54 protein-coding genes, 5 tRNA genes and 3 pseudogenes (1 of these 62 cut by a window edge) are annotated in these 53,926 nt (G+C 70.4%); 32 read left to right on the top strand and 30 right to left on the bottom strand.

Translation table 11 applies throughout. The features are described from left to right. Positions 1-1,185, bottom strand: the 5' portion of a protein-coding gene (locus ACFV18_RS06660) for an adenylosuccinate synthase (RefSeq protein WP_380479985.1). The gene continues 99 nt to the left of window position 1, outside the view; 1,185 of the gene's 1,284 nt are visible here — the first part of the coding sequence; it begins with the start codon at positions 1,183-1,185; the stop codon falls past the left edge of the window. 126 nt (positions 1,186-1,311) lie between these two features. On the opposite strand from ACFV18_RS06660, the gene ACFV18_RS06655 reads away from it, so the two are divergent. The 3 genes from ACFV18_RS06655 (at position 1,312) to purM (ending at position 5,067) form a co-directional block, all read left to right on the top strand. Continuing rightward, positions 1,312-2,124, top strand: coding sequence for a diacylglycerol kinase (locus tag ACFV18_RS06655; protein ID WP_380479983.1), 813 nt, complete (start codon positions 1,312-1,314; stop codon positions 2,122-2,124). 172 nt (positions 2,125-2,296) lie between these two features. After that, positions 2,297-3,898, top strand: coding sequence for an amidophosphoribosyltransferase (purF, locus tag ACFV18_RS06650; protein WP_380479981.1), 1,602 nt, complete (start codon positions 2,297-2,299; stop codon positions 3,896-3,898). Positions 3,899-3,990: 92 nt separating this feature from the next. Then, positions 3,991-5,067, top strand: coding sequence for a phosphoribosylformylglycinamidine cyclo-ligase (gene purM, locus ACFV18_RS06645; RefSeq protein ID WP_380479979.1), 1,077 nt, complete (start codon positions 3,991-3,993; stop codon positions 5,065-5,067). Positions 5,068-5,203: 136 nt separating this feature from the next. Here purM and ACFV18_RS06640 read toward each other — a convergent pair whose 3' ends face one another. Both ACFV18_RS06640 and ACFV18_RS06635 read right to left on the bottom strand, forming a co-directional pair. After that, complete coding sequence (locus ACFV18_RS06640; RefSeq protein WP_380479977.1) at positions 5,204-5,443, bottom strand: DUF3073 domain-containing protein; 240 nt, start codon at positions 5,441-5,443, stop codon at positions 5,204-5,206. 373 nt (positions 5,444-5,816) lie between these two features. Continuing rightward, on the bottom strand, positions 5,817-6,959 hold the full coding sequence (locus ACFV18_RS06635) for a Glu/Leu/Phe/Val dehydrogenase dimerization domain-containing protein (RefSeq protein WP_380479975.1): 1,143 nt from the start codon (positions 6,957-6,959) through the stop codon (positions 5,817-5,819). Between the two features lie 170 nt (positions 6,960-7,129). On the opposite strand from ACFV18_RS06635, the gene ACFV18_RS06630 reads away from it, so the two are divergent. Then, positions 7,130-8,059 (top strand): hypothetical protein, encoded by a 930-nt coding sequence (locus ACFV18_RS06630; protein WP_380479973.1) that lies wholly within the window; start codon positions 7,130-7,132, stop codon positions 8,057-8,059. Between the two features lie 506 nt (positions 8,060-8,565). Continuing rightward, complete coding sequence (gene bldC, locus ACFV18_RS06625) at positions 8,566-8,772, top strand: developmental transcriptional regulator BldC (RefSeq protein WP_030459248.1); 207 nt, start codon at positions 8,566-8,568, stop codon at positions 8,770-8,772. A 342-nt stretch (positions 8,773-9,114) separates the two neighbouring features. On the opposite strand, the gene ACFV18_RS06620 is transcribed toward bldC, so the two are convergent. Together ACFV18_RS06620 and hrpA are read right to left on the bottom strand one after the other, a co-directional pair. Next, a tRNA-Asp gene (locus ACFV18_RS06620) sits at positions 9,115-9,188 on the bottom strand. A gap of 94 nt (positions 9,189-9,282) precedes the next feature. Then, complete coding sequence (gene hrpA, locus ACFV18_RS06615; protein WP_380479971.1) at positions 9,283-13,257, bottom strand: ATP-dependent RNA helicase HrpA; 3,975 nt, start codon at positions 13,255-13,257, stop codon at positions 9,283-9,285. A 201-nt stretch (positions 13,258-13,458) separates the two neighbouring features. Between hrpA and ACFV18_RS06610 the strand changes: the two genes are divergently transcribed. The 5 genes from ACFV18_RS06610 to ACFV18_RS06590 all read left to right on the top strand — a co-directional run bounded on the left by ACFV18_RS06610 (position 13,459) and on the right by ACFV18_RS06590 (position 17,390). Then, positions 13,459-13,824 (top strand): hypothetical protein, encoded by a 366-nt coding sequence (locus tag ACFV18_RS06610; protein WP_380479969.1) that lies wholly within the window; start codon positions 13,459-13,461, stop codon positions 13,822-13,824. A 67-nt stretch (positions 13,825-13,891) separates the two neighbouring features. Then, positions 13,892-15,061, top strand: a complete 1,170-nt coding sequence (locus ACFV18_RS06605; RefSeq protein ID WP_380479967.1) for a hypothetical protein — start codon at positions 13,892-13,894, stop codon at positions 15,059-15,061. A 137-nt stretch (positions 15,062-15,198) separates the two neighbouring features. Continuing rightward, a complete protein-coding gene (locus ACFV18_RS06600) occupies positions 15,199-16,410 on the top strand; it encodes a hypothetical protein (RefSeq protein ID WP_380479965.1) in 1,212 nt (403 codons plus the stop codon). Positions 16,411-16,543: 133 nt separating this feature from the next. Continuing rightward, positions 16,544-16,912 (top strand): VOC family protein, encoded by a 369-nt coding sequence (locus ACFV18_RS06595; protein ID WP_380479963.1) that lies wholly within the window; start codon positions 16,544-16,546, stop codon positions 16,910-16,912. Between the two features lie 43 nt (positions 16,913-16,955). Continuing rightward, complete coding sequence (locus tag ACFV18_RS06590; protein WP_380479961.1) at positions 16,956-17,390, top strand: PGPGW domain-containing protein; 435 nt, start codon at positions 16,956-16,958, stop codon at positions 17,388-17,390. Between the two features lie 193 nt (positions 17,391-17,583). On the opposite strand, the gene ACFV18_RS06585 is transcribed toward ACFV18_RS06590, so the two are convergent. The 4 genes from ACFV18_RS06585 to ACFV18_RS06570 are packed head-to-tail and all read right to left on the bottom strand — an operon-like array spanning position 17,584 to position 20,539. Beyond that, entirely contained in the window at positions 17,584-18,273 is a 690-nt protein-coding gene (locus ACFV18_RS06585) for an oxygenase MpaB family protein (protein WP_380479959.1), read from the bottom strand. Between the two features lie 31 nt (positions 18,274-18,304). Then, positions 18,305-19,537 (bottom strand): MAB_1171c family putative transporter, encoded by a 1,233-nt coding sequence (locus ACFV18_RS06580; RefSeq protein WP_380479957.1) that lies wholly within the window; start codon positions 19,535-19,537, stop codon positions 18,305-18,307. Further along, positions 19,530-20,105 carry a hypothetical protein gene (locus ACFV18_RS06575; protein WP_380479955.1) on the bottom strand — a complete coding sequence of 192 codons (576 nt, stop codon included), beginning with the start codon at positions 20,103-20,105 and terminating at the stop codon, positions 19,530-19,532. The genes ACFV18_RS06580 and ACFV18_RS06575 overlap by 8 nt, the downstream gene beginning before the upstream one ends. Next, complete coding sequence (locus ACFV18_RS06570; RefSeq protein ID WP_380479953.1) at positions 20,102-20,539, bottom strand: helix-turn-helix domain-containing protein; 438 nt, start codon at positions 20,537-20,539, stop codon at positions 20,102-20,104. The genes ACFV18_RS06575 and ACFV18_RS06570 overlap by 4 nt, the downstream gene beginning before the upstream one ends. 408 nt (positions 20,540-20,947) lie before the next feature. Here ACFV18_RS06570 and ACFV18_RS06565 point away from each other — a divergent pair, with 408 nt between their 5' ends. Continuing rightward, entirely contained in the window at positions 20,948-21,976 is a 1,029-nt protein-coding gene (locus ACFV18_RS06565) for a glycosyltransferase family 2 protein (protein ID WP_380479951.1), read from the top strand. On the opposite strand, the gene ACFV18_RS06560 is transcribed toward ACFV18_RS06565, so the two are convergent. Next, on the bottom strand, positions 21,977-22,243 hold the full coding sequence (locus ACFV18_RS06560; RefSeq protein WP_380479949.1) for a hypothetical protein: 267 nt from the start codon (positions 22,241-22,243) through the stop codon (positions 21,977-21,979). A gap of 110 nt (positions 22,244-22,353) precedes the next feature. Between ACFV18_RS06560 and ACFV18_RS06555 the strand changes: the two genes are divergently transcribed. Next, complete coding sequence (locus tag ACFV18_RS06555; RefSeq protein ID WP_380479947.1) at positions 22,354-22,938, top strand: TetR family transcriptional regulator; 585 nt, start codon at positions 22,354-22,356, stop codon at positions 22,936-22,938. Between the two features lie 47 nt (positions 22,939-22,985). Here the strand turns inward: ACFV18_RS06555 and ACFV18_RS06550 are convergent, their stop codons facing one another. The 5 genes from ACFV18_RS06550 to ACFV18_RS06530 all read right to left on the bottom strand — a co-directional run bounded on the left by ACFV18_RS06550 (position 22,986) and on the right by ACFV18_RS06530 (position 24,019). Then, positions 22,986-23,126, bottom strand: coding sequence for a hypothetical protein (locus tag ACFV18_RS06550; protein WP_380479945.1), 141 nt, complete (start codon positions 23,124-23,126; stop codon positions 22,986-22,988). A 154-nt stretch (positions 23,127-23,280) separates the two neighbouring features. Then, positions 23,281-23,354 (bottom strand) — tRNA-Phe (locus tag ACFV18_RS06545). A 27-nt stretch (positions 23,355-23,381) separates the two neighbouring features. After that, positions 23,382-23,455, bottom strand: a tRNA-Asp gene (locus ACFV18_RS06540). A gap of 42 nt (positions 23,456-23,497) precedes the next feature. Continuing rightward, positions 23,498-23,570: transfer RNA gene (locus ACFV18_RS06535), tRNA-Glu, on the bottom strand. 107 nt (positions 23,571-23,677) lie between these two features. Next, complete coding sequence (locus tag ACFV18_RS06530; RefSeq protein ID WP_380480396.1) at positions 23,678-24,019, bottom strand: metallopeptidase family protein; 342 nt, start codon at positions 24,017-24,019, stop codon at positions 23,678-23,680. Positions 24,020-24,200: 181 nt separating this feature from the next. Here ACFV18_RS06530 and ACFV18_RS06525 point away from each other — a divergent pair, with 181 nt between their 5' ends. The 3 genes from ACFV18_RS06525 (at position 24,201) to ACFV18_RS06515 (ending at position 28,127) form a co-directional block, all read left to right on the top strand. Then, positions 24,201-24,725 (top strand): hypothetical protein, encoded by a 525-nt coding sequence (locus tag ACFV18_RS06525; RefSeq protein WP_380479943.1) that lies wholly within the window; start codon positions 24,201-24,203, stop codon positions 24,723-24,725. 281 nt (positions 24,726-25,006) lie between these two features. Further along, complete coding sequence (locus tag ACFV18_RS06520; RefSeq protein WP_380479941.1) at positions 25,007-27,145, top strand: DEAD/DEAH box helicase; 2,139 nt, start codon at positions 25,007-25,009, stop codon at positions 27,143-27,145. 166 nt (positions 27,146-27,311) lie between these two features. Beyond that, on the top strand, positions 27,312-28,127 hold the full coding sequence (locus ACFV18_RS06515; protein ID WP_380479939.1) for a TIGR02452 family protein: 816 nt from the start codon (positions 27,312-27,314) through the stop codon (positions 28,125-28,127). 4 nt (positions 28,128-28,131) lie between these two features. Here the strand turns inward: ACFV18_RS06515 and ACFV18_RS06510 are convergent, their stop codons facing one another. The 4 genes from ACFV18_RS06510 to ACFV18_RS06495 all read right to left on the bottom strand — a co-directional run bounded on the left by ACFV18_RS06510 (position 28,132) and on the right by ACFV18_RS06495 (position 31,064). Further along, a complete protein-coding gene (locus tag ACFV18_RS06510; protein ID WP_380479937.1) occupies positions 28,132-28,431 on the bottom strand; it encodes a hypothetical protein in 300 nt (99 codons plus the stop codon). 183 nt (positions 28,432-28,614) lie between these two features. Next, positions 28,615-29,520 carry a phosphorothioated DNA-binding restriction endonuclease gene (locus tag ACFV18_RS06505; RefSeq protein WP_380479935.1) on the bottom strand — a complete coding sequence of 302 codons (906 nt, stop codon included), beginning with the start codon at positions 29,518-29,520 and terminating at the stop codon, positions 28,615-28,617. Beyond that, positions 29,517-30,218 (bottom strand): tyrosine-protein phosphatase, encoded by a 702-nt coding sequence (locus tag ACFV18_RS06500; RefSeq protein ID WP_380479933.1) that lies wholly within the window; start codon positions 30,216-30,218, stop codon positions 29,517-29,519. The genes ACFV18_RS06505 and ACFV18_RS06500 overlap by 4 nt, the downstream gene beginning before the upstream one ends. 93 nt (positions 30,219-30,311) lie before the next feature. Beyond that, the gene (locus ACFV18_RS06495) at positions 30,312-31,064 is read right to left on the bottom strand and encodes an SDR family oxidoreductase (protein WP_380479931.1); all 753 of its coding nucleotides are present in this window, start codon (positions 31,062-31,064) and stop codon (positions 30,312-30,314) included. Between the two features lie 101 nt (positions 31,065-31,165). Here ACFV18_RS06495 and ACFV18_RS06490 point away from each other — a divergent pair, with 101 nt between their 5' ends. Continuing rightward, complete coding sequence (locus ACFV18_RS06490) at positions 31,166-31,780, top strand: transglutaminase domain-containing protein (protein ID WP_380479929.1); 615 nt, start codon at positions 31,166-31,168, stop codon at positions 31,778-31,780. On the opposite strand, the gene ACFV18_RS06485 is transcribed toward ACFV18_RS06490, so the two are convergent. Further along, on the bottom strand, positions 31,747-32,892 hold the full coding sequence (locus tag ACFV18_RS06485) for a DNA glycosylase AlkZ-like family protein (RefSeq protein WP_380479927.1): 1,146 nt from the start codon (positions 32,890-32,892) through the stop codon (positions 31,747-31,749). The genes ACFV18_RS06490 and ACFV18_RS06485 overlap by 34 nt on opposite strands. A gap of 313 nt (positions 32,893-33,205) precedes the next feature. Between ACFV18_RS06485 and ACFV18_RS06480 the strand changes: the two genes are divergently transcribed. The 3 genes from ACFV18_RS06480 to ACFV18_RS06470 all read left to right on the top strand — a co-directional run bounded on the left by ACFV18_RS06480 (position 33,206) and on the right by ACFV18_RS06470 (position 34,915). Beyond that, positions 33,206-33,877 (top strand): DNA polymerase beta superfamily protein, encoded by a 672-nt coding sequence (locus tag ACFV18_RS06480; protein WP_380479925.1) that lies wholly within the window; start codon positions 33,206-33,208, stop codon positions 33,875-33,877. A 124-nt stretch (positions 33,878-34,001) separates the two neighbouring features. Beyond that, positions 34,002-34,074: transfer RNA gene (locus tag ACFV18_RS06475), tRNA-Lys, on the top strand. A 277-nt stretch (positions 34,075-34,351) separates the two neighbouring features. Beyond that, positions 34,352-34,915 carry an HD domain-containing protein gene (locus ACFV18_RS06470; RefSeq protein ID WP_380479923.1) on the top strand — a complete coding sequence of 188 codons (564 nt, stop codon included), beginning with the start codon at positions 34,352-34,354 and terminating at the stop codon, positions 34,913-34,915. Here ACFV18_RS06470 and ACFV18_RS06465 read toward each other — a convergent pair. Both ACFV18_RS06465 and ACFV18_RS06460 read right to left on the bottom strand, forming a co-directional pair. Next, the gene (locus tag ACFV18_RS06465) at positions 34,903-35,370 is read right to left on the bottom strand and encodes an NUDIX hydrolase (protein WP_380479921.1); all 468 of its coding nucleotides are present in this window, start codon (positions 35,368-35,370) and stop codon (positions 34,903-34,905) included. The two genes, ACFV18_RS06470 and ACFV18_RS06465, sit on opposite strands and share 13 nt — an antisense overlap. After that, complete coding sequence (locus ACFV18_RS06460; RefSeq protein ID WP_380479919.1) at positions 35,357-36,130, bottom strand: XRE family transcriptional regulator; 774 nt, start codon at positions 36,128-36,130, stop codon at positions 35,357-35,359. The genes ACFV18_RS06465 and ACFV18_RS06460 overlap by 14 nt, the downstream gene beginning before the upstream one ends. A gap of 96 nt (positions 36,131-36,226) precedes the next feature. On the opposite strand from ACFV18_RS06460, the gene ACFV18_RS06455 reads away from it, so the two are divergent. The 8 genes and pseudogenes from ACFV18_RS06455 to ACFV18_RS06420 all read left to right on the top strand — a co-directional run bounded on the left by ACFV18_RS06455 (position 36,227) and on the right by ACFV18_RS06420 (position 41,851). Further along, a complete protein-coding gene (locus tag ACFV18_RS06455) occupies positions 36,227-36,922 on the top strand; it encodes an HAD family hydrolase (RefSeq protein WP_380479917.1) in 696 nt (231 codons plus the stop codon). 19 nt (positions 36,923-36,941) lie between these two features. Next, positions 36,942-37,454, top strand: a pseudogene (locus tag ACFV18_RS06450) (radical SAM protein); the annotation flags it as partial. A gap of 392 nt (positions 37,455-37,846) precedes the next feature. Further along, a pseudogene (locus ACFV18_RS06445) lies at positions 37,847-38,059 on the top strand (adenylyl cyclase); the annotation flags it as partial. A 15-nt stretch (positions 38,060-38,074) separates the two neighbouring features. Further along, positions 38,075-38,446: a hypothetical protein gene (locus ACFV18_RS06440; RefSeq protein WP_380479915.1), complete on the top strand. Its 372-nt coding sequence runs from the start codon at positions 38,075-38,077 to the stop codon at positions 38,444-38,446. 63 nt (positions 38,447-38,509) lie between these two features. After that, on the top strand, positions 38,510-39,094 hold the full coding sequence (locus ACFV18_RS06435; RefSeq protein ID WP_380479913.1) for a hypothetical protein: 585 nt from the start codon (positions 38,510-38,512) through the stop codon (positions 39,092-39,094). A gap of 337 nt (positions 39,095-39,431) precedes the next feature. Then, entirely contained in the window at positions 39,432-40,253 is an 822-nt protein-coding gene (locus tag ACFV18_RS06430) for a glycosyltransferase (protein WP_380479911.1), read from the top strand. Positions 40,254-40,307: 54 nt separating this feature from the next. Next, positions 40,308-41,189 (top strand): radical SAM protein, encoded by an 882-nt coding sequence (locus ACFV18_RS06425; RefSeq protein ID WP_380479909.1) that lies wholly within the window; start codon positions 40,308-40,310, stop codon positions 41,187-41,189. Continuing rightward, positions 41,186-41,851 (top strand): PIG-L deacetylase family protein, encoded by a 666-nt coding sequence (locus tag ACFV18_RS06420; protein WP_380479907.1) that lies wholly within the window; start codon positions 41,186-41,188, stop codon positions 41,849-41,851. The genes ACFV18_RS06425 and ACFV18_RS06420 overlap by 4 nt, the downstream gene beginning before the upstream one ends. Before the next feature lie 12 nt (positions 41,852-41,863). On the opposite strand, the gene ACFV18_RS06415 is transcribed toward ACFV18_RS06420, so the two are convergent. Continuing rightward, a complete protein-coding gene (locus tag ACFV18_RS06415) occupies positions 41,864-43,570 on the bottom strand; it encodes a proline--tRNA ligase (RefSeq protein WP_380479905.1) in 1,707 nt (568 codons plus the stop codon). A 179-nt stretch (positions 43,571-43,749) separates the two neighbouring features. Here ACFV18_RS06415 and ACFV18_RS06410 point away from each other — a divergent pair, with 179 nt between their 5' ends. The 3 genes from ACFV18_RS06410 (at position 43,750) to ACFV18_RS06400 (ending at position 45,964) form a co-directional block, all read left to right on the top strand. Then, complete coding sequence (locus tag ACFV18_RS06410; RefSeq protein WP_380479903.1) at positions 43,750-44,637, top strand: class I SAM-dependent methyltransferase; 888 nt, start codon at positions 43,750-43,752, stop codon at positions 44,635-44,637. A gap of 287 nt (positions 44,638-44,924) precedes the next feature. Continuing rightward, positions 44,925-45,356, top strand: coding sequence for a hypothetical protein (locus ACFV18_RS06405; RefSeq protein WP_380479901.1), 432 nt, complete (start codon positions 44,925-44,927; stop codon positions 45,354-45,356). A gap of 311 nt (positions 45,357-45,667) precedes the next feature. Continuing rightward, on the top strand, positions 45,668-45,964 hold the full coding sequence (locus tag ACFV18_RS06400; protein WP_380479899.1) for a hypothetical protein: 297 nt from the start codon (positions 45,668-45,670) through the stop codon (positions 45,962-45,964). 360 nt (positions 45,965-46,324) lie between these two features. On the opposite strand, the gene ACFV18_RS06395 is transcribed toward ACFV18_RS06400, so the two are convergent. The 6 genes and pseudogenes from ACFV18_RS06395 to ACFV18_RS06370 all read right to left on the bottom strand — a co-directional run bounded on the left by ACFV18_RS06395 (position 46,325) and on the right by ACFV18_RS06370 (position 51,755). Beyond that, a complete protein-coding gene (locus tag ACFV18_RS06395) occupies positions 46,325-46,477 on the bottom strand; it encodes a hypothetical protein (protein ID WP_380480420.1) in 153 nt (50 codons plus the stop codon). 107 nt (positions 46,478-46,584) lie between these two features. After that, positions 46,585-46,902 (bottom strand): annotated as a pseudogene (locus tag ACFV18_RS06390) (phosphotransferase); the annotation flags it as partial. 8 nt (positions 46,903-46,910) lie between these two features. Further along, a complete protein-coding gene (locus ACFV18_RS06385) occupies positions 46,911-47,318 on the bottom strand; it encodes a phosphotransferase (protein ID WP_380479897.1) in 408 nt (135 codons plus the stop codon). Between the two features lie 249 nt (positions 47,319-47,567). Next, entirely contained in the window at positions 47,568-48,485 is a 918-nt protein-coding gene (locus ACFV18_RS06380) for a XamI family restriction endonuclease (protein ID WP_380479895.1), read from the bottom strand. Continuing rightward, positions 48,442-50,091: an Eco57I restriction-modification methylase domain-containing protein gene (locus tag ACFV18_RS06375; protein WP_380479893.1), complete on the bottom strand. Its 1,650-nt coding sequence runs from the start codon at positions 50,089-50,091 to the stop codon at positions 48,442-48,444. Before ACFV18_RS06375 ends, ACFV18_RS06380 begins: the two co-directional genes overlap by 44 nt. 884 nt (positions 50,092-50,975) lie before the next feature. Further along, positions 50,976-51,755: a PIN domain-containing protein gene (locus tag ACFV18_RS06370; RefSeq protein ID WP_380479891.1), complete on the bottom strand. Its 780-nt coding sequence runs from the start codon at positions 51,753-51,755 to the stop codon at positions 50,976-50,978. Between the two features lie 160 nt (positions 51,756-51,915). On the opposite strand from ACFV18_RS06370, the gene ACFV18_RS06365 reads away from it, so the two are divergent. After that, positions 51,916-52,455: a hypothetical protein gene (locus ACFV18_RS06365; protein ID WP_380479889.1), complete on the top strand. Its 540-nt coding sequence runs from the start codon at positions 51,916-51,918 to the stop codon at positions 52,453-52,455. A 33-nt stretch (positions 52,456-52,488) separates the two neighbouring features. Here ACFV18_RS06365 and ACFV18_RS06360 read toward each other — a convergent pair whose 3' ends face one another. Continuing rightward, positions 52,489-53,046 (bottom strand): hypothetical protein, encoded by a 558-nt coding sequence (locus ACFV18_RS06360; RefSeq protein WP_380479887.1) that lies wholly within the window; start codon positions 53,044-53,046, stop codon positions 52,489-52,491. Positions 53,047-53,428: 382 nt separating this feature from the next. Here ACFV18_RS06360 and ACFV18_RS06355 point away from each other — a divergent pair, with 382 nt between their 5' ends. Further along, on the top strand, positions 53,429-53,830 hold the full coding sequence (locus ACFV18_RS06355) for a hypothetical protein (RefSeq protein ID WP_380479885.1): 402 nt from the start codon (positions 53,429-53,431) through the stop codon (positions 53,828-53,830). Positions 53,831-53,926 lie beyond the last annotated feature (96 nt).

The following is a 53,926-nucleotide window of genomic DNA, read 5'->3' as shown; positions in this document are numbered from 1 at the left end:
CGCCTGCGCGTTCTTCGGCAGGTCGGAGAAGGTCTTCGCCTTCGAGATGTCCTCGCTCCAGCCGGGCAGGTTCTCGTAGATCGGCTTGGCGTGGTGGAAGTCCGACTGGTTGTACGGGAGTTCCTCGACCCGCTGCCCGTCGATCTCGTACGCCACGCAGACCGGGATCTGCTCCCAGCCGGTCAGCACGTCCAGCTTGGTCAGGAAGAAGTCGGTCAGGCCGTTGACCCGGGTCGCGTAGCGGGCGATCACCGCGTCGAACCAGCCGCAGCGCCGGTCGCGGCCGGTGGTCACACCGCGCTCGCCGCCGATCCGCCGCAGCGCCTCGCCGTCCGCGTCCAGCAGCTCGGTCGGGAACGGGCCCGAGCCGACGCGGGTGGTGTAGGCCTTCAGGATGCCGATCACCCGGTCGATCTTGGTGGGACCGATGCCGGAGCCGGTGCAGGCGCCGCCCGAGGTCGGGTTCGACGAGGTGACGAACGGGTACGTGCCGTGGTCGACGTCGAGCAGGGTGCCCTGGCCGCCCTCCAGCAGCACGACCTTGTTCGCCTTCAGCGCCTCGTCCAGGACGAGCGTGGTGTCCGCCAGGAACGGCTTGATCTTGTCGGCGTAGCCCAGGTACTCCTCCAGCACCAGGTCGGCCGGGATCGCGCGGCGGTTGTAGAGCTTGACCAGCAGCTGGTTCTTGTCGTGCAGTGCCGCTTCGATCTTCTGGCGCAGGATCGACTCGTCGAACAGGTCCTGGACCCGGATGCCCACGCGGTTGATCTTGTCGGCGTAGGACGGGCCGATGCCGCGGCCGGTGGTGCCGATCCGGCGCTTGCCGAGGAAGCGCTCGGTGACCTTGTCCAGCGTCCGGTGGTACGGGGTGATCAGGTGGGCGTTGCCCGAGATCAGCAGCTTGGAGGTGTCGATGCCGCGGTCGTTCAGACCCTGCAGCTCGGAGAGCAGCACGCCCGGGTCGATGACCACGCCGTTGCCGATCACCGGCACCACGTTCGGGCTGAGGATGCCGGAAGGCAGCAGGTGGAGGGCGTACTTCTGGTCGCCGATGACCACCGTGTGACCGGCGTTGTTGCCGCCCTGGTAGCGGACGACGTAGTCGACGGAGCCGCCGAGCAGGTCGGTGGCCTTTCCCTTGCCCTCGTCTCCCCACTGGGCACCAACGAGCACGAGTGCCGGCACAGGCGTACACCCCTTCCGGTTGGGGCATCCTGCGAAGACCGCAGTCTGCCCCGAGATGGACGAAGCCCCTGGCGCAATGGCGCAAGGGGCTCTTGCACCGAGAGATTACCTGAGGAAGGACCGGTCGTGTCGTCGCTGTCCACGCCCGTATCCCGCCCCCCGGACGCCGAGGGGGCCGGGCCGCTCCTGGTGGTGCTGGACCCGTCGGCCCGGCAGGCGGACGGCGAATCGGTGCGGATCGCCAAGGATGTGCTGTGCGGCGGGGCCGATGTGAAGGTCACCCTGCCGGAGAGCCCGTCCGAGCTGGACCGGGTGCTGGCGCACCGGGGCCGCAGGCGCGCCGTGGTGATCGGCTCGGACCAGGCGCTGCAGCGGGTGTTGCAGGCGCTGCACCGGCAGCGGGAGCTGGACGCCGACCCGGTCGGGCTGGTGCCGGTCGGGGGTCCGGTGGCCACCGCGACGGCCCGCCTGCTGGGGGTGCCGGCCGAGCCGGTCGCCGCCGCGCGGACGGTGCTGGCGGGCAGCGCCCGGCGACTCGGGCTGCTGCTCGACGACGGCGGCGGAGTGGTGCTGTCCGAGGTCCGTTTCACCGGCCCGAGGCAGGGCCGAACGGGTGGCTGGCGTTCGCTATGGGCGAAACTTGCTGCGGCCGAGCAGGCGAGCCCCTCCGGATCCGAGGAGTTGCGGATCGAGGCCGACGGCCGCCTGCTGGCCGACGTCCACCAGCGGGTGCGCCAGCTGCGGGTCGCCATGGTGGACGACGCCATGGAGCTCACCCTCGACCTGGACGGCAGCCCGCAGCGCCACCGGGTCGGCCGGCTCACCGTGGCCGGGCGCGGCTTCGGCTACGAGGCCGACGGCTGCCCGGTCGGCCCGGTCCGCCACCGCACCTGGACGGTCCGCTCGGACTCCTGGCGGCTGCTGCTGCCCGCCGGGTGAGCAGGCTCACAACAATGGCCGCCGAGACCGCCCGCCCGCCGTGCGAAGGCTTGATGACAAGGGCGTGAAGCCGGCCACCGTCCGGGCCGAAAGCTGGTAAGGGGCGAGGTCTACGCGCGTACCGCGAGGCTGCCATCAGGGCTTTCCCCCCGTCTGCCCTAGACTCGGAGACGTGCCACGTGGTGACGGACGACTCAACCACGATCTTCTTCCCGGTGAGAAAGGCCCCCAGGACGCTTGTGGCGTCTTCGGTGTCTGGGCTCCCGGCGAGGAGGTCGCAAAGCTCACGTACTTCGGCCTCTATGCCCTGCAGCACCGCGGACAGGAATCCGCGGGCATCGCAGTGAGCAACGGCTCCCAGATTCTCGTCTTCAAGGACATGGGACTTGTCTCCCAGGTCTTCGACGAGACCTCCCTGGGGTCGCTGCACGGGCATATCGCCGTCGGACATGCCCGCTACTCGACCACCGGGTCCTCGGTCTGGGAGAACGCCCAGCCGACCTTCCGGGCGACCGCCAACGGTTCGCTGGCCCTCGGCCACAACGGAAACCTGGTCAACACCGCCGAACTCGCGGCGAAGGTCGCCGAGCTGCCCGGCGAGGAGCACGTCTCCCGCTCCGGGCGGACCGCCGCGACCAACGACACCGACCTGCTGACCGCCCTGCTGGCCGGCCACCCCGACCTGACCATCGAGGAGGCGGCACAGAAGGTGCTGCCGGGCGTCAAGGGCGCCTTCTCGCTGGTCTTCATGGACGAGCACACGCTCTACGCCGCCCGTGACCCGCAGGGCATCCGCCCGCTGGTGCTGGGCCGGATCGAGCGCGGCTGGGTGGTCGCCTCCGAGACCTCCGCCCTCGACATCGTCGGCGCCAGCTTCATCCGCGAGGTGGAGCCCGGCGAGCTGATCGCCATCGACGAGAACGGCATGCGCACCTCGCGCTTCGCCGAGGCCAAGCCCAAGGGCTGCGTCTTCGAGTACGTGTACCTGGCCCGCCCGGACACCACCATCGCCGGCCGCAACGTGCACCTCTCCCGGGTGGAGATGGGCCGCAAGCTGGCCGCCGAGGCCCCGGCCGACGCCGACCTGGTGATAGCGACTCCCGAGTCCGGCACGCCCGCCGCGATCGGCTACGCCGAGGCCAGCGGCATCCCGTTCGGCTCCGGCCTGGTGAAGAACGCCTACGTCGGCCGTACCTTCATCCAGCCCAACCAGACCATCCGCCAGCTGGGCATCCGGTTGAAGCTCAACCCGCTCAAGGAAGTCATCCGGGGTAAGCGCCTGGTGGTCGTGGACGACTCGATCGTCCGCGGCAACACCCAGCGCGCCCTGGTGCGGATGCTCCGCGAGGCCGGGGCGGCCGAGGTCCACATCCGGATCTCCTCGCCGCCGGTGAAGTGGCCGTGCTTCTTCGGCATCGACTTCGCCACCCGCGCCGAGCTGATCGCCAACGGCCTGTCGGTCGAGGAGATCGGCCGCTCGCTGGGCGCCGACTCGCTGGCCTACATCTCCATCGACGGGATGATCGAGGCCACCAAGCAGCCCAAGGACAAGCTCTGCCGGGCCTGCTTCGACGGCGAGTACCCGATGGAGCTGCCGGACCCGGCGCTGCTCGGCAAGCTGCTGCTGGAGGCTGAAATTGCCGGTGCGGCGAGCGCCGGCGGCCAGACCAAGCAGCAGCAGCCGGCCCGCGGCGGCAAGCAGACCAGCGACCTCGACGGCGTGCAGTCGCTGCTGGGTGGCGCCGGCGCGGCGGACGCGCTGCGACGCCCGTAACCAGGCGCACCGCCCCCGGCCCGGGCCGGGGGCACCCCGTCCCGGCCCCGGCCGGGGGAGGCAGCACCACCACTTCGAAAGGGCCACACCAGGTGACCAGCAACGAGACCGGGGCGACCTACGCCGCCGCGGGTGTCGACATCGAGGCCGGCGACCGTGCCGTCGAGCTGATGAAGCAGTGGGTGAAGAAGACCAACCGTCCCGAGGTACTGGGCGGCCTGGGCGGCTTCGCCGGACTGTTCGACGCCTCCGCCTTCAAGCGCTACGAGCGTCCGCTGCTGGCCTCCGCCACCGACGGCGTGGGCACCAAGGTGGCCATCGCCCAGGCCATGGACAAGCACGACACCATCGGCCACGACCTGGTCGGCATGGTCGTCGACGACCTGGTCGTGTGCGGCGCCGAGCCGCTGTTCATGACCGACTACATCTGCGTCGGCAAGGTCGTCCCGGAGCGGGTCGCCGCCATCGTCAAGGGCATCGCCGAGGGCTGCACGCTGGCCGGCTGCTCGCTGATCGGCGGCGAGACCGCCGAGCACCCGGGCCTGCTCGGCCCCGACGAGTACGACGTCGCGGGCGCCGGCACCGGCGTGGTCGAGGCCGACGCGCTGCTCGGCGCGGACCGGGTCCGGGCCGGCGACGTGGTCATCGCGATGGCCGCCTCCGGCCTGCACTCCAACGGATACTCGCTGGTCCGGCACGTGCTGCTGAACCAGGCCGGCTGGAAGCTCGACCGCCAGGTCGAGGAGTTCGGCCGCACCCTCGGCGAGGAGCTGCTGGAGCCGACCCGGATCTACACCCTGGACTGCCTGGCGCTCACCCGCGCCACCGAGATCCACGCCTTCTCGCACGTCACCGGCGGCGGCCTGGCCGCCAACCTGGCCCGGGTCATTCCGGACCACCTGCACGCCCGCCTGGACCGCGGCACCTGGACCCCGCTGCCGGTGTTCCAGACCGTCGCCAAGGTCGGCGCGATGCAGACCCTGGAGATCGAGAAGACCCTCAACATGGGCGTCGGCATGGTCGCCGTCGTCCCGCCGGAGTCGGTCGACGTGGTGCTGTCGGTGCTGGAGGACCGCGGCGTCGAGGCGTGGCTGCTCGGCGACGTGGTCGAGCGCGACGCGGAGCACGACGGCGGCGCGGCGCTGTACAACGCCTACGAGGCGTTCTGATCCGGGCACGCTGAAGGGCCCCGCCACGGCGGGGCCTTTCTCATACGGTCACCGGCTCTCGCGCACCGTGAACAGGTACGCCGAAAACCGGCCCGGCGCCCACAGGGAGCGCCCGGACCGGTCCGGTCGAAGAACGTTATGCGCGGCGACGAGCCGGAGGGGTGTCCTCGTCGTCATCGTCGTCGTTGTTGTACCTGTCCGCGTACGCCGCGTAGGGGTCGTCCTCGTCGTCGTCCTCGATCGGCTCCGGCTCGATCGCGGTGGACGGAGATACACCCAGCTCGTGAGACAGACGGTTAGCGTCGAACCCGCCGCTGTTGTACTTCAGCTCGCGGGCGACCTTTGTCTGCTTGGCCTTGGCCCGGCCGCGCCCCATGGGTCGACCCCCTCAACGGTGGGGCTCACGGCCCCGAGTCTGACACGTGTTGATGATCAGGTCCGGTCTGCCCGAAGTGGGAAACCGTCCCTTGGAGCATTAACGGTACCTGTTTCCGCCGCCGGACGGTACGTCGCCGGTGTGACGTGGCGCGCACCCAAGCCCCCTCGAACCAGGTCCGCCCAGGTCAGAGGGGAATTTCGGGGCTTTTGCAGGCTGTCCGGCGCGATGCCGGTCCCGTCGTTCCTGCAGAGATTATCCCCCGAAGGAGGCGCTGTATCGCCCGTTCGGGGGACCAACTGAGAATCCGGTTCCACATCGTGATGCGCGGGCCGGGCGGCGCCGGCCCCCGCGCATCACGAACTGTGGCGGGTCAGCTCCGGCGGGCGGTCGGCAGCAGGAGCGAGCGCAGCGCGCTGATCTCCCGCATCCGCTTCTCGGCGAGCCGGTCGGCGGCCACCGCCGGCGGGATGCCGTCGGTGGCGGCCCGGGTGAAGATCTCCAGCGTGGTGTCGAAGATCTTCGTCGCCTTGTTCTTCGCCCGGTCGAAGTTGAAACCGTCGATCTCGTCGGCGACCTGGATCACGCCACCGGAGTTCACCAGGTAGTCGGGCGCGTACAGGATGCCGCGGTCGGCGAGGTCCTTCTCCACGCCCGGGTGGGCGAGCTGGTTGTTGGCCGCGCCGCAGACGATCGAGGTGCCGGCCGCGCCGAGCGCCCCCACCGTCTCGTCGGTGAGCGCGCCACCGAGCGCGCACGGGGCGTACACGTCCAGGTCGGAGGCGAGCAGGGCGGCGGTGTCGGCCACCACCTCGACCCCGGGGTGGGCGGCCCGGACCCGGTTCACGGCGGCCTCGGAGACATCGGTGACGACCACGGTGGCGCCGTCCGCGACCAGGTGGCCGACCAGGTAGTGGCCGACCTTGCCGACACCCGCCACGCCGACCCGCTTGCCGCGCAGGGTGGGCTGGCCCCAGCGGGCCTGCGCGGAGGCGCGCATGCCCTGGAAGACGCCGAAGGAGGTGAGGACGGAGGAGTCGCCGGCGCCGCCGTGCTCGGGCGAGCGGCCGGTGACGAACTCGGTCTCCCGGGCGATCATGTCCATGTCCTGGACGTAGGTGCCCACGTCGCAGGCCGTGATGTAGCGGCCGCGCAGGGTCTGCACGAAGCGCCCGTAGGCGCGCAGCATCGCCTCGTTCTTGTCCTTGCCCGGGTCGCCGATGATCACGGCCTTGCCGCCGCCGAGGTCGAGCCCGGCGAGGGCGTTCTTGTAGCTCATTCCGCGGGAGAGGTTCAGCGCGTCGGTCAGCGCCTCCTCCTCGCTCGCGTACGGGAAGAACCGGGTGCCGCCGAGCGCGGGGCCGAGGGCGGTGGAGTGGATGGCGATGATCGCCTTGAGGCCGGTGGAACGGTCGTGGCAGAGCACGACCTGCTCGTGCCCGTCGCCCTCCTGGCCGGTGCCGAAGACTCGGCCCAACACGCCTGGTGCGGGGTGCGTGGTGTGTACGTCGGTCACGGTGGTGACTCCAGCAATGATGGCCCGCGACGGTGGTGCGGGCGTCTGGTCGAAGCCTAGCTCCGGGGCCTCCTTCGAATCTGCCCCCGGGCAGGCCCCGAGCAATAACGATCGAAGCCTTCTCGGCGACACCCTGACGCGTCCCTGAGGCGCATGCGAACATGCGGAGCGTGACCGCCCCGCGCACCTCCGTGCTCCCGCCGTACACCGCCCAGTTGCGGGTCTACGAGCCGTTGGCCGCCTACCCCGAACCGGACCGGGCCCGCTGGCAGGCCTACGCGGCCGCGCACGGCCCCGACACCGGCGGGCCCGGCCGGCCGGTGACCGGCGCCGCGCTCGCCGAACAGCGCGCCGCCCTGGCCGCGCTGGCCGCCCTGACGCCCCGTCCGCTGCCCGACCAGGAGGACGGGCACGCCTACGTGCGGCTCGCGGACGGCGTCACCTACATCTGCCCCTGGACGACCCGGCTGCGCGGCTGGCTGGCCCTGCAGGAGCTGCGCCGGACGCTGCCCGCGCACCTGGTGGACACCGTGCTGCCGTCGCCCCTGCGGGCCGCCGCCGAGGCCGAGCGGGCGCGGTGGCAGCGGGAGCACCCCGACGCCCGGCCGTGGATCCGCGCCAGCCGCTGGGAGGTGCCGCTGCACTGGTTCCTGGCGTTCGGCGAGGAGGACCGCCACCACCTGCCGGCCGGCGAGTACGGCTCCGCCGGGGACGGCGAACGGCCGGAGCCGGCCGCACTGTTCTACTTGACGCCGATGGTGCAGGCCCGCCGCCGGGTGGCCCGGGCCTACCGGGCGCTGCGCACCGCCGTCCCCACGGCCGAGGTGCCCGGGAGCGCGGCCGGTGCGGCGCTCGCGGAGGGCGCGGAGGAGATCGGGCGCTGGCTGGAGGAGTTCCATCCGCGCTCGCTGGTGGAGCTCGACTACGGCGGCCTGGTGCAGCTGCTCGGCCCGCGGGCGCTGGCCGAGGAGCACTCGGTGGGCGAACTCGCGGACGGCCTGGCCGCCCTGCGGGCCGGGGACAGCGCGGCGGCGCAGCGCCGCTACGAGGCCCTGACGGTGCGCTGGCGGCGGGTGCTGGCGCTGCGGCAGGCCTCCTGAGCGTGATCGGCCCGGGGACGGGGGAGGCTCAGGGGGGCCGGGAGGGGCTGAGGGGGCGTCAGAACTTGCCCCCTGGTCGAATGCCGGCGCGAGAGGAGAGGATGGTCCATACCATTGGGAGGGATTTTGGGACTATGGTCCCAGATCGGGTCAATAGCCGAGAAACGTGACACTACTCACCGTTGACGCCAACTCAGACCTATGTGCCAAAATGGGACAACCAACCCAAGCCCTCTCGGGCGTGCGCACCGTGACCGGACGTCACCGGTGCGTAACTGTCCGCTATGGGGTGGTCCATGGCCATCCGTCGCCCTTGAACCCGTGAGGGGTCAATTTTGACGGTTTGGCCGATAGGGCTGGACGGATGGTGTAGTTGTAGACACCAGGACAAGCCGTTCGTCCTATTACCGACTCGGCCCGTCCGTGCCATTTCGGGCATCACGGGTCAAGGTGCAGAATTTGAAGGATAGAACCGCCCTGGTTCGGTTCTCCCGAGGAGGCCGCTCATGACCGCTCGTACCCCTGACGCCGAGCCCCTGCTGACGCCGGCAGAGGTCGCCACCATGTTCCGCGTGGACCCCAAGACGGTGACCCGCTGGGCCAAGGCAGGCAAGCTCACGTCGATTCGTACCCTCGGCGGCCACCGCCGCTACCGCGAGGCGGAGGTGCGTGCCCTGCTGGCCGGTATTCCGGCCCAGCGCACCGAGGTCTGATCCCAAGCTTTCCCCCGGGCGCGCCCCCCGACTCCGCCGGGTCGGGAAAACGCGCTCGGCAGGTCCCAAGGGCCGCCTCTCCGACTCCGCCGGGTCGGGGGTGCGGCCCTTCGGCATGTTCGGAGCCGGAATGCGGGATTCCCGTGGGGCTGGTGGGGGTGGGGGGAATTCCCGGTAAAGACAGTACAATTTTACATATTAAATCTGAGCCCTTTGCGGGGATGCCCTGGAAGTCGGTTCCTGAAAGGGCGTCAGTGACGGTGATCACAGCACCGTTATCTTGTGCGCGCCCCGGAAAAGCGATAGGGCCCGGAACTCGAAGTTCCGGGCCCTGCGCTCCTGCGATCCCGACGGGACTTGAACCCGCGACCTCCACCTTGACAGGGTGGCGAGCTAACCAACTGCTCCACGGGACCAGTGATCTGATCCTTGCCCGCCTGCTCTCGCCTGCGAACAAGACAGATCGTACTGCATCACGACCCCCCAGGTCGAACCGGCTCCCGACGGGCCTCAGAGGGTCGCCGCGGCCGCCTCCATCGCCTTCAGGATGCGTTTCTCGGAAACCGGCGTCGGCGTGCCCAGCCCCTGTGCGAAGAAGCTCACCCGCAGCTCCTCGATCATCCAGCGGACCGCCCGGATCTCCGCCGACGGCTCCCGGCCGGCCGGCACCCTCGCCAGCAGCTCGCCGTACGCCTGCTGCACCGCCTGCACCTTCAGCAGGTTCTGCAGGTCGCGCTGCGGGTGGTCGGGCAGCGCCTCCAGGCGGCGGTCCACGGCGATCAGATAGCGCTTCAGATCGCCCAGGCGCTGCCACCCGGTGCCGGTGACGAAGCCCGGGTGCACCAGCGAGGCCAGGTGCAGGCGGACGTCGTTCACCGCGGACAGCAGCACCGGGCTGGAGACCGACTTCAGCCGGTTCGAGGCCCGGTGGAAGGCGATCAGCGCCGCCGCGGTCTTCAGCGTGGTGTCCGCGGACAGCTCGTACAGGTCCGCCCGGACCTTGTCGTACAGCGCCGTGAACGCCTCCGAGTCCCAGGCCACCCCGCCCGACAACGTCATCAGGCGGTCTGTGGCCGCCGCCACGATGTCCTCGAACAGCGCCGGGATCGAGCCGTGCGGGTTGTACGACAGCGCCAGCTTGGCCTGGTTGCCCAGGCGGCCCTGGATCGACTTGGCGGGCGAGTTGATCTGCAGCATCAGCAGCCGGCGGGTGCCCTCCCACATGGCGCGCTGCTGGGCCTCGGGGGTGTCGAACAGCTTGATGCCGACGCTCGCGCCCTCGTCCACCAGCGCCGGGTAGGCGCGCAGCGAGTGGCCGCGGGTGCGCTGCTCGAAGGTGCGCTGCAGGACCGGCAGGTCGGTGGGCCAGGCGGTCAGGCCGGTGCGCTCGATGCCGCGGCCGGACGCCGCGCTGGACAGCGTCGCCGACAGCTTCGGCCGCAGGCCCTGGCGAAGCTCCTCCAGATCCTTGGACTCGGCGAGCTTCCGCTTGCCGTCCACCACCCGGAAGGTGACCTTCAGGTGGTCGGGGATCCGCTCCTCGTCCCAGGCCTCCGGCGGGATCGGCAGGCCCGACATCCGGTGCAGCACCCGCTCCAGGGTGGGCAGCAGCGGCTCCTGGCGGTCGGTCAGCTCGCGCATCGCGGCCCGGGCGTAGTCCGGGGCGGGCACGAAGTTGCGGCGGATCGCCTTCGGCAGCGAGCGGATCCAGGCGGTGACCAACTCCTCGCGCAGGCCCGGGATCTGCCAGTCGAAGCCGTCCGCGACCACCTGGTTGAGCACCGCGAGCGGGATGTGCACCGTCACGCCGTCCGCGTCGCTGCCCGGCTCGAACTGGTAGGTCAGCGGGAAGCGCAGCTTGCCCTGCTGCCAGACGTCCGGGTAGTCGGCCTCGGTGACGCCGTCCGCGGAGTCGTTGATCAGCATCGACTTCTCGAAATTGAGCAGGTCTGGCTGGTCGCGGCGGGTCTTCTTCCACCAGGCGTCGAAGTGCCGGGCGGAGACGATGTCCTCGGGCAGGCGGGCGTCGTAGAAGTCGAACAGGGTCTGGTCGTCCACCAGGATGTCCCGGCGGCGGGCCCGGTTCTCCAGCTCCTCGACCTCGTCGAGCAGCTTGCGGTTCTCCGCGAAGAACTTGTGGTGGGTCTCCCAGTCGCCCTCCACCAGGGCGGAGCGGATGAACAGCTCACGGCACAGTTCGGGCTCGACGCGGCCGTAGTTGACCTTGCGCTGGGCGACGATCGGCAGGCCGTACAGGGTGACCTTCTCGTAGGCCAGCACCGCGCCGGCCTTCTTCTCCCAGTGCGGCTCGCTGTAGCTGCGCTTGATCAGGTGCGGGGCGAGCGGCTCCACCCACTCCGGCTCGATCTTCGCGTTGATCCGGGCCCACAGCCGGGAGGTCTCCACCAGCTCGGCGGACATCACCCAGCGCGGCGGCTTCTTGAACAGCCCCGACCCCGGGAACACCGCGAACCGGGCACCCCGGGCGCCCGCGTACTCGCGCTTCTCCACGTCGAACAGGCCGAGGTGGGAGAGCAGGCCGGAGAGCAGCGCCTGGTGGATCCGGTCGGCGTCCGGCTCGGCATCGTCGTGCGGTTCTTCGATGGTGACGCCGAGCTGCTTGGCGATGGTGCGCAGCTGGACGTAGACGTCCTGCCACTCCCGTATCCGCAGGTAGTTGAGGAACTCGGACTTGCACATCCGGCGGAACGCCGAGGAGGACAGCTCCTTCTGCTGCTCCCTGACGTAGCGCCACATCGCCAGGTAGGAGAGGAAGTCGGAGGTCTCCGAGTGGAAGCGGCGGTGCCGCTCGTCGGCGGCCTGGCGCTTCTCTGCGGGGCGTTCGCGCGGGTCCTGGATGGACAGCGCGGAGGCGATCACCATCACGTCGCGGACGCAGCCGAGGCGGTCGGCCTCCAGCACCATGCGGGCCATCCGCGGGTCGACCGGGAGCTGGGCGAGCTTGCGGCCGAGCGGGGTGAGGCGCTTGCGGTGGTCCTTCTCGGCCGGGTCCAGGGCGCCCAGCTCGTGCAGCAGGTTGACGCCGTCCTTGATGTTGCGGGAGTCCGGCGGGTCGAGGAACGGGAAGGCGGCGATGTCGCCGAGGCCCGCCGCCGTCATCTGGAGGATGACGGAGGCCAGGTTGGTGCGCAGGATCTCCGCGTCGGTGAACTCGGGGCGGGAGAGGAAGTCCTCCTCCGAGTACAGCCGGATGCAGATGCCGTCCGAGGTGCGGCCGCAGCGGCCCTTGCGCTGGTTGGCGCTGGCCTGGCTGACCGCCTCGATCGGCAGGCGCTGGACCTTGGTGCGGTGGCTGTAGCGGGAGATGCGGGCGGTGCCCGGGTCGATCACGTACTTGATGCCGGGGACGGTCAGCGAGGTCTCGGCGACGTTGGTGGCGAGCACCACCCGACGCTGTGTGGAGCGCTGGAAGACCCGGTGCTGTTCGGCGGAGGAGAGCCGGGCGTACAGCGGCAGGATCTCGGTGAACTTCAGTTTCAGCTTGGTCAGCGCGTCGGCGGTGTCGCGGATCTCGCGCTCTCCGGAGAGGAACACCAGGATGTCTCCCGGGCCCTCGGACTGGAGCTCCTCGACCGCGTCGCAGATCCCCTGGATCTGGTCGCGGTCCCGGTCCGGTGCAGTGTCCGCATCGTCCTCGGCATCACTGTCGTCGAGGATCGGCCGATAGCGGACCTCGACCGGATACGTGCGGCCGGAGACCTCGATGATCGGGGCGTCGTCGAAGTGTTCGGCGAAGCGTTCCGGGTCGATGGTGGCCGAGGTGATGATCACCTTGAGGTCGGGGCGGCGGGGGAGCAGCTGCTTGAGGTAGCCGAGCAGGAAGTCGATGTTCAGGCTGCGCTCGTGCGCCTCGTCGATGATCAGGGTGTCGTACTGGCGCAGGTCTCGGTCGGTCTGGATCTCGGCCAGCAGGATGCCGTCCGTCATCAGCTTGACCAGGGTGTCCTGGCCGGCCTGGTCGGTGAACCGGACCTTCCAGCCGACGGCCTCGCCGAGCGGGGTGTTCAGCTCCTCGGCGACGCGTTCGGCGACCGTGCGGGCGGCGATCCGGCGGGGCTGGGTGTGGCCGATCAGGCCCTGCACGCCGCGGCCGAGCTCCAGGCAGATCTTCGGGATCTGGGTGGTCTTTCCGGAGCCGGTCTCGCCCGCCACGATCACCACCTGGTGGTCGCGGACGGCGGCCAGGATCTCGTCCTTCTTCTGCGCGACCGGCAGTTCCTGCGGGTAGCGGATCTCGGGGACCGCCGCCCGGCGGTCGGCGACCCGCAGTTCGGAGCGGTCGAAGTCGGCGGCCAGCTCGGCCAGGATCTTCCCCCGGGCCTCGGCCGAACGGACCTTGCGGGTGCCCTCCAGGCGGCGGCCGAGGCGCTGCATGTCGCGCAGCATCAGGCCGGGCAGCCGGGCGGCCAGCTCCGCGAGCGTGGGGGCGGGCTGCGGGGCTACGGGAGAACTCACTGCGGGCATCCCTCTAGGTTGCATAAAGTCGGGGCCGGGGCGCACCTCGGTTTTGTTACGAGCCTCCAGTGTCACAGGCGCGGCGGGCGGACCGCGAACACCCGCCCGTAGGTCAACCGCAGGTATTGACGGGCACCCGCCCGTTTCGCTCGGAGGCAGTACTGACTAGCCTTGGGAGGAACGGTTTGACGGGGAACAGGGGGAGTTCTGATGGGCATTCTGGGCGACATAGGCAACGTGGTCAGCGACGTCGGTGACTTCGTCGGTGACGTGGCCAAGGTCGGCAAGGACATCGTCATGGCGCCGGCCGAGATCGCGCACTGGGCGCTCGGCAAGATGTTCGGCGACGCCGACGCCGAGCTCAACAAGATCGCGCAGGAGCTGGCCGAGATGGCCAAGCAGGTCGAGCAGCTGGGCGGCGACGTCAACTCGCTGCTGTCGCACATGTCCTGGCACGGTGCGGCGGCGGACGCGTTCACCGCGCACGCCCAGGGCCGGGTGCGGGAGCTGAACGGGGTCGCGGACGAGCTCAACCAGCTCGGCGACTCGGTGAAGCGCCTCGCCAGCGTGTTGTGATCCGGATCCGGACGGCGGAGATCGTCCGGGGCCGGGCCACGGACGGAGAACGAGGGGACATCCTTCGATGACGGGGAAGATGTTCGGCTTCCGGCCGGAAGAGCTGGTGCGGATCCAGCGCGACTTCGAGCAGCTCAACCAGCGCATGGCGGAGATGACCAAGAAGGTCGGGCACATCGGCGAGACCGTCGCGAAGGCGGCGGCCACCGATGTGTTCTCCGGTTTCATCATGGGAGTCGTCGGGGCGGGTCCGGTGCTCGCCGAGGTGAAGCGGGATGTCGACGACATCAGCAGCAAGGCCGAGGCGCTGATGCGGACCAAGGACAAGCTCACCCGCGAGCTCGGCGAGGACGCAGCGAAGATCAAGAAGCTCATCGCCCACTACGAGGCGGTCGAGAAGAAGATCGCCGACGAGATGAACAAGCCCAAGGGCGACGAGAGGCCGCAGCCCGGGTCCCCGCACACCGGCATCGACGGTGTGGGCAACGGCGGCGGCAACAGCGGGGGCGGTGGCGGCGGCGGTCACGCCGAGCAGCCGAAGTCCCCGAGCACCGGTATCGACGGCGCCGGCCACGGCGGCGGCGGTGGCAGCACCGGTGGTGGCGGGAGTCACACGCCGCAGCCGAAGTCGCCGAACACCGGCACCGACAGCGGCGGTGGCACCGGCACGCCGGCCGGCGGGCCCGGTGGGAAGCACGACGGGCCGAAGCTCAAGGACCGCTCTACCGGTGACTGGAAGACCAAGATCATCAACGGCAGCGGCTGGGACTCCTGGTCCGGCAAGAAGCACAAGAAGAACGGCGAGGGCCTCGGTGTGAAGGCCAGGCCCAAGCTGGAAGGGCTGTCGCCGGAGCGCAGGGCCATGGTGGAGCGCGCACTGGAGCGCGCCGAGCACAAGCTCGGCTACAGCCAGGGCGCCGTCACCAACGGCTACCGGGTGGACTGTTCGGGCCTGGTGTCCTGTGCCTGGGGCCTGCCCGGCCCGGGTCTGAACACCATCGGGCTGATGCAGGGCAACGTGTCGCACCACATCGGCAAGAACGACCTGCAGCCGGGTGACGCGATGATCTCCAACGATCACACGGTGCTGTTCGGGGGCTGGGTGGACGCCGCCCACACCCGTTACATCGGCATCGAGGACAGTGGCGACGCGGGCATGGTCTCCAGGGAGATCCCCTACCCGTACTTCCACGGTGGCTCCGCGTACCAGCCGTACCGCCGCAACGGCGTCGACTGACGCGTACTCACCGCGCGGGGCCCGGCCCGGGGTTGACCACCCCCGGCCGGGTCCCGTGCTGTCCGCTGCGAGAGAATCGGGACAGTCTTGGGGCGAACGGCCAGGGGGGCCGTCGCCGAGGTAGGGGGGCGTGTGCGATGACGGGGAAACAGTTCGGCTTCCGGCCGGACGAGCTGGTGAAGATCATGCGGGACTTCGAGCAGCTGAACCAGCGCATGGCGGAGATGACCCAGCAGGTCGGGCACATCAAGGCCACGGTCGCGAAGGCGGCGGCCACCGATGTGTTCTCCGGTTTCATCATGGGAGTCGTCGGGGCGGGTCCGGTGCTCGCCGAGGTGAAGCGGGATGTCGACGACATCAGCCACAAGGCCGACGCGCTGATGAAGACCAAGGACAAGCTCACCCGCGAGCTCGGCGAGGACGCGGCGAAGCTCAAGAAGATGATCGCCCGGTACAACGAGGTCGAGCAGGGCATCGCCGACATCCTCAACAAGCTGCACGGCGAGGACAAGCCGCAGCCGAAGTCGCCGAGCACCGGCATCGCGGGCGTCGGCAACGGCGGCGGCGGTAGTGGCAGCGGTGGTGGCGGGAGCCACCCGGAGCAGCCCAAGTCGCCGAACACCGGTGGCGACGGCACCGGCGGGCACGGCGGCGGCAGCACGGGCGGTGGCAGCACGGGCGGCGGCAGCCGCGCGCCGCAGCCGAAGTCGCCGAACACCGGCGGCGGGGACACCAGCGGCAACGACGGCTCCGGGATCTCCACCCGCCCGGGCGGCCTGCACGACGGCCCGAAGATCAAGGACCGGTCCAGCGGCGACTGGAAGACCAGGGTGATCAACGGCACGGGCTGGGACGACTGGTCGCCCACCCACAAGTGGCACCCGCGCAACGGCCAGGGCGGCGGCGTGGTGGACCAGCCGCACCTGGACGGGGTCTCCGACGAGCGCAAGGCGATGGTCGAGCGGGCGATGGAGCGGGTCGAGCGCAAGCTCGGCTACAGCCAGGGCGCCGTCACCAACGGCTACCGGGTCGACTGCTCCGGCTTCGTCTCGGCGGCCTGGGGCCTGTCCACCGACGGCGGCGGCACCTCGACCGGCCCGCTGATCAGCGAGAGCGCCGGCATCGCGCACCACATCAACAAGAGCGACCTGATGCCCGGCGACGCGCTGGTGATCCACCACGAGAGCGGCGACAAGAACCAGCACGTGGTGCTGTTCGGCGGCTGGGCGGACGCCGCGCACACCAAGGCGATCATCCTTGAGGACTCCGGCAGCAACGGCTGCATCTCGCACGAGGTGTCGATGTCGAAGCTGTCCGGTTACACCGCGATCCGCAAGAACGGCATGTGACCCGGCCGGCGTTCCCCCGACCTGCGGGTCGGGGGAACGCCGCAGGTCAGCGGCTCTTGACCTGAAGCACGCTTGAAGTCCTACCGTCGAGGTGCGTGAGATCACCCCGCTCCGGAACGAGAGGCCGTGCACCATGCCGATAGAGCTCAACCACACCATCGTGGCCGCCCGGGACCGACAGGCCACCGCCGACTTCCTGACCGGCCTGCTCGGCCTGCCCGACGCCGAAGTCCACGAGCCGTTCCTGGCCGTGCAGTTGGGCAACCGCGTGACGCTCGACGTGATGACCGTCGCGGGCCCGATCACGCCGCAGCACTACGCGTTCCTGGTCTCCGAGGACGAGTTCGACGCGATCTACGGCCGGATCCAGGCGCAGGGCCTCACCCACTGGGCCGACCCGTTCTCCCAGCAGCCCGGCCGGATCAACCACTGGAACGGCGGCCGCGGCGTGTACGTGAAGGACCCGGACGGGCACAGCATCGAGGCGCTGACCAGGCCCTGAGCACGCTTGCCTGTTCGCCCGGCGATCCGGTTACCGTGGAGTGATGAGCGAACAGCAGCGGCCGGCATTCGAAGCGGACCCGGACACCGTCCACCCAGTGGCCAGGGTGGCCCTCGGCGCGGCCGGGGTCACGCTGGTCTCGGTCGGCGTGGTGCTGCTGGTGCTGCCCGGGCCCGGCACGCTGCTCCTGCTGGCCGGGCTGATTCTGCTGGCCCGGGCGATCCCGGCGCTGTCCCGGTTCGTCGAGCCGGTACGGGTGCGGGCGATGGCGGGCGTCGAGGCCAGCGTCGCCTCGCGCTGGCGGATCGCCGGCTCGGTGCTGGCCGGGCTCGGGCTGATCGGCGCCGGCGTCGCCGCGGTGCTGGTGCCGAGCCTGCCGCTGGCGGGCTGGCCGACCGGGCTGAGCCTGATGCTGTCGGGCCTGATCCTGCTCGGCCTGATGGTCTGGAGCCACCGCCGGGTGCACGGCTCGCGCTGAGCTTCGGCCGGCGGGCCGGGCAACCCGGCGGGCCGGGCGGGCGGGACGCGAACAGGCGGGGCGGGGGATGTCGAGGGCGGCGCGCAGCAGGGCGCCCAGCAGAGCGGTGGCGAGGGCCGGGGCGGGCGGACTGTGGGTGCGCCGTGAGGCGTTGGCGGCTTCTGCGCGCGCAGCGGCCAGGCGGGGCGGGCAGTCAGCGGGCCAGTCGGAAGGCGAGGGCGGCGGCTGCGCGCAGCGGCCAGGCGGGGCGGGGGACGTCGAGGGCGGCGCGCAGCGGGGCGTCCAGCAGGGCGGTGGCGAAGGCCGGGGCGTGGCGGGCCAGCGGGCCGGGCAGGCGGGACGCGAACAGGCCGGAGACGGACTGCCACAGGGCCCGGCCGGCCGGGCTGGGGGCGAACCGGGCGGCCTCGAACTCGCGCATCCAGGCGGCGATCCGGTCCAGGTCCGGGCCGGGCAGCGCGGGCAGCTCCAGGGCGGCGGCCAGCTCGGCCTGGAAAGCGAACGCGGCCTTTCGTTCGGCGGGCGTCACACGGCCGCCCCGGGCGGTGAACTCCACCGGGCAGACGGTGAAGCAGGCCAGCACGTAGCGCATCAACTCGGCGTCCACGCCCGGCAGTCGGTGCATCGCGGCGAGCTCGGCGACGATCTCCCGGCCGGCTTCGCTGTCCACTCCGTGGCCGATCAGCGCGAACATCATGGCCCCGGTGGCCTTCGCCCGGGCTTTCGGCGCGGAGGCCAACTTGCCGGTGGCGGACAGTACTTCGGCGATCTCCGGGACGGCGAAGGTGCGTACGAAGCCGAGTGTCAGGCCGACCCGGGCCCGCTGCGGGGCCCGGTGCAGCACCAGCGCGGCGAACGCGTCGCGGGGCGGCCCGGCTGTCACGACTGCCCGGGCCGTCACGGGTGCCCGGCGGTCATGAGCGGTCGGCCAATGCCCGCTCCAGCAGCGGGGATTGCAGGAAGGAGGCGACCAGCACCAGGTGGGCGCGCTCCTCGGCGGGGTCGGCGTCCAGGCCGGGCAGCACCGGCTGCTCCTCGCGCGGGCGCGGCACCGTCCCGGCGGCCAGCGCGCCGACCGCGGAGCGCAGTGCGGCGGCGACCACCAGCGCGTCCCGCTCCTCGGGGCCGAGCGCGGCTTCGGCGGCGGACCGTTCGGCACCCCGGACCGCCGCCGGGTCGATCCACGGGCGCAGCGTCAGCTGGCCGTCGCGGATCTCCAGGCCGCGCCGGGTGGTGCGCCACTCCAGGTCGCGCAGGGCGGCGCGTTCGCGCCAGGCGGGCGACGGCGGGCCCTCCAGGGCGAGCCGGCGGTCGGCCCGGTAGACCAGGTCCCACAGCGGGCGCAGCGCCCGGAAGTCGGCCCGGCGGCGGGTCCAGGCGGCGCCGGCCGGGCCGGCGAAGCCGAGGGTGATGCCGACCGCGCCGAGCGTGGCGAAGAGCGGGCCGAGCGCGGTGCTCAGCCAGTCGACGTCATTGACGCCGGCGTACGCGAGAGCGATCGCGGCGAGCTTGCACACCACGTAGCCGCAGGCGGTGAGCGCGCCGGCGGCCAGCAGCCGGATGCCGCGGCGCAGCCAGCCGGCGGGGAGCCGGGCGGCGTGGCCGAGGCAGACCCGGCCGATGTCGATCAGCGCGAAGGCGTACAGGCCCTGGTAGATCGCCAGGAACAGGGCGGTGGCGGTGCGCGGGGCGAAGGTGGTGTCGAAGGTGAGCGGCGTCTCGGGCCGGTACGGGCCGCCGATCAGGAAGAGTGCCACCAGCACGGGCACCAGCGCGGCGAACACGGCGGTGCGGCGGCGCACCCGGCGGCGCAGCCGGTCGTCCAGCGGCGCCCACACCTCGGTGCCGGAGCGCTGCTCGGGCGGCGCCCAGACCAGCGCCAGGACCACCGCGCCGGCGGAGAAGCCGACGATGCCCAGGTAGACCAGCAGGGTGGCCAGGTTGCCGACGCCGGTGAGGTGCCCGATCGCCCGGTACAGCAGCGGGGAGGCCAGCAGGAAGGCGGTGGCCGGCGAGGCGATCGCCAGGGCGACCACCAGCAGGCCGAAGGACGGTTCGCGCCGCCAGGCCCGCAGCTTCAGCCCGGCCACCACCCAGGCGGCCGCGCCGATGCCCAAGTAGACCAGGTTGTAGGGCAGTTCAGACATGCTGTCCCTTGCGGTGCTCCAGCGCGGGGGCGAGCTGCGAGGTGGTGCCGGCCCCCGGGGCGAGCACCAGGGCGCGCATCAGCTCGGCGCCGAGCACCTCCGCCTCCTCCTCGGCGGCGTCGTCGTAGTGCGAGCGGCCGAGCACCAGCCGGAGCATCTCCGGGTCGATGGTGGGCAGTTCGACCAGCGACGGGTCCTCGTCCGGCGACGGCGGCTCGCTCAGGTGCCCGCACAGCAGGTGCGCCAGCTCGTGGCAGACGATGTGCGCGCGGTGCAGCCCGGAGGTCTCCTGCTCGACGTGGATCACGTCCTCGGCGGACAGCCGCTCCACGAAGCCGGACGGCTCGCCGACCTGCATCCGGCGCGGCGCGATCCGGATCGGCCGGTCCAGGTGGGCGGAGACCGCTCCGCACAGCTCCTCCACGGTGCTCAGCGGCGGCAGGCGCAGTTCGCGCGCGACCGCCCGCATCCGGCGGCGGGTCCGCCCGAGACCGCTCCCCACACCCCGCACGTCGACCCCCTCCGGGAGCCGCCAGTGTCCCAGCGGCACCTGCTGACGCTCCGTCACGTGACTGGTCCGGCCTCGTCCGACTGGCCGGTCGGCAGGCCGACGGCCCGCCGCAACTGCTCCACAATAGTGAGTGCGGCGTCCTGCATCTCCGGCGGCAGGCCGGCCGCCCGCATGGCGATCCGCTCCACCCGGGCGTCGCGCAGCGCCTCGATCCTGCGCAGGTCGCGCTCGACCGCGCTGGCGGTCTCCGAGTCGGAGAAGTAGTCCAGCGGGACGCCGAAGAACTTGGCGATCCGGACGGCGTTCTCCAGGCTCGGCTTCTGGGTGCCCTTGCGCAGGTTGCCGATGTACGTGCCGCTCAGCCCGGTGCCTTCGGCGATTTCGGAGTCCCGCCAGGGCCGGCCGAGGTCCTTGGGGTAGATCACCGCTATCAGACGCCGGAAGCGGCTGGCGAAGTCCGGTGCTTCGGCGCGGGAGGAGTCCGTGGGCATGTGCCGGATCATAGAGGGTCTTTACCCCCGGGCGTATCCCATCGATAACACCGTTCTGAACGATCGTTGGGGGATTGGTGCCGAAACCGTGCGGACAGGCCACCGTGGGCGTTGGTTCGTCACTCTTGAATCCACGATAGTTGACACGGTGTGGGCGGATCGGCAGGATCGGCATTCTGATGCTCGGGCGCCGTTGCCCCACGGGGGTGGGCAGCGGCGCTCGTTCGGCGGGTTGCCGTGCGCCCTCGCGCGCACGCCCCGCGGGCCGGGGCTCGCCGCTCCGCCTCCTTCACGTCATCTCCCGTTTCCGACACGGCAGTTCCGCGCCGATACGCTCCCCGCGTCCTCGCCCGGCGCCCGTCCGCCAGCACCACTCGGGCGCGCCCCGCCCGAAAGGCCGCGCTGCCGATGGTCCCCCGACTCTCCGTCGTCGTCCCGGTGTACAACGTCGAGCGGTACCTCGTCGACTGCCTGGACTCGATCGCCGCCCAGAGCTTCACCGACTTCGAATGCGTCCTGGTGGACGACGGCTCCACCGACACCAGCACCGCCCTCGCCGAGCAGTACACCGCCCGCGACCCGCGCTTCCGGCTGCTCCGCCAACCCAACCTGGGCCTCGGCGCCGCCCGCAACACCGGCGTGCGCCACCTCACCCCCGGCACCGAGTACCTGGCCTTCGCCGACAGCGATGACACCCTGCCCCCGCACGCCTACCGGCTGATGATCAGCACCCTGGACGAGACCGGCTCCGACTTCGCCGCCGGCAACGCGCTGCGGCTGCGCGGCACCGGACTCGAACCCTCGCACGCGCACCGCCGCCCGTTCGCCGAGACCCGGCTGCGCACCCACATCGGCCAGCTGCCCGCCCTGGTCACCGACCGCACCGCCTGGAACAAGGTCTACCGCCGCTCCTTCTTCACCGCGGCCGGCCTCCAGTACCCCGAGGGCATGCTGTACGAGGACGCCCCCGTCAGCGTCCCGCACCACTTCCTGGCGAAGAGCGTCGACGTGCTGTCCGAGCCCGTCTACCACTGGCGGATCCGCGAGGACGGCGACCGCTCCATCACCCAGCGCCGCACCGACCCGCGCGGCCTGGCCGACCGGGTGCGCTCCATCGAACTCGTCCGCGGCTGGCTGCTGGACCGCCCCGAACCCGCCTTCCGCGCACACCTGCGGGCCTACGACCACAACACCCTGGTCGAGGAGATCCCGATGTTCTTCTGGACCGTCCCCGACGGCGACCGCGACTACCGGCACGCCTACCACCGGCACGTCACCCGGCTGCTCAGCGCCATCGGCCCCGAACACCTCGCCGCGCTCCCGCCCGTCCTGCGCCTCAAGTACCGCCTCACCGTGGCGGGCCGCCTGCACGCCCTGTCCGGCGTCCAGCGCGCGCACCGCCGGGTCCGCAACACCCGCAAGGCGCTGCGGCGTTGATCACCGGGTGCGCCGCCGCAGCAGCGCCACCCGGGCCTTCAGCAGCGCCGGGACGAACAGGTACACCACGGCGGGAACCACCACGCCGGTGATGACCAGCACCCGCAAGGGCGCCGGCAGGCCGTCCAGCGACGGCCCGAGCAGCATCTGGGCGGTCGTGATCGACGGGAAGACGGCGAGCCAGGTGATCAGGGCACGGACGTGCACCGACGGGGCGGGGTGGGTGGTGACGGCGGCGGTTGCGGCGGTGGCGGCGGTCTCGGCCATGACGGTCTCCTCGGGGCGCGGGCGCGTACCGCGACGGTAGCCAACCAACTGGTTGGCGTCAACCATCCAGTTGGTTGGCATGCCGTCCCCTGCCGCCCTACGCTGAGCGCATGACCCAGGAACCGACGTCCACCAAGCAACGGCTGCTCGCCGCCGCCAGGGAAGAGTTCGCCGCGCACGGCATCGCGGGCGGCCGCGTGGACCGGATCGCGGAGCTGGCCGGCGTGAACAAGGAACGCATCTACGGCTGCTTCGGCAGCAAGCAGAAGCTCTTCGACCAGGTCGTCGCCGCGGCCCTGGACGAACTCACCGAAGCCGTCCCGCTGCAGCCCGGCGACGACCCCGCCGAATACGTGGGACGGGTCTACGACTTCCACCGGGCCAACCCCGTCCTGATCCGGCTCTGCCTCTGGGAGGGCCTGCACTATCGCGACGCCGCCCTGCCCAACGAGGCCCGGCGCGCCACCCACTACGAACAGAAGGTCGCCGCCCTCGCCGCGACCTTCGGCACCGAGGCGTCCCCGCAGGTCGCCGCCTGCCTACTGAGCCTGATCGGCCTCGCCGCCTGGCCCACCGCCGTCCCCCAGATGACCCGCCTCGTCCTCGGCACCACCCAACCCGACCTCCGCGCCCACGTCGTCGAATTCGCCCGCCAGGCCCTGACCGGCTCCCTCCCGATCCCCACGGACACCTGACCCCCCGCCAGGGCCGTCGGCCGGCGGGCCGGGCGTTCGAAGGCGTGTCAGAAAGGCTGCCCTGCGGCCTCGCGGGCCGTCAGTTGATCACTTCGACGGCGCAGCGGATGCGAGATCCGGCTCGCGCAGGACTTGCCGACGGGCCGTTCGCCCCGGGCCTCCCGCTGCACGGCGAGGATGTCGGCCATCGACACGTCGCTCGACAGACTCTCGCGGACGACCCACTGTCGGCGCTGACCGGGTGGCGCGCCGCGGTTCGGGGCCGTTGGCGTTGGCGTCAGTGGACGCGAAAATGCCCCCGAAGCGAGCTGCTTCGAGGGCATCGTGCCTGGTCAGGCGATGTGGCCAGGGCCGGGGTCGAACCGGCGACCTTCCGCTTTTCAGGCGGACGCTCGTACCAACTGAGCTACCTGGCCGTACTGCACCGTCTCTTGCGAGACGAGCGATCCCGACGGGACTTGAACCCGCGACCTCCACCTTGACAGGGTGGCGAGCTAACCAACTGCTCCACGGGACCTCATGCGGATTGCTCCGCACAGGACCTTACTACGGTACTGCGTACCCCCAACGGGATTCGAACCCGTGCTACCGCCTTGAAAGGGCGGCGTCCTGGGCCACTAGACGATGAGGGCTTGCGGCCCTTCCGGCCGGTTTGTCCGGCGTTCGGGGACGTCGAGAAGCATATGGGATGCCGGGCGGGAACGCCAAAACGGATTTCGGGGGCGGGCGTGGCGGGGGTTCAGGACCAGCCGAGTCCGTGGAGTTCGTCGTCGTCGAAGCCGAAGTGGTGGGCGACTTCGTGGATGACGGTGATGCGGACCTCCTCGACGGCCTGCTCCCGGGAGTCGCAGTGGCGGAGGGTCGGGCCCATGTAGATCAGGATCCGGTCGGGGAGGACGCCGGCGTACCACTCGCCGCGTTCGGTGAGCGGGATGCCCTCGTAGAGGCCGAGCAGTTCGGGGGTGGCGGGATCGGGTTCGTCCTCGACGAAGACCGCCACGTTGTCCATCATCGCGGCCAGCTGCGGCGGAATCTGGTCCAGCGCGTCGGACACCAGCGCCTCGAACTCGTCCCTGGTCATCTCCACCCGTCCATTGTCGGAGGTCCGTTGACGCGACGCCAGATGATCCGTGCGGTGCGCCCGCGGGGGCGGCGTGCGGCTGATGCTCGGCGGTTGCCCGTGTCCCGGCGGGGCGGACGCGCGTTGGGCACCCGAGAACGAATGGGCGGCCCGGGCGGGCCGTGCGGGAGGTGGCTCGGTGATGGCGGTTGGGTCGGCGCGGCGACGGGTGACGGCGGGGGCGGCGATGGCGGCGATCGCCGCGTTCGGACTGAGCGGCTGCATGTCGGTGGGTGCGCAGCCGCCCGCCGGGCCGGACCGGGTGAAGCCGACCGGCGCGGGGACGGCGACCACGCTCAAGGCCGGGGTCGGTACCGGCGGCCACCAGGGCGGGCAGCACGGGGAGCGCGGCGGCGCGCCGAGTGTTGACGGCGCGTCACCCGGCGCGGTGCCGTCCCCGGGCGGGCACGTGCCGGGCCCGACGCCGCCCGCCGTCGGGCTGCAGGGCGCTCCGGTGCCGGTGCCGGGAACGAACGCCGGCACTCCCGGGCCGAGCGGCACGCCCGCCGGGCCGGGAACGCCCCCGCCGACCCCGACCGGTGGCGGCAGCGCGTCCTCGCCGACCCCGCCGCAGCCCAGTGCGCCGGAGCCCTCGCACTCGGCGAAGCCCTCGCCGACGCCCAGCGGGACGCCCGTGGAGCCCAGCGAGTCACCGTCCGGGCACTGACCGCGGCGGCTGCTCCGCGGCGGGTGCTTCGCAGTCGGTGCTCCGCAGCCGGTGCCGGAAGCGGCGGCGGGGCCTTGCTTCAGGGCGTTGGCCAGGGGATTTGCCTCTGATCCGTAGGCTCCCCTATGGTGGTAGATCGTTCGTTTGATCCTATTTGGCTGGCGCTCCTTACACCTTTGAGCGCCCTTGGCGCGTTCCGGCGATCCGTGGCTGACCGCATAGAGGCGGTATTTCCAACAGACCCCCGGACTTTGGCGCGTGCCACTTCCGGAAGGTTTTGCATGTCTCTCGTTGACGACGCCCGCTTCGCCATGCCCGCGAACGGCTCCGACGCCGCCGACACCGACTCTCTCGACACCGACACGCTGGACGCGGAGCTCGCCGAGCTGACCGACGCCGGCGACGCCGCGGAGGCCGACACCGCCGACGCCGAGCCGACCATCACCTTCGGTGACCTGGGCCTGCACGACGAGGTCGTCCGGGCGCTCGCCAAGCGCGGCGTCACCACCCCGTTCCCGATCCAGGCCGCGACCATCCCGGACGCGCTGGCCGGCAAGGACGTCCTCGGCCGTGGCCGCACCGGCTCCGGCAAGACCCTGAGCTTCGGCCTGCCGCTGCTGACCCGCCTGGCGGGCGGCGAGCGCACCAAGGCCAAGCACCCGCGCGGTCTGATCCTGGTCCCGACCCGCGAGCTGGCCATGCAGGTCGCCGACGCGCTGGAGCCGTTCGGCTCGGTGCTCGGCCTGCGCCTGAAGGTGGTCTGCGGCGGCACCTCGATGTCCAACCAGATCTACGCCCTGGAGCGCGGCGTGGACGTGCTGGTCGCCACCCCCGGCCGCCTGCGCGACCTGATCAACCGCGGCTCCGCGAAGATGGACGAGGTCGAGATCGCCGTCCTCGACGAGGCCGACCAGATGGCCGACATGGGCTTCCTGCCCGAGGTCACCGAGATCCTCGACCTGGTGCCGGCCGGCGGCCAGCGCCTGCTGTTCTCCGCCACCCTGGAGAACGAGATCGACACCCTGGTCAAGCGCTACCTGAAGAGCCCGGTCACCCACGAGGTCGACCCGTCGGCCGGCGCGGTGACCACCATGACCCACCACATCCTGGTCGTGAAGCCCAAGGACAAGGCGCCGATCACCAACGCGATCGCCGCCCGCAAGGGCCGCACCATCATCTTCGTCCGCACCCAGATGGGCGCGGACCGGGTCGCCCAGCAGCTGCTGGAGGCCGGCGTGAAGGCCGACGCGCTGCACGGCGGCATGACCCAGGGCGCCCGTACCCGCGTCCTCGGCGACTTCAAGGACGGCTACCTCAACGTGGTCGTCGCCACCGACGTCGCCGCCCGCGGCATCCACGTCGACGGCATCGACCTGGTGCTGAACGTCGACCCGGCGGGCGACCACAAGGACTACCTGCACCGCTCCGGCCGCACCGCCCGGGCCGGCCGCTCCGGCACCGTCGTCACCCTGGTGCTGCCGCACCAGCGCCGCGGCGTGTTCCGCCTGATGGAGGACGCGGGCGTGGACGCCTCGCGCCACATCCTCGACCACGCCTTCGACGCCGAGGTGGCCCGGATCACCGGCGCCCGCTCGCTGGTCGAGGTGCAGGCCGAGAGCGCGTCGGGCATCGCCGGCGCCGCCGAGCGCGAGGTCGCCGAGCTCACCCGTGAGCTGGAGCGCGCCCAGCGCCGCGCCACCGAGCTGCGCGAGGAGGCCGACCGTCTGGCCGCCCGCGCCGCCCGCGAGCGCGCCGAGCTGGGCATCGAGGACGAGGTCGAGACGGACGAGGCGACCGCCGAGGCCGGCACCGAGACCGCCGAGCAGCCGGCCGCCGCGGCCGAGCCGGCGGCGGAGGAGCGCACCCCGTCCTACCGCGAGGCCCGCAACGAGCGCCCCGCCTACAACCGCGACCGCGAGGACCGTGGCGGCCGTGGCTTCAACCGCGATGACCGTGGTGGCCGTTCGTTCGGTGACCGTGAGCGCGGTGGCTTCAACCGTGAGGAGCGCGGCGGCCGTTCGTTCGGTGACCGTGACCGTGGCTTCAACCGTGACGACCGTGGTGGCCGTTCCTTCGGTGACCGTGAGCGCGGTGGCTTCAACCGTGAGGAGCGCGGCGGCCGTTCGTTCGGCGACCGTGACCGTGGCTTCAACCGTGACGACCGTGGTGGCCGTTCCTTCGGTGACCGTGAGCGCGGCGGCTTCAACCGTGAGGAGCGCGGCGGCTTCAACGGCGGCGACCGCGGCGGCCGTCCGTTCGCCCGCCGCGACGACCACCGCTCCGGTGGCCGTCCGCAGGGTGGCTTCAACCGTGACGATCGTGGTGGCCGTTCCTTCGGTGACCGTGAGCGCGGCGGCTTCAACCGCGAGGAGCGTGGTGGCTTCAACGGCGGCGACCGCAAGCCGCGTTGGAAGAACTGACGCTCTGCCTGAGCACTGACCGGGCCCGCTCCACTTCGGTGGGGCGGGCCCGTCCGCGTTCCCCGGCGGGCCGGTCGGCGTTCCCCGGCGGGCCCGTCCGCGTTCCCCGGCGGGCGGGCGGAAATACGTTGGTCGGGGCGGAAGCCGACGGGCTAGCGTGCCCGGCATGAGCAACAGGCAGCGGGCACTCGCCACGCAGAACGAGGAGATCGCCGACCGGGGCGAGTACCGGTGCACGGACGGGACGGCAGTGCGGATCGCCGAGGAGCTGGCCGAGGCCCGCGCCGGGACGGTGTCCTACCCGCCGGAGGCCGAGTTCGGGGCCGGGCCGGGCCCGCTGCGCGGGGCCGCCGAGGTGACGGGGGAGGGCAGCATGCAGGCCGCCCAGCGGCTGGTGGCGGACGGCGGGCGGAGCGTCGCGGTGCTGAACTTCGCGTCCGCGCGCAACCCCGGCGGCGGGTACCTGCGCGGCGCCAAGGCCCAGGAGGAGGACGTCTGCCGCGCCGCGCTGCTGTACCGCTGCCTGCTGGAGGCCCCCGACTACTACGAGGCGCACCGGGCCTCCACGGACCTGCACTACAGCCACCGGGTGATCTGGTCGCCGGGCGTGCCGGTGATCCGGGACGGGCACGGCGAGCTGCTGGCCCGCACGCACCGGGTCGGCTTCCTCACCTCGCCGGCGCCCAACGCGGGCCAGCTGGCGCTGCGTTCGCCCGGCCGGGCGCTCGACCTCGGGCCGGTGCTGGCCGAGCGGGCCGCCCGGGTGCTGGCGGTGGCCGCCCGGCACGGGGCGCGTGAACTGGTGCTCGGCGCCTGGGGCTGCGGGGTGTTCCGCAACGACCCGGCCGAGGTCGCGGACGCGTTCGGGCAGGCGCTGGACGCGTGGGGCGCGGCCTTCGACCGGGTGGTGTTCGCGGTCTGGGACCGCAGCGTTCCCTCGGCGAACCGGGCGGCCTTCGAGGCGCGGTTCGCCGCCCGCTGAGGAGTTACTCGCCGGTGGCCAGCACCGAGGCGGTGGCCACCACACCGGTGACGGTGAGGACGGCCGGCCAGGCGCCGATCTTCTTCGCCAGCGGGTGCGAGCCGCCGAAGGCCGCCAGGTAGAGCGTGGTCAGGCCGGCCGCGACGGGCGTGCCCGAGCGGCGCTGCCAGCGCACGGCGGCCGCCGTCCCGGCAACGGCCAGAACGGCGCCGCCCAGCTCACGCCGGCCGCTGAACCGGGCGGTGGCGTAGCCGCCGATCAGACCGGCGGCGGCGACGGCGGCGGTGACGGGGAAGCGGGCCATGGGACGGACTCCTTCGGACGGCTGGTGGACACCTGCGCGGACGGCTCCGACACCGGACCGGACGCACCGCCCACGGTAACGCGCCCAACAAGCCGAGCCACCGGGAGGGAACGGCAGCGCCCGCCACCGGCGCGTGGACGCCGCCACCCGCCCCGGCGCACCCCCTCACGACCCGAGCCCGGGTCAGTGCTGGAAGACGTGCGCGGTGTGCCAGCGGCGGTACTCCTCCTCCACGCCCAGCGCGGGGTCGGCCGGCTGCGCGGCCGGGGTGCCGTCCAGCGCCAGGACCTGGGCACCGAGGCCGTCGGCGGGCGTGTAGTGCGGTGAGACGGCGACGGTCAGGCGGTTCGTCAGTCCGAGCACACCGCAGTCGAACAGGGCGTGGTGCAGGGCGCACAGGGCGAGACCGTTCTGCACCACGTCCGGGCCGCCCTGCCCGTGGGCGTGGACATGGGCGGCCTCCACCCCGACCGGTACACCGCCGAGCCGGCCCCCGAACCGGCAGAAGGCGCAGGCGTGTTGGTACAGCTCCAGCACCGCCCTGGCGAACCTGCTGTCGCGCACCCGCCGGGTGGCGGTGGTCGTCCGGTACCGTTCCTCGCCGAGCGGGTGGGTCAGGTGCTGGACGGCCTGCTCCAGACCGCTGGGGTCGGCCTCGGCGAGCAGCAGGGTGATCGCGGGGCCCCGCACGGCCGGGTCGAGCAGCAGGCGTTCCACGTCCGGGCGCAGCCTGCCGCGGGCCCCGAGCCCGATCAGCCGGTCACCGCCCGCTTCGCGCGGGAGCGGCCGGGACCAGCGGTCGGTGGTCTCCCAGAGTTCCTCCTCCAGCCGGACGAACGGCAGCGCGGCGCGTTCCCGGGGATCGGCCCGGCCGGACGGGGCGTACCGGGCGATCAGTTCGCCGAGCGGCTCGGCGACGTCCTCGAAGGTGGTCTCGCTGGTGCCCGCCGCTGCCAGTTGCCCGATCAGATGGAGCAGCAGCAGTGGTTTGTGCGGCGCCTTGCCGCCCCCCGCCAGGCCGGAGCGCCGTAGTCGCTTCAGCGTGGCCAGCAGTTCGTCGGAGGTGCGGGGCGGATTGCGGACCGTCATGCCGGGCGCAGGGTGCGCAGTGCGGCGAGGTCCTCGGTGTTGGCGCCGTGGTTGAGGAGGTAGGTGTCGAGGGTGCCGTGGAGTTCCTCGATGCGGGCCAGGGCGGAGGCCAGGTGGGTGGCTTCGACGGGGCGGGAGAGGCGTTCCGCGCCGGCGGCGTCCAGGTAGGGGACGGGGCCGTTGTCGAGGCCGAGGCCGAGGTTGGAGCGGAGGAAGTCGGCGGTGACGTCGGCCGCCGGCAGGCCGGCCAGGGTCTGCAGGACGGCGATGGTCAGGCCGGTGCGGTCCTTGCCGACGGCGCAGTGGACCAGGACCGGGGAGCCGGTGGCCAGCGCCCGGACGGCGGCGGCGACGGCGACGCCGCCGGTCTCGGCCATGAACGGGTAGAGCGCGGCCTGGTCCTCGGGCCAGGCCAGCTCGGTGGTGGCCGGGTCGGGGAGCATCGGTGCGTGCAGGTAGTGGACGTCCTCGCCGATCGGGCGGTCGGGCCAGTGAGCGAGCTCGGCGATGCTGCGCAGATCGACGACCGTCCGGATGCCGAGTTCCGCCAGGCGGGCCGCGCCCTCGTCGGTGAGCCGGTTGAGGCTCGCCGAGCGGTAGAGCAGCCCGGGGCGGTACACGCCCGCTCCGGCGTCGCGGAGGTTGAGCACGTCGGGGATGTCGAGGAACGGCGCGGCGGCGATTTCGGTCTCGGTCATGCCGCCCACCGTAGGGGCGGTGGGCGGCGACGCGCCGGGGCGTTGACCGAACCGGTATCGCGGCAACGCGTGATGTTCATACCTGGCGGCGGGTCAGCGGCCGCCGGCCACGTCCAGGAAGGAACCGGTGATGTAGGAGGCGCCGGGGGAGAGCAGGTACAGGATCGCCTCGGCCACCTCCTCGGGCTGCCCGCCGCGCCCCATCGGCAAGTTGGGGGCGACCCGGTCGACCCGGCCGGGCTCGCCGCCGAGCGCGTGGATGTCGGTGTGGATCAGGCCGGGCCGGACGGCGTTCACCCGGATTCCCTCGGCCGCCACCTCCAGCGACAGGCCCCGGGTCATCGAGTCCAACGCGCCCTTGGACGCCGCGTAGTCCACGTACTCGCCCGGCGATCCGAGCCGGGACGCCGCCGAGCCGACGTTGACGATCGCCCCGCCCCGGCCGCCGTACCGGGTGGACATTCGGCGCACCGCTGCGGCCGCGCACAGGAACGGGCCGGTGATGTTGGCCGCCCAGATCCGGTTCAGCCGGTCCTCGTCGAGCTCGTCCAGCCGGCACTGCTTCTCCAGCGTGCCCGCGTTGTTCACCAGCGCGGTGAGCGGCCCGAGTTCGCGCTCCGCGGTGTCGAACAGCCGCTCCACCTCGGCGGTGGTGCTGACGTCCGCCCGGACCGCGACGGCGGTACCGCCCGCGGCGCGGATCCGTTCCACCACGCCGTCCGCCGAGGCCTGGTCGGCACGGTAGTTGACGCACACCCGGTAGCCGCGTTCGCCCGCCAGCAGGGCGGTGGCTGCTCCGATGCCGCGCCCGCCGCCGGTGACCACCAGTACTTCGTCCTGTGCCATGCCGCCCGCTCCCTTCGTCCACGGAACCGATACGACCGACGGTAGTCCATGGGGTGAAATCCCTTTGCCCGGCGGCGAGTCGGCGACGCAGCATCACTGCCATGGACCCTTCCGTCTCCCCGCACGGCCCGCTCCGGGCCGACCGCCCCGACCTCGACGCGTACCTGGCCGCCGACGAGGCGATCGACCACCGGCACCCCGCCGTGGTGGAGCGCGCCGCCGCGCTGCGGCGGGCCGACCCGGTGGCGACCGCCGAGGCGGTGTTCGGCTTCGTCCGCGACCGGATCGACCACTCGGCCGACGTCGGCCGCTGGTCGGCCGCCTACCGGGCCTCGGACGTGCTGGCCGCCGGCAACGCGGTCTGCCACGGCAAGGCCCACCTGCTGGCGGCGCTGCTGCGCGCCAACGGCGTCCCCGCCGGGCTGTGCTACCAGCGACTGGAGGTGCTGCACGGCCTCAACAGCGTTCTGCTGCCCGGCAGTTCGTGGTGGGTCCGGCTGGACGGCCGGGGCAACCGGAACGGCGCGGACGGGCAGTTCGCCACCACCCCCGCCACCGAGCGGCCCGCCTGGACCAGCGACCCGGCGCTCGGCCGGCACCACTACTCCACGCTGTACGCCGCCCCGCCGCCGGTACTTCTGGACGGCCTGCGCCGGGCCCGGCCGGGTACCGCCGGGTTCGGCTACCTGCCGCCCGAACTCCCGGGCGTGGCATAGCGGTTGGCGGTGCGCAGCGCGGCGAGCTTCGGGGCGCGGCTCCTCGGCGAGTCCAGGCCGAAGCTCCGCGCGTCGCCCAATTCCTCGCGGACGAAGGTCTCGACGGCGTCGATGGTGGCGCGCAGCGCGGCGTCCATCGGTACGAACGAGTGGTGCACCAGCTCCCGCTGTTCGGGGTCGTACTCCCAGAAGCCGACGATCCGGCCGCGGTCCACCACCAGGTGGGTCGACGGGTCGGCCTCGCTGCCGAAGCTCCGCCCCGTCCGGGACGCCGGGGCGAGACGGTTGGCGTCCCGCTCGTCGATCAGCCGCGGCAGGTCGCGGTGCAGCAGGTGCAGGCCGTCGACGCCCGCCACCAGGGCGTACGCGGGCTGCTCCGGGATGGCGAACTGGTGGAACTCGTCGGCGAGTTCGGCGGGCAGCAGCAGCTCGGTGCCGGGCAGCTCGACCAGGCGCAGCGGCGCCAGCGCGGCCTTCGCGGTGGCCGCGTTGAAGCCGGAGAACCAGCGGAAGTGCCGCACCGAGGCGGGCGCTGCCCAGGAGAAGTAGCGCCGGGCCAGGTCGGCGGCCTCGCCGTGCACCGCCTGGTCCCAGCGCAGGTAGCCGTACCGTTGCTGGTCCAGCCGCCCGTTCACCGGCACCCGGCGGACCAGGCCGCGTGCCTGCAACAGCCCCAGCGCCAGCGGCAGCGTGGTCGACACGCCGCGCTTGCGCCCCGCCTCGCCCAGCGGGCGGGCCGCGCCGCCGGCCAGGGTGCGGATCTGCTGCGGGCCCAACGGCTCGGTGTCGGACAGCAGTTCGGACACCGCCAGGCAGAGCTGCTCGACCTCGTCCCTGGTCACCCCGAGATGGCGCACCGCCGCGGCGATCTCGGACTCGGCGACGCCCGCGCCCGCCGCCAGGCCCAGTGCGAAGTCCCGCGCCGGCAGCACGTACGTACAGCCCCGGGCCGCGGGCAACTCCTGCACCTCCACGGCCGCGAGCGCCGCGTCCACCGCCGCCCGGCCCAGACCCGCCCGCGCGAACAGCCCCAGGTACGGCGCCGCACCACCCACCGAACGGGCCCACCCCGTCGCCGCCAACACCTCGGCCGGGGACGCCCCTTGGTGCACGCCACCGTCCAGTCACTGCCGGTGCGCCCACCAGGCCCGGAGCTTCGCCGCCGGGATCTCGCCGTTCGCCATGCGCCCAGTATCGGCGCGGGGCGTTGCCGGGCCGAGCACCGTCGGTGACGGTCGTGTCGGCCGGCTGCCGTCCGGGGTGTTGCCGGGCCGAGGGCCGGTGGTGACGGCCGTGTCGGCCGGCGCTGCTGGCCCGCTGCTGGCCCGCTGTCGTCAGGCTGTCGTCCGGGGGCGGAAATCGCTCGCGCGTGCGGGTCGTGCGGGGCGAGACTGCCGGAAACCACTCTCGACAAGGTGACCTCCCGTGCACGTCCTGCTCTCCGGCACAGTCGGCTCCACCGCGTACGGCCTGGCGCACGCCGGCTCCGACCTGGACCGGCTCGGCCTGTTCGCCGCGCCCACCGTCGCCTTCCACGGTCTGCACCGGCCCGTCGAGTCGCACGTCACCACCGCGCCGGACCGCACCCTGCACGAGGCCGCCAAATGGTGCCGGCTCGCCCTCTCCGGCAACCCCACCGCCAGCGAACTGGTCTGGCTGCCCGCGGAGTTGTACGAGGTCCGGACGCCACTCGGCGAGGAACTGATCGGCCTGCGGGAAACCTTCCTGAGCGGCCCGGCGGTCCGCAGCGCCTACCTCGGCTACGCCCGGCAGCAGTTCCGCAAGCTCGCCGCCCGCGACCGCACCGATCCGGCGGGCGCCGCCCGCGCCGCCAAACACGCCCGGCACCTGGTCCGCCTGGTTCACCAGGGCGTCACCCTGCACGAGACCGGCCGGCTGGAGATCCGCCTCCCCGACCCGGACCGGGTGCGCGCCCTCGGCGAGCAGTACGCACAGTGCCCGGAGGACGCCACCGCCCTCCTCGCCGACGCCGAAGCCCGATTCGACCGCCCCGGCGTCCTGCCCACCGCACCCGACGAACGCCCCGCCGAGAGCTGGCTCCGCAAGGTCCGCGCCGCCCACCTCCCCACCACCTGACCACCCGCCACCCCAGCCCCCCACCCACCCCCGACCCGCTCGGCCATCCGCTGGCCAACTCCCGCCGGGCACCAGGTAGGATCACCCCGGCAGGCGTTGTCCCACGAGGCCCACGCCTGCCACCGGGCCGCTAGCTCAATTGGCAGAGCTGCGGACTTTTAATCCGTAGGTTCAGGGTTCGAACCCCTGGCGGCCCACCGCAGTCGAGGCCAGGTCGGACACCGTCTGACCTGGCCTTCTGCGTGTCAGGGGCGATCTCGGTACGGTTCACGGCCGCTGGCGGTGCGAGTGGAATGCCCGAATGGCGAACCGGTACGGCGATACGCTCGCAGAGGTGTCCCGGGCCACGCGCACCGATCACCGATCCTTTCGATGGAGACTCCTGCCGTGACATTGCGCCGCCGCCGCACACGCCCTCAGCAGATCACCTGAGTCCATGCGTAGCGGTCGCCGACATGGGGAAACCATCGGCGCATGAGCGAAGAACCAGCTTCATGGGCCTGGACGGTGGCGAGGCACGAGCTTGCCGAGTCGTTGCCCCGCCGCTGGGCACATACCCAAGGCGTGGCAGAACGCGCCGGCTGTCTCGCAGGGGTTCTCGGCGAGGAGTCCGGGCTGCTCGTCAGCGCGGCTCTGCTGCACGACGTCGGTTACGCGCCGCGGCTGGCGGCGACGGGGTTCCACCCGCTCGACGGCGCGCGGTTCCTCCGGGACGCCCACGGCGCAGACGGCCGGCTGACGCGGTTGGTGGCGAACCACTCGTTCGCGCTGCTCGAAGCCGAGGAACGCGGCCTCCGGGACGTTCTGGAGGCCGAATTCCCTTTGCTGGAAGACCAGTTCCTGGTGGACGCCCTGGTGTGGTGCGACATGACGACGACGCCCGACGGCACCCCGACCACCGCCGACGCGCGTGTGGCGGAGATCCTCGGCCGCTACGGGGCGGAGAGCGTGGTGGGTCGGTTCATCGGTCGGGCGTCGCCGGAGATCTTCGCGGCGGTGGCGCGGGTGGAGGCGGCGCTGGTGGTTCAGCCGAGGTAGGGGTAGGTGCCGGCGAGGTAGTCGCCGATCTGCTGGCGCATGCTGGCGTGGATGTCGTAGCGGTCGAGGTCGGCGGGCTGGATGAAGCGGACGCCGTCGGCTTCGTCGTTGATCGTGGGCTCGCCTCCGACCGGGCGGCCGATGTACGTGTTCTCGTACTGCTGGCGGATCTCGCCGTCGGTGTAGGCGACGATGTGGTTCGGGTTGGTGTAGACGCCGAGGAAGCCGGTGATCTCGGCGACGATGCCGGTCTCCTCCAGGCACTCGCGCACCGCGCACTGGGCGGCGGTCTCGCCGATGTCCTGGGCGCCGCCGGGCAGGGCCCACTGGCCGGTGTCGCGGCGGCGCTGGAGCAGGATCGCACCGGATTCGTCGACGACGAGCAGGTTGCTGGCGGGGATGAGGGTGTTGGCCTTGGGGGCGCTGGGGTCGTTGTAGTACTCAGTCCTGCCCACGGGTGGCGGTCCCCTCCTGGTCGGGCGTCCAGGGCCGGGCGTCGGCCCAGACGGCGTCGAAGCTCTGAGCGTAGTTGTCGAACCAGCCGGTGGCGTCCACCCGCTTGAGGTGGAACAGCGGGTTGGCGCTGGCCGGCTGGCCGAAGACGTGCGGGTTGACCAGCAGCTCGTCGTCGTAGCGGAACAGCGAGCTGTACAGCGTGGTGTCGTGGAGTCTCACCTCGCAGCCGTTCTTCGGAAGCAGAGATCGGTAGTAGGTGAGCGAGGCGCGAATCTTGGCCGCGAGAGTGTCGCCGATGCCCTCCTCGCGACCTCTGAGCGCGGCGGCGTGCCCGTGCGGGTCGCCGAAGCACAGCCGGACCTGGACGCCGTCGGCCGCGCGTCCGGCGAGCATCCTGGCGACATGAGGGTTGGACTGGGCGAAGAACGTCCCGGAGAAGACGAGCACGTCGATCCGCTGCCGGGCCTCCCTCAACAAGGTCAGCCAGGTGTCGCGGGGCACGCTGGCCCGGTTTTGGTAGGTGCCGACGAGTTCGGTGTCCGCCTCGGCTGTCCGCCGGCCTGCACGGGGCTGCGGGGCCGGCCAGAGGAAGGTCTCCTCGACGCGCAGGAACTGAGCGGCGCGGAATCGGTGCCTCGGATGGGGTACGCGCCCGCCGAGCCAGCGGCCTACGGTCTTCGGATCCACTTCGCATGCTTCGGCGAGCGCCTCGGGCACTACGCCCCGCTGCGCGAGTACGGAGTGAAGTCGCTCGTTCACGGAGGCTATACAAGCCGAGCCGGGCACGGCGGTGCAAGGGCGTTGCGGGACGTCCTGCTAGAGCTGACTGTGCGTCAATGTGCTTACGCTGGCGAGATGCACCTCATCGTCCTGTGGGACATCGACCACACGCTCATCGAGAACGCCGGGGTCAGCAAGGAGATCTACGCCGCCGCGTTTGCCATGCTGACCGGTGCCCCGCCGACCGCACGAGCATCGACGGAGGGCCGCACCGATCGCTTGATCATGCGGGACATGTTCCGCCGGCACGAACTCCCAGAGCCCGGTTGGCCGACCGTCGAGGCCGCCCTCACCCGGGCCGGCGAGGAGCACTTCGAACGGCTGTGCCGACGAGGGTGGGTACTTCCTGGTGTGCTCGAAGCTCTCAAAGCGGCGTCCTTCCACGCCGGTTGGGTGTCGTCGGTACTGACCGGCAACATCGCGGCGAACGCGCGGGTGAAGCTGTCGGCCTTCGGTCTGGACCCGATGCTGGATCTCGCCGTCGGGGCTTACGGAGCCGACGCCGAGCAGCGTCCCGATCTGGTCGCCGTCGCTCGCTGGCGCGTCCAGCAGCACCGCGGACTGCCCAGCGACGCCCCGGTCGTTCTGGTGGGCGACACACCGCGGGACGTCGAGGCCGCCCTCACCACCGGCGCCGGGATCGTCGCGGTCGCCTCCGGCGTCCACGGCAAGGCCGAGCTGGAAGCGGCAGGTGCTCCGGTGGTTCTGCCGGACCTGTCGGATACAGTCGGACTCCTCTCGCTGCTGGAAAACGTCCCAGGACGTCCCTGAGTCGTCCAAGTACGCGGTGATGCGGTCCTCGCGCTCTCCGCAACCATCGGGTCTCCACCAGCCGTTCGGCCGAGGGAGGCCCCACGTGATCGGGGAAGTCACCGGAATCCGCAGGATCTGGATGCTGTACCTGCAGCTGCTGTACCGCTGCAGATTCAACTGCCTGCATTGCTTCCACGGTGAGCGGCTCCAATGCACCGACGCCTTCAGCCTCCAGCAGGCGATCAACCTCCTCACCCTCATGCACCACCAGTACGAGACCGAGGCCGTGACCCTGCTCGGCGGCGAGCTGTTCGTTTACCGGGACCTGCCGCAGGTGGTCCGCTACGCGAAGCAGCAACTGGGCCTGCGGGTCGAGATCTGCTCCAACGGCCACCGGATCGAGCGTCGCCTCCACGAGATCGCCCCGTACCTCGACTTCCTGCGGATCTCGTTGGAAGGCGTCGGCGTGATCAACGATCAGATCCGCAAGGCCGGTAGCTACCAGGACGCCCTCGGCACATTCGACCTCGCACGGGAGCTGGGAGCGCGGACCGGGGCCACCATGACGGTCACTTCCCGCAACATCGACGAAGTGGTGCCGCTCGCCCACACCCTCCAGGACTCCGGCGTACGGCAGTTGAAGCTGCACCGCCTGCGGCCGGTCGGCAACGCAGCCGCCCATCCCGAGCTGCTCGTCACGGACCCCACGGCCTACACCCGCCTGCGCGCGCAACTCCGGAGCGCCGACCTGGCCATCGCGGTCGTCGTCGACGAGGACCTGTCCGCCGGTGGTGCCCCGAAGGTCTCCGTCCCCGCCGACGATCGGCGAGAGATCGAGCGGATCGAGGCGGACCCGCGGGGAGTACTCACCATGTCCTGCAAGGCGGTCGGCAACGACTCCCACGCCTTCTGGTACGACAAGCTCACCAACCGCATCCTCCACCGGACCTCCGCACCTTCGTCGAGATCGAGGGCCCCGACGAGGCCTCGGTCCGCACGGCCGCAGCCCTCCTCGGCCTGGACTACGCGGATGCCCGATTCGGTAGCGTCGACGAGGTCTACAAGAGCGAGGTCGGCCGCGACATCCTCGCCGAACCTACCCTCCTGTTCGCCGACACCGGCAAGACCGGCTCGGCCGCCCCTGCGGGCCGCTGAGCCGGGAGCCGAGCCGTGCACACGGATCTGGCCGTGCCGCACCGGGTGATCCCCGGCATCGCCGAGTTCGCCCGCGGCGGCCGGCCCGCCTCAGCGGCCATCGACGACGGAAACCACTGGGTCGACGGGTCCTGCTGGCTCTACTGCGGTCAGCAGTGGACCCGAGTTCTGTGGATCGGCCCCGCCAACGTGGCGGGCGCCCAGGCGCCCATGTTCGCCTGCGGCCCGTGCATCCAGGAACTCCAGGAACGGGTATGGCGCTCGATCCTGCTCAACGACGAGCCGTCCCAGCCGCCAGCACAACCTGTGAGCGACGAGGGCTCCGGAGCCGCCGCCAGACGGTCCGGGCGCCACCGTCGCAACAGCCGGCTCTTCCGCCGCCAGTAGACCTGCCTGGGGCCGGAGCCCGTAACACCGCAGATCACATCGGGTCGATCCGAATGGAGAGCCATGCCCGAGTTCGTGATGAAGCCGAACCTGCCCGACCCGCCGACCGGTTACCGGTACCTCGACTTCCTCGGCGGCGCGAGCCGTCTGGTCCAGGAGAACGTCTGCCGGGGCTGCTTCATGAATCTGACGGAACGGCACCTGCCCGACATCCTCGCCCCCGTGTACGACGACGGCGTCATCACCGTCAGACAGGACGCGGAGTGGGCGGTGCCCGGCTTCATGGTCGTCGGTGTCCGTCCGCACATCGGTGCCCTCGACGAGATGGACCTGCCGCTGGTCGAACGGCTCGCGCGGGTGACGCACTTCGTCCGGCGGGCCATGCGCGAGCGACTGGGCCTGACAGCCGTGCAGATGTACCAGGAGGAGAAGCTCGACCGGCCCCACTTCCACCTGTGGATGCTCCCGCTGTGGCCGGCCACCATGGCCGCTCACGACATCAACCCGCGGATCTACGAGTCCAACATCGCCCGTTACCTCACCCTGTTCACCCTCGACTCCCATGAGCCGGAGATCCGCCGCTGCGCGGACGAGGTGCGCGACTTCCTCACCGAGGTGCCCGAGCTCGGCGCTGACACCCGCGCCTGAAGCCGGGCGAACCTCTCCGACGGCCGTAGCCGGCCTTGCCCGCTACGGCCCGCGATCCCACATGCCGCAGGCGGCCGGCTGTAACAGCGGCCGCCGCATCGAGAGGAACCTGAACGATGCGCATCGCACATGTGGCCCCGCTCTGGGAGAGCGTCCCTCCCCGGGGCTACGGGGCCGTCGAGTCCCTGGTCGCCGACCTCACCGCGGCCCAGGTCCTCGACGGCCACGACGTCACGGTCTTCGCCTCCGGCGACTCCAAGGTCGCCGGCACCCTCCACGGCATCGGTAGGACGGCCCTGCACGCGGACCCGAGCATCGAGAGCCCGAGGTCTACCGGATGCTCCAGCTCCAGGAAGTCCGCGACCGCGCCGCCGAGTTCGACGTCATCCACTCGCACGTCCACTCCAACACCGGATGCCTGGCGATCCCGGCACTGCACGGACTGCGTTCCCCGGTGGTCCACACCGTGCACTGCTTCTTCAACCAGGACAACGCGCTGCTGTTTCGCCGGTTCGCCGCCGAGCGCTACGTGGCGATCAGTAGCGACCAGCGCTCCCACCTGCCGGAACTCAACTTCCTCGGCACGGTCCACCACGGCATCGACGTGCAGGTCTTCCCCTTCGGCCGGGAGGCGGCCGACGCGCGGCCGTACCTGGTGTTCCTCGGCCGGATCCGGCCCGAGAAGGGCGTCCACGTCGCCATCGAGGCGGCACACCAGGCAGGACTGCGTCTGAAGATCGCCGGCCGGATCAAGTCCGGCGACCGGGCGTACTTCGAGCGCCAGGTCCAGCCGCACGTGGACGGCGACCGGGTGTCCTTCCTGGGCGAGCTCAACTTCCCGCAGAAGACGGCGCTGCTGGCCGGCGCCGCCGCCACCCTGATGACCTCGCTCATCCCGGAGCCGTTCGGACTCGTGCCGATCGAGTCGATGGCCTGCGGTACGCCAGTGGTGTCCCTGCGTGCCGGGGCCGCCGCCGAACTCGTCCGGGACGGCATCACCGGCTTCCTCGCCGGCAACGCCCAGCAGATGGCCGAAGCGATCCGCCGACTGCCGACGATCGACCGCTCCACCTGCCGCGCGCACGTGGCCACAGAGTTCTCGATCCGCCGGATGGCGGACGGCTACCAGGCCGCCTACCGGGCGGCCGCCCAGCGCTGATCGGTCGGCGCCGCACGGCTCAACTCCCGCCCCCACTACCTCCAGTGAGGCACCATGCGCAGTGTCATCCTCAGCGCGGGCAAGAGCTGCTTCGTGGCCTGCCCGGGCTGCTACAACTACTTCGGCCGCACGATCACCGAGACATCCCAGGTGCTCAAGTTCGCGGCCGGTCTACGCGACCGGTTCGGGATCAGGAAGATCACCGTCGGCGGCGGTGACCCGCTCACCTGGCGCGACATCGTCCCGCTCCTCACGGGCCTCAACGACCTGGGCCTGCGAATCCACCTGGACACCGTCGGCACCGCCTTCCTCGGCACGGCCCAGATCCGCTTCATGGGCACGGGCACCGTCGAACGGGTCCCGGCCGACGAGGTGGCCGCGGTGAGCGACATGATCGGCATCCCGCTCGACGGCAGCACCGACGCCGTCCAGCAGCAATTCCGCCGACACGCGACCGTCGCCTCCCAGTTGGCGGTCCTGTCTCTCCTGGACGAGGTTGGCGCCCGGATCTGCATCAACACCGTCGTCCACTCCGGCAACGCCGACGACATCGCGGCGATCGCCGATCTCCTCGGCGGCTTCGCCGGCATCAGGCAGTGGCAGCTCTTCCAGTTCATGCCGATCGGGCCCCTGGGGCACCGGAACCGCGACCGCTACCTCATCAGCGAAGACGACTTCCAACACGCCATTGACGTCGCGTACGACACCGCACCCGCGCACGTCGCGGTCTGCGCCAAGAGTGCGGGCGGCCGCAAGCACCGCTACCTGCTGATCGACTCCGCCGGCCTCGTCTGGACACCGGAGCAGTCGCAGGCCGCCTCCTGGCACAGCGAGGACGCCAACGACCGCCGGCACCTGATCGGCAACGTCAGCGACGCCGACATCCTCGACCGCCTGGCCGCACTGGAGAACGCTGGCACGGAGGTCCCGGCATGACGATCGCCAACCTGCTCGTCGTCATGGCCCATCCCGACGACGAGACCCTGCACTGCGGCGGGCTACTCCACCGCACCGCCCTTCGCGGCGGGACGACGGTCACCGTCACCCTGACCCGCGGAGGCGCGGGCCGAACCCTCGGCATGTGCACCACGGAGGAACTGCCCGCCGTCCGCGAACAGGAACTGTGCCGCGCCACCGAGGCGCTCGGAGTCACCCGCGCCGAGGTGCACGACCTGCCTGACGGTGGCCTCGCCGACCACGAGGCCACCGGGACAACCCTCGTTCTGGAAGCACTGCGCCGTTGGAAGCCCGCACGCGTGGTGGCGTTCCCGCCCAACGGAATGAACGGCCACCCGGACCACCGAGCCGCACATCGGATCGCCCTGGCCGCGCTCGACCGCTACGCCGCCGGCCCGGACGTGCTCCTGGTGACCAGCACGACCCCATACGCCGAGCCGGCCAGGCCCGGTTTCCTCGATCCCGGCCAGGTCGAGGCGACGCGGCTGCCGGCGACCCTGCGGATGCCAGTAGGCGACGCGCTGGAAGCGAAGCTGCGCGCCATGGGCCACTACGAGACCCAGGCGCGCAGCGTCGCGAAGATCTTCCGCTGCTACCCGGAAACGCTTCTCACCGAGGTGTTCCACCGGGTGTCCGGCTGACGAGCCGGCACGTCACACAGCGGCGGTCAGCAGCTTGCGGACGTGCTCCACCGCCTGGGCCACCGGCACGGACTGGGTCTCGCCGGTGGCCCGGGTGGTGACCTCGACCGTGCCGTCGGCCAGGCCGCGGGCACCGACCGTGATCCGGTACGGGATGCCGATCAGCTCGACGTCGCGGAACTTCACACCGGGCCGCTCGTCGCGGTCGTCGAGCAGCACGTCGACCCGCTCGCCCTGCAGCTGCCGGTAGAGGGTTTCGGCGGCCTCGGTCACCTTCTCGTCGCTGGTGCCGAGCATGACGACGGCCACCTCGAACGGGGCGACCGCGACAGGCCAGATGATGCCCTTGTCGTCGTGGTGCGTCTCGACGATGGACGCCAACGCCCGCTCCACGCCGATGCCATAGCTGCCCATGATCGGTGTGACGCGCTCGCCGTCCCGCCCGAGCACGGTCACATCGAGGGTCTCGGTGTATTTGCGGCCGAGCTTGAAGATGTGGCCCACCTCGATCGTGACCACCACCTCCAGCGGAGTGCCGCACTGCGGGCAGGGCTCGCCGGCGGTCACCTCGCGCAGGTCCGCCCACTGCTGCACCGCGATGTCCCGCTCGACGGACACACCGCGCAGGTGGACACCGTCGGAGTTGGCGCCAGTGGTCATGTCGGTACGGCCGCGCAGGGCCTCGTCCGCGAGGACGGCCAGCTCGGTGATTCCCACTGCACCCAGGCTGCCCGGCGAGGCGCCGAGCGCCGCCTGGATCTCCTCGGCGGTCGCGGGCCGCACCGCCTTGGCGGCTAGCGTGTCGATGAGCTTCTGCTCGACCAGGGCGTGGTCGCCGCGGAGCAGGATGAGGGTCAGCCGGTCGTCGACCATCTGCACCAGCGTCTTGATCTGCCGCTCGGCCGGCACACCGTGCTGGACGGACAGTTCCTCGATGGTGCGCGCGCTCGGGGTGTCGAACCGCTCGGGAGCGTCCAGCCCGGGGCCGTCCACCACGGCGGGCAGGGCGGATGTCGCCTTCTCGGTGTTCGCGGCGTAGTCGCAGCCAGGACAGCGGACCACCCGGTCCTCACCGGCGCCCGACGGGCTCATGAACTCCACCGACGCGCTGCCGCCCATGCTGCCGCTGGACGCCTGCACCGGGATCGCCGGCAGCCCGAGGCGGGCGAAGATCCGCTCGTAAGCGGCCTTGTGCAGATCAAAGGAACGGTCGAGACCTTCGGCCTCCACGTCGAAGCTGTACGAGTCCTTCATCGTGAACTCGCGCACCCGCAACAGACCGCTCTTCGGGCGGGCCTCGTCGCGGAACTTGGTCTGGAACTGGAACCACATCTGCGGCAGGTCCCGGTACGACTTCAGCTCCTGCGACAGAACGGTGAAGATCTCCTCGTGCGTCATGCCCAGCGCCAAGTCCGCACCCTTGCGGTCCTTCAGCCGGAACATCTCCTCGCCCATCACCTCCCAGCGCCCACTGCGCTGCCAGATCTCCGCCGGGTGCAGGGCGGGCAGGATGAATTCCTGCGCACCGATCGCGGTCATCTCCTCGCGGATGATCTCCACGATCTTGGCGCGGACGCGCACCGCCAGCGGCAGCAGGGAGTAGTGGCCGGCCATCAGCTGCCGGACGAACCCTCCCCTCACCAGCAGGCGGTGGCTCACCGCATCCGCGTCCGCAGGGTCCTCCCGGAGAGTAGGCACGTACAGCTGGGACCAACGCATGGGACCGGAGACCGTCCTCTCGGTGAAACTGCGGAGTGTCGCGGCGGCGCTCTCGCCGGCATCACGACGGGGACCGCAGTCTAGTGGCGGAGTGCTGCCCGAATCGCGCTGTTTTGAGAAGCCCAGGTCAGAGGCCGGAGCGCGGAGCCACGAGACCTAGACGGCACGAAAGGAGGCAGATGGCCGACACACCGGACGAGACGCCCAGCAGCGGTCGGTCTGTCGACGCCATCCGCCGCTACTACGACGACCTTGGCGAGGAAGAACACGACCGACTCACCAAGGACGTCGCGGGCCGGGTGTCCTTCGAGGTCCACCGCCGCTTCCTGGCCCAATATCTGACGAAAAGTCAGCGAGTTCTGGAGATCGGAGCCGGCCCCGGCCGCTTCACGACGGTGCTCGCCCAACGCGGTGCTCGCGTCGTCGTCACCGACATCTCGCCCGTCCAACTTCACCTGAACGAGCTCAACGTCACCGCCGCCGGCCACGAACACGCTGTCGAAGCCCGTCACACTCTCGACATCCGCGACACCAGCCGCTTCTCCGACGCGTCGTTCGACCTGGTCCTCGCTTACGGCGGCCCACTCTCGTACGCATTCGACCAGGAGCACCAGGCCCTGGCCGGCCTCCTCCGCATCGTGAAACCCGACGGTGTGGTGGTCGCCTCGGTCATGTCCCTGTGGGGGAGCTGGCGAGCCCGCTTTCCCGGCGCCACCCAACTCGCCATCCGCTACGGCACCGACGTCACCGACGCCGTCATCCGCACGGGCGATCTCCGCCACGTCCCGGGCATGGCCCACGTCTGCCACATGTTCACCTGGGAACAGCTCGCCACCCTTGTCGCCAACTGCGGCGGCGAGATCGCCGCTGGATCGGCGAGCAACTGGGCGAGCCTCGAAGACCCGACGGTCCTGGCGCACGTTGAGAGCCGCCCGCAGCTCTGGGAGCGGTTCCTCGCCTATGAGGCCGAGGCCTGCGCCAGCCTGGGTGCCCGTGACGGAGGCACCCACATTCTCTTCTCTGTCCGTCGCCGCCACCGCGCGATGACTGGTGAAGTCTCCAGGTAAGGCGTGTGCCGAGGCGATGGTGACGAGCAGGAACAGTCGTTCGTATTCAATCAATTGTCAGTGGCGCGCATCACACTTCCCGTATGGCATTCGTGGCACACCACCCTCGCGTCGGCCTCCTTTATGCCGTTGAGGACGATCTCGGCCAGCCGGAGGAGCCAGGTCTGTGGGAGCAGATCTACCGAAGCAAGGAAGCTGCGGTGAGCTGCCCCGGCACCGACTGCGGTCGGCCGATATGGGCTCGGCAGTACAGGCGTCGCGACTGGGCGGACGGGAGCGGGGGCTCCATGATCACGGCCCGCAACTTCGTCCACGCCAAGGGAGCCGAAGCCGCGTGTGCATTCACCGTCGAGTCAGCCCTCCGTAAGGCGCTGAAGGACCGCATGGTTCAGATCGCGGGCCAGTACGGCTTTCACGCCGTTCCGGAATGCCGTGGATACGGTGCTGGCCGTCCCGATGTCCTGATCCTCTCGGGCGACGGCCTGACGGTCGCGTTCGAACTCCAGCTGTCACCCCTGCCCGGAGTCGAGATCGCGCATAGAACGAAAAGCGCTCTGAGCAGCGGAATCGACCTCGTGGTGTGGGTCACCGACACGGCCCGACCGGACTGGGAGAACAAAGCCCCCTACGTGCTGCTAGCGGACCTGCCCTCGGTGGCTGGTGTACGGGACGGCCTGCCCGTTTCGGTCGCCGCCGGCATCAGCAACCCCTGTCTTTGACTCGCGGCACGTCCACTACGGCCAGTGCACCGTGTATCTGCAGAAGGTCGGTTGCCCTGGCCACGTCTGGTGGCAGCCGACGGCAGGGCATACCTCGCTGGAGGAGTTCACGGCCGATGTGGTTACCGGCGTGATGGTCGCGGCCCACATCGCACGCTTGCCTGGCCCTTCGTGCGGAGCGGTGGTTGTTCACGCCCAAGGATCTGCTTGGCGGACTCGATGCTGATGAGTTCGCTCCAGACACGGATCCTGTCGGGCGGTGACGACCCAAGCAGTCAGTACGGCCTCAGAGGCACGAATCCACCCGCGAGTTGACCAACGAGTACCGCCGGAAGCTCGGCCCGGCCGAGGACGAAGCCCTCGCGATCACTCAGAGCATGAACAACAGAGCGGTTCAGGCGTACGTCAGGCAGCGGCAGCAGTCCGACGGAGATGATGCGGTCACCTACGTGAGCGTTCATGAGCCGGGGCTGTACGCCAGCGATGGTCCCGAAGCTCACAGAGGAAAGATCCTCATCGTGCACCGGCGCAAGCATCAGGAGGAGCTACTGGGAGCCGGCTTCTCCCCCGACGCGGTGCGTCTTCACGATCGGGGAATGATCACCTGAGGGCCTCGCCCGCAGGCGGGGTCAAGGGCGGCGTGACCGCAGCCCGACCGACCGCTGACGATCGGAGTCCGCGTGCCGGACTCGGCGGAACTCGGCCGCCGGTTCAAGGCCGCCGACGTCCCCGTTCGCTTCCTGTACGAGGACTGGACGCAGGCCCCGCTCTTCCAGAATCCCGAACTGGCTGCCCGCTTCTGGCCGCACCTGGCCCAGAGCCCTACCGGCCGCCGACCCAGGACGAACTGCCCAACTACTACCGGGCGTTGCGGCAGATGGTCGTGCTGAAGGTGCCGCAGCTCCCCGCGCCGGACTACATGGAGCAGGTGGCCGAGGCCCTCGCCACCGTGCTGATCCGCACGCTGGTCACGGCATAGCCGCGAACGCCTCCTGCACCGCCTCGCGCCACTCGGTCCACCAGGCCAGGAACCGCTCGGCGGGCAGGAAGAGGTGGTCGCAGGAGTGATCGTCGCGGTCGTAGTGGAAGACCAGCTGCCAGTAGTCCGACATGCCTTCCACCACAGCCGCTCCACCGCGTCCGCCAGGGCCGGCACCGGGATCGGCACCATCGAGCGGTAGCCGGCCACGAACGCGGCTGTCCGCTCCAGGTCGAGGAAGCCGTCCTCACCGCCGAACTGCACCGTGGCGGTGCGGGCGACCTCCTCACCGAACGGGCGCACGCGGATGCGGTCCCAGTCGATCACCCCAGCGATCTTGCCGTCGCGCCACAGTACGTTGCGGTGCTGCACGTCGCCGTGGGTCCAGCCCACGGGGTCGAGCGCTACCTCCGTGCCGGGTCGCTCACTGCCGAACTTGTCCAGAAGCACTTTGCGCTCGCTCAGCGCCTCTGCTGCCGCAACGTCGAAGGCCGTCGGACTCTCCAGAGCGGCGATCAGCGCCAGGAAACGGTCCGCCTCAGCGCGCGCCCCAGCCGGCGTCGTCACCTGGACGTTCACATGCTGCGGACCGGGGGCAGCAGGCGAGCGGTCCGCACGTCGTTCAGGTTCTGGTGGATCTGGCCAAGCAGGAATCCGAGGTCCGTCACCTGGTCCAGGGCGAGTGCTGTTCCTGGTTGATGGCTGTCCTCCGTCCACGGGACCAGCGAGTACCCGCGTCCCGCGATTTCCGCCACCGTCTCTCCAGTGGCGGAAACCAGCGGTCGTTCAACCGGGACGTCGACGTCAGCCAACTCGGCCAGGACTGCCAGGTTCCGGCGGGCGAGGGGCAGCGGCACGTCCATGATCCGCTTCAACGCGAACGCGCCCTGAGTCGTTTCCAGCCGCCAGTTGCCGTTCATCAGGCCGGTCGACAGGAAGTGGCACTCTCGAATCTCGCCAAGTCCAAAGGACTCGGCGAGCATAGGCAAGTCTCACTCGACCTCGCCATAACGTGAGCCGCTCAGGATATTGCCAGTCGCTTCCGTCACCCAAATAAGAGTAGCGGGGTGGGCGGACCAAGGCGCGAGGTTTGGCCTACGTGCCTATCTCCTGCCTACTTGCAGTGATCATCGCGGCCAGGGAAGCTGAGGACATCGGGTCGAGCCCACCATGCCTCCTGTAATACCTGCGGCCGCCATTCTGACGGGGACCCCGATGTCCGATCTGACTCATTACTTGGCCTGCTCTAGAAACGCTTTGAGCGGGCTCATTTCGTGGGCCCAGAACAAGTACAATCCCTTATCTTGAGCGTATTCGAGGTTCTTCAGGGAAAAAACGCCAGAAAGCATTGCCGCAGGGACGACGTTGACCGAGCCGAACTCGCTGGTCCACCCCGTAGCCTTCACAGCAGCATCGTTGTTGATGCGCTTGTAGCTGTTCGTTCCGCTGTTTGAGACCTTGCACTCTATGGGCATAAGTCGGCCATCGAGGAGGCGTACAGCAATATCCGCCTTGCGTGATCCCACCAGGGTCTCGCCGCAGAACTCTCCGGGCTTGGGGGCCAGATTGATATTAGGAATCGGCCGAGTGGGAACTTCCGTGAATCCACACTCATCGGAAAGGAAGGATTTTACCGCCGACTCCTGCGTATTCTTCCCGTTGTTTCTGCGCCAGGTCTCCATCCATCGAAATGCATGCATCGCGGCCGTCGAAACTGATGCCGTATTACGCTCGGCTTCACTGGCTTGCCGCCCCTCGCCGATCCACGGAAATCGCTCACGATCCAATCCGAGGAGAATGATCTGCATCAGCTGCTTAGCGGCTTCCGGATCCTTCCTCACCTTCGAGGGGGCGGTAGTTGTATCCGCCAGGATGCGGAGATCGTCGTCACTGATGGGCGGAGATGCTAGATACCGGGCAACATCTTTCAGATCGGCATCCCCTAGGACATCTGCCGCTGATTCCTCGATCGTTTCAAGATCGACGGTCATTTCCAGGATGGTGTCGATCGCAGCCTTAGAAACCTCGAATTGCGACAGATACTGTTCTAGTGGCTCGCCCGTTCGCTCATACCTGAAGATCTCGATCGAAGCCTGGCGCTCGTGCTCAAGTTCGCTCGGGCCCCAGGTGGGCGGCATCTGCTGCGGCATGGTGGAGCAAGACCTCCGGGTGCGGCACAGGGAGCCGCTCCATCTCACGCGGCTCAAACTTAGTCAGGCCGCCAGCATAGGTCCGACCCTGGCCCAGCGTCACTGAGGTCCGAAGATAACGGGCCAGGCCATCGAGGGCCGCCGTCGTGAGTTCATCACGGGGGTAGAGGCCGTGGGCGATGTTGATGTGGCGTGCTCCTGCGTCGTTGCGGACGAAGGCTGGCGGCCGGCGCGCCATGTAGGTCGCAAGGATCGGGGCTGGGGCGCGGAGCCCGACGCTCCACCATGCCTTTCGGGCTTTCGCAATATACGTCTCATCGGCGCCTTGGCTCTTGGCGATACGGAGGAAGCGTTCCACTTTGCGGCGTGATGCTGTATCCAGCTCGTCGAGGTCGCTAGGCAGGTCGATCACGACTCGCAGTGAAGACAGGTCGTTCAAGGACTCGCCAGCAGCGAAGAGCTCCTTGGCCTTGGTGATCGATGGATAAAGCACCTCACCCGGCAGCTTCACTGCGGCTGGGTCGGCCACCCACACCGCGTTTGCCCCGGTAACTTGGCCGCGGTGAACACGGCAAAGCTCGCCGAGCTCGACCAGTCCCGCGTCGAGCTTCGGGGTTACGCGGACGAGGGGGCTCCAGCGGGCGGCCTCCTGGAGGCGTTCCCGGCTGACTACACGTCCGCCCTCAAGGCTGCCGAGGTCCTCCACGGACTTCACGGGCCGCAGGCGCATCGACTCAACTGAGGAACCCACGGTGAAGCATGAGACTGCACCAGTCGTAGTTGCGTCGGCGAAGGGTGAGGCCGTCGGATCGATCATGTGGACTGCTTCCCCACCCAGCTGGTTGAGAAGGAGGTCTCGCACGAGGCGCCCATAGTTCACATCCAGCCATTCGGCAGAAGTGATGAAGGCACCGATGTCACCGGGCACCGCGTGCTTGGCAGTAGCCAGGAAGAAATGGACGTGGAGGCCCGCCAGCTGACTCGCGGGGAGCTTGAAATCGGACGCCTGGCGAGTAAGCCACTTCTTCCACTCGGCGTCGATCTGATGGTGCCTGACGTAGGGGGGATTGCCGATGAAGGCGGTTATGCCATCATGCGGCGTCAGCTCAAGCTTCCGATAGTCAACGAGCTCGATTCGGGCTCGCGACGCCATGTTGTTGACGGCCAGATTCGCACGTGCCATCAGAGTTGCGATCGGATCGATATCTGCACCAAAAAGGAAGGCCTTCGGCCATTCGCGCCCCGCGGCCAGAAGGTAACGTCCTGAACCAACTCCAGGGTCGATCACCCGTGTGGGAGTGCCCTTCGCGGCCGTCCACTTGATCATGCTGCTGACAATGGGCGCAGGGGTATAGGTCTGCCCCATGGGTCGACGGCTCTCAGCGTCGCGGATCAAGCAGAAAGCATCGCCCAGTGGATCAAGACCCGCCCGGATGAGATCCGTGATTGCCACCAGATCGGCGCCGCCAAACGTGGCCTTGTTGGCAAGCTCCTTCTCCTCGTCGGACCATCCGGGAACCTGCTCGGCACCCAAAGCGAGGGCCACACTTACGAGTGAGGACAGATCGTCAATTTGAGTCATGGGGCTCATCTTTTCGTTCTGCATGCCGACGGACTGTCCAATCCAGTGATCTGCGGTAATTGCTACTTCGACCTAGCGAGGGCGGGGCGTGCGCGGTCCAGGTACGGCTGAAGCGCAGCCTGCCGGGGAACCGCTACTGCGTCGATGGCGTTGACCAGCTCGCCGAAATCATGGTCATCGAGCGGAACCAGGGTTCGCCTGATGTGCGTCGCCCAGGAGGCCGGGAAGGTCCTCAGGCGGGGGACAAGATCTGCGAGCACTGGTCCGCCGTCCAGTGGTGCTAGCGAGGTGATCTCCAAGTCGCAGCCGCGTGCGAAGGACCGCTCTCTAAACTGGACCGGAGGGTCGAGGATAGCTTCGCCTGATCGAACCCGGGCCATGGCGACCAGCCGTCCCCGATCGCGGGTCGGATTTCGGAAGCACCCTCGGGTCGTGTAAATGACGAGCTGGTCGTTGACCTTTAGAGTCGAAGGCGCCTTTCGGCGACTAGGCGGGAAGGCTGCACGCTGCGAGTCGAGGATCCAGCCGAGCGCCTCGCGGTCGGACACGACGAGCAGGTATCTGGCGGGGACTTCGGACACATGTCGACCGTACTAGTGTCGACACGCTCGTGTCCAATGACACGCCGGATGGCGGCTGCGCCTCTGGGGTCGTTCGTTTGCGCTTGGGTACTGAGGTGGGCCAGTGTCGAGTCGACGAGGCTCGTAGGGTGGGGCCCGGAGAAGCGTCCGCACGACTGGAAGCCATCTGGCGGCGAAGGGCAAATCCCCATGGCTGGCAGGCCCTGACCGGACGGGTTAGAACCTGCGTGATGGTGGTCTCTATTGAGGGCTTCGGCCTCATGAGGCTGTGTTGCCGAGGATGCCCCTGCGTGAGCGATGCGTGAGCGGACTGCGTGGCAGAGACCATCAGACGGAGGACGGACCGTCACCAAGTGCACCGATACGCTGCAGAGACGGCAGGAGGCAACCCGCACCGTCCCGCCGGAGCACGACCGGCGTTGATCTTTTAATCCGTAGGTTCAGGGTTCGAGCCCCTGGCGGCCCACTTGGAAGGACGGGGTCACACCCTTTCTGACCTGCAACGCAGCACCCCGGCTGGTGCTTTTGGCGGGGTGCTGCTGCGTTTCGGGAGGGCGCGTGCGTGAGCGGGATGGTTGACATGCTGTCAGGAAACGCCCTGCTTGTCCGTCGCCGAGAGGGCGGTGCGCAGCACCTGATCAGGCGTGCGGCAGTGGGTCGGCGCGAAGAGCGGTCGAAGACTGCGATCAGTCCTGAGCGTTCCAATTGCAGCAGGACTTCGTCGAAGGTGACGGGCGGGTTGCGGCGGCTGTCCGCAATCTCGCGGGCACACGAGTACACGACGCGCCCGTCCATGTCGATCAGGTCCATGACGAAGTCGTCGGGGGACTTTCGCTCGATGTCCCATTCGGCGAGGTAGTCAGGTGGGAAGTCTTTGAGGTTGTTCGTGACGATGACCTGAGCGCCGGCCTTGATGGCGGCGGCGAGGACGTGCCGGTCGTCGGGGTCGGGCAGTTTGAGCCCCTCGATGAGCGGCTGGTAGTTGGTGACGAGGCAGTCGCGGACGGCATTGTTCATGCGGCGTCGCCGTTCGGCGTTCTTCTCGGGTGAGATGCCCCGCTCGATCAACGCTCGGTCGACTTCGTCCAGGATTTTTGCTCGGTCCACTTGGCTTGGATGATGCCGGTTAACGCGAGGCGTAGGAGCCATCAGTCGACGCTGGGGTCGGTCACGGGGCTGTGCCAGCGCATCTACACCCCAAAGTCACACCGAAGCCCAGCGGCGCCCGTGAGGGGCTTGTCGGAGGTCGCGGGTACGTTCCGGCGGCATGAGTGATCACGAGGTGACGCTGGTCGAGATCTCGATCACGCCTACTGAGGCCCGTGAGCGTGCCGCAGCGGTACGGGAGTGGCTGCTCGTCGTGGGTGTGATCGTGGCGAACCCGACTCCCGGGACGCTCGCGGACCCGAGCGAGTACCTGGCCGGCCAGCACGTCGAGGGCACAGCTACCAGCGACGAGGTCGACCGTGTCCTCATGAACTCGGGGGTGGACATCCTGACCGACCGACAGGTCTTCGACTCCGGGGAGAACTTCGAGCCTCCTGTCTGCCCCGGCTGCGCCACGCCGCTCGACGCGGACGAGTACCTGGACCTGCTGGGGCAATGGCTGCGTGCAGGCGAGCCCATGGTGCCCTGCGCCAGGTGCGGGTACTCGGTGCGACTGGGGGATTGGCCGGGGGAATGGGCCTGCCAGGTCGGGGAGCTCGGGGTGTGCTTCAACAACTGGCCCCCGCTACGGGACGGATTCGTTCGGGAGCTCGGGCAGCGCCTGGGGCCGCGTTGGCGCGTGGTTTACGGACACTACTGACGGGCCGGTGGCGCGAGGCTCACCGGCACGTCATCAGGGTGCCAAGTCGAGCCAGGTGGTGCGGTGTTCGTGGTCGTCGGGCGGCAGGCCGGTGGCGAGGCCGTTCTCGTCGAGGGCGTTGTGGATCCACAGCCCGGTGCCGCCCAAGGCCAGGGCGAGGCCGGTGAGGACCCAGGCCGGCGAGACCTTGCGGTAGGACAGGTCGGTCGGGCGGACGTCGTACTCGGTGAGCCCCACTGCGTCCACCGTCCGTCCGACCACGTCCCGCAGGGCCGGGTGGGCGTCATCGCGCCACTGCAGGGTCCAGTCGTTCCACCAGGTCGGGCCGGCGGTGGTGTCGATCGGGTCGTCCCAGGTGACCGACAGGTCCTCCAGGCGGTTCACGCACACCGCGACCCGCTGTCCGCCGATCTCCAGCAGGACGGGTAGGTCGGCGAACCACTCGTCCTCCTCGACAATCCACACGCCCCAGGCCCGGGTGACCGTCCGGCCGACCAACTGCCGGAGTCGCGCGCCCTCGTGCTCTGCGAGGTCGGACGCGCTGCGGTGCCAGTGCGGTTGCCATCCCTCGATACCCCATGTCGGTTCCATGGCGTACAGCCCACACCCTTGCCAACCGGTGGCGCCACTCAAATCGGCGGTCACGCCCGGACAGGGGCCACGCTGACATCGGCGTGGGCGGGGTGTGGGGCTGGGCCGGTCCCGATGCGTGAGCGATGCGTGAGCGGACTCTGCGACACCATCGCCTTCGCCGCCACCCTGCACAGCGTTGTTGTGACCTGCGGGCGAAGGAAGCGCGTCAGGTCGGGTGCCGTGCGGCGGTTCGCTTGGTGGGGTGGCGCGGTCGCCGGTCGGTTTCGGTGGGGCCGAGCACCGCGATCAGTGGGGGTGAGCGGGGAACGGCGGCTGCATTCCGCCCGCCCGGGTTCTGTCCTACTCTCGATGTCCACGGGGCGACTCAGGGGAGGGGCCGATGGAGCAGCTCACCGCTGAACTTCTCATGATGCTGGCGGGCGGGGCCGCGGGGGCAGCGGGCCGGAGTGCCTGGCAGTCGCTTGTCGCACTGGTCCGGCGCCGACCTGCCGAGGATGCTGCCGGGCAGGACGCTACCGGCCTGCCCGAGCTGGAGGCGTTCGAGGCGGATCCGGGGAATCGTGCCCGGGCGCAGCGGCTCGCGGACGCGTTGATGGTCCGGGCCGAGTGGGATCGCGAGTTCGGGCGTCGCCTCGCGGGTTGTCTGCCCGCGCGCGGCAGTGTGCACGTCGATGGCTCCAACACGGTTTCTGGAGGGGAGCAGGGCACCGTGGTTCAGGCCCAGTACATCGGTGCCATCCACAACATCGGCAATCCCGGTGGCCGGGGGGCGGCCGGCTAGGTGTATTGACCACAAGCGTTGTTGACGGTGCAGGGCTTGATCAAAGTGAAGACCTCCGGTGTGGTGGAGGTGTCTAGGCTCCACACCACACACGGA

Origin of the sequence: Kitasatospora sp. NPDC059673 (assembly GCF_042734215.1) — a bacterium.
Classification (GTDB): domain Bacteria; phylum Actinomycetota; class Actinomycetes; order Streptomycetales; family Streptomycetaceae; genus Kitasatospora.
The sequence above is the reverse complement of the archived record's forward strand: the minus strand, read 5'-3'. Positions and strand labels throughout refer to the sequence as shown.

What these genes read in the sequence shown, in the direction of transcription:
- ACFV18_RS06600 (WP_380479965.1), top strand. Translation starts at nt 15,199, where the DNA reads ATGACGGGGAAACAGTTCGGCTTCCGGCCGGACGAGCTGGTGAAGATC.
- ACFV18_RS06595 (WP_380479963.1), top strand. Translation starts at nt 16,544, where the DNA reads ATGCCGATAGAGCTCAACCACACCATCGTGGCCGCCCGGGACCGACAG.
- ACFV18_RS06640 (WP_380479977.1), bottom strand. Translation starts at nt 5,443, where the DNA reads ATGGGGCGCGGCCGGGCCAAGGCCAAGCAGACAAAGGTCGCCCGCGAG.
- ACFV18_RS06560 (WP_380479949.1), bottom strand. Translation starts at nt 22,243, where the DNA reads ATGGCCGAGACCGCCGCCACCGCCGCAACCGCCGCCGTCACCACCCAC.
- ACFV18_RS06365 (WP_380479889.1), top strand. Translation starts at nt 51,916, where the DNA reads ATGAGTGATCACGAGGTGACGCTGGTCGAGATCTCGATCACGCCTACT.
- ACFV18_RS06380 (WP_380479895.1), bottom strand. Translation starts at nt 48,485, where the DNA reads ATGCCGCAGCAGATGCCGCCCACCTGGGGCCCGAGCGAACTTGAGCAC.
- hrpA (WP_380479971.1), bottom strand. Translation starts at nt 13,257, where the DNA reads ATGCCCGCAGTGAGTTCTCCCGTAGCCCCGCAGCCCGCCCCCACGCTC.
- ACFV18_RS06430 (WP_380479911.1), top strand. Translation starts at nt 39,432, where the DNA reads ATGCTCCAGCTCCAGGAAGTCCGCGACCGCGCCGCCGAGTTCGACGTC.
- ACFV18_RS06525 (WP_380479943.1), top strand. Translation starts at nt 24,201, where the DNA reads ATGGCGGTTGGGTCGGCGCGGCGACGGGTGACGGCGGGGGCGGCGATG.
- ACFV18_RS06410 (WP_380479903.1), top strand. Translation starts at nt 43,750, where the DNA reads ATGGCCGACACACCGGACGAGACGCCCAGCAGCGGTCGGTCTGTCGAC.
- ACFV18_RS06355 (WP_380479885.1), top strand. Translation starts at nt 53,429, where the DNA reads ATGGAGCAGCTCACCGCTGAACTTCTCATGATGCTGGCGGGCGGGGCC.
- ACFV18_RS06520 (WP_380479941.1), top strand. Translation starts at nt 25,007, where the DNA reads ATGTCTCTCGTTGACGACGCCCGCTTCGCCATGCCCGCGAACGGCTCC.
- bldC (WP_030459248.1), top strand. Translation starts at nt 8,566, where the DNA reads ATGACCGCTCGTACCCCTGACGCCGAGCCCCTGCTGACGCCGGCAGAG.
- ACFV18_RS06470 (WP_380479923.1), top strand. Translation starts at nt 34,352, where the DNA reads ATGAGCGAAGAACCAGCTTCATGGGCCTGGACGGTGGCGAGGCACGAG.
- ACFV18_RS06385 (WP_380479897.1), bottom strand. Translation starts at nt 47,318, where the DNA reads ATGCTCGCCGAGTCCTTTGGACTTGGCGAGATTCGAGAGTGCCACTTC.
- ACFV18_RS06405 (WP_380479901.1), top strand. Translation starts at nt 44,925, where the DNA reads ATGATCACGGCCCGCAACTTCGTCCACGCCAAGGGAGCCGAAGCCGCG.
- ACFV18_RS06555 (WP_380479947.1), top strand. Translation starts at nt 22,354, where the DNA reads ATGACCCAGGAACCGACGTCCACCAAGCAACGGCTGCTCGCCGCCGCC.
- ACFV18_RS06565 (WP_380479951.1), top strand. Translation starts at nt 20,948, where the DNA reads ATGGTCCCCCGACTCTCCGTCGTCGTCCCGGTGTACAACGTCGAGCGG.
- ACFV18_RS06580 (WP_380479957.1), bottom strand. Translation starts at nt 19,537, where the DNA reads ATGTCTGAACTGCCCTACAACCTGGTCTACTTGGGCATCGGCGCGGCC.
- ACFV18_RS06610 (WP_380479969.1), top strand. Translation starts at nt 13,459, where the DNA reads ATGGGCATTCTGGGCGACATAGGCAACGTGGTCAGCGACGTCGGTGAC.
- ACFV18_RS06590 (WP_380479961.1), top strand. Translation starts at nt 16,956, where the DNA reads ATGAGCGAACAGCAGCGGCCGGCATTCGAAGCGGACCCGGACACCGTC.
- ACFV18_RS06490 (WP_380479929.1), top strand. Translation starts at nt 31,166, where the DNA reads ATGGACCCTTCCGTCTCCCCGCACGGCCCGCTCCGGGCCGACCGCCCC.
- ACFV18_RS06495 (WP_380479931.1), bottom strand. Translation starts at nt 31,064, where the DNA reads ATGGCACAGGACGAAGTACTGGTGGTCACCGGCGGCGGGCGCGGCATC.
- ACFV18_RS06435 (WP_380479913.1), top strand. Translation starts at nt 38,510, where the DNA reads ATGCCCGAGTTCGTGATGAAGCCGAACCTGCCCGACCCGCCGACCGGT.
- ACFV18_RS06530 (WP_380480396.1), bottom strand. Translation starts at nt 24,019, where the DNA reads ATGACCAGGGACGAGTTCGAGGCGCTGGTGTCCGACGCGCTGGACCAG.
- ACFV18_RS06550 (WP_380479945.1), bottom strand. Translation starts at nt 23,126, where the DNA reads ATGGCCGACATCCTCGCCGTGCAGCGGGAGGCCCGGGGCGAACGGCCC.
- ACFV18_RS06425 (WP_380479909.1), top strand. Translation starts at nt 40,308, where the DNA reads ATGCGCAGTGTCATCCTCAGCGCGGGCAAGAGCTGCTTCGTGGCCTGC.
- ACFV18_RS06570 (WP_380479953.1), bottom strand. Translation starts at nt 20,539, where the DNA reads ATGCCCACGGACTCCTCCCGCGCCGAAGCACCGGACTTCGCCAGCCGC.
- ACFV18_RS06415 (WP_380479905.1), bottom strand. Translation starts at nt 43,570, where the DNA reads ATGCGTTGGTCCCAGCTGTACGTGCCTACTCTCCGGGAGGACCCTGCG.
- ACFV18_RS06515 (WP_380479939.1), top strand. Translation starts at nt 27,312, where the DNA reads ATGAGCAACAGGCAGCGGGCACTCGCCACGCAGAACGAGGAGATCGCC.
- ACFV18_RS06605 (WP_380479967.1), top strand. Translation starts at nt 13,892, where the DNA reads ATGACGGGGAAGATGTTCGGCTTCCGGCCGGAAGAGCTGGTGCGGATC.
- ACFV18_RS06500 (WP_380479933.1), bottom strand. Translation starts at nt 30,218, where the DNA reads ATGACCGAGACCGAAATCGCCGCCGCGCCGTTCCTCGACATCCCCGAC.
- ACFV18_RS06510 (WP_380479937.1), bottom strand. Translation starts at nt 28,431, where the DNA reads ATGGCCCGCTTCCCCGTCACCGCCGCCGTCGCCGCCGCCGGTCTGATC.
- ACFV18_RS06505 (WP_380479935.1), bottom strand. Translation starts at nt 29,520, where the DNA reads ATGACGGTCCGCAATCCGCCCCGCACCTCCGACGAACTGCTGGCCACG.
- ACFV18_RS06420 (WP_380479907.1), top strand. Translation starts at nt 41,186, where the DNA reads ATGACGATCGCCAACCTGCTCGTCGTCATGGCCCATCCCGACGACGAG.
- ACFV18_RS06375 (WP_380479893.1), bottom strand. Translation starts at nt 50,091, where the DNA reads ATGCAGAACGAAAAGATGAGCCCCATGACTCAAATTGACGATCTGTCC.
- ACFV18_RS06455 (WP_380479917.1), top strand. Translation starts at nt 36,227, where the DNA reads ATGCACCTCATCGTCCTGTGGGACATCGACCACACGCTCATCGAGAAC.
- ACFV18_RS06360 (WP_380479887.1), bottom strand. Translation starts at nt 53,046, where the DNA reads ATGGAACCGACATGGGGTATCGAGGGATGGCAACCGCACTGGCACCGC.